This window comes from Halomonas sp. AOP27-A1-41 (assembly GCF_052378605.1).
Classification (GTDB): Bacteria; Pseudomonadota; Gammaproteobacteria; order Pseudomonadales; family Halomonadaceae; genus Vreelandella; species Vreelandella citrativorans.
The window spans coordinates 115344-173014 of the sequence record NZ_JBQSXT010000002.1 but is presented as its reverse complement, the minus strand read 5'-3'; the positions used below and the strand labels follow the sequence as shown (position 1 = coordinate 173014).

The window sequence follows — 57671 nt, the reverse complement described above, 5'->3', positions numbered from 1 at the left end:
GGGCGCGGCTCCATCCAGGCGGCGTAGCGCCAGTAGGTGGCCGCCATCGTCAGTGACCACAATCGTCACCGGCCAGCGGTTGTTGTCCGCTTCTTGTTGCGCGGCATCAAGTATCTTGTTGATATCGGTAAGCGTCAGTACGGCTTTGGTTTGCATGGCATTTCCTGTTGGTTGGTTAATGGATGTTATTGAGCAAGTGCGGCGTCTACCACTTCGACCCAGTGGCGAACCGGCGTCCGGTTCGCGCCTGCCAGGTGCGTTTGGCAGCCAATATTAGCCGTTACGATAAGCGCTGGGTTGCCTGCTTCCAGGGCATTGAGCTTATTGTCGCGCAGCTGTGTGGCCAGTTCCGGCTGGGTGACCGAGTAGGTGCCCGCTGAACCGCAGCAGAGATGAGCATCCTGCACCGGGGTCAGCGTAAACCCTAGCGTGGTTAATACGCCTTCAACCGCGCCGTTAAGCTTCTGGGCATGTTGTAGCGTGCAGGGGCAGTGAAAGGCCAGTCGCTGAGTCTCTTTTACCTGAAGGGCGTCCAGGGGTTCCTCGCGAAGTATCTCAACAATGTCTTTTGCCAGCGCACTGACTCTCTGGGCCTTTTCAGCATAGTGCGGGTCATCCTTGAGCATATAGCCATACTCTTTGATAAATGCCCCGCAGCCACTGGCCGTTTGAACAATGGCTTCCGCTCCTTGCTCTATATGTGGCCACCAGGCATCAATGTTGGCGCGCATGCGTGCTCGTCCGTCATCCTGGGCGTTGAGGTGAAAGTCAATGGCCCCGCAGCAGCCCGCTTCTGTGACGGGCGTTAAGCTAATATCCAGTCGGTCCAGCAGCCGCGCTGTGGCGGCGTTGGTGTTGGGCGATAATCCAGGCTGTACACACCCCTCTAGCATCAGCATTTTCCGAGTATGCTGCGTACTGCCCGGCCGTTTGCCGGCATCAACGGGCGCGGCTGGCATTTTATTGCGTAGCTTGCCTGGCACCAGCGGCTTGAAGGTTTGGCCCAGTTTAAGCAGCGCCTTGAAGCGCGTTGGCTCCACCATCATTTTACGCAGCGCGTAGCGCTGGGCACGCTCGGCTGGCGGGCGCGGTACTCGACGTTCAATTTCAGCGCGGCCGATATTTAACAGTTTGTGATACTCGACCCCGGAAGGGCAGGTCGTTTCACAGTTCTGGCAGGTTAGGCAGCGGTCCAGGTGCAGCCGGGTTTCTGCGGTGACCTGGTCATCGTCGTCGCGGCTTTCCAGCAGCTCCTTCATCAGGTAGATGCGCCCGCGGGGGCCGTCACGCTCATCGCCCAGCAACTGGTAAGTGGGGCAGGTCGCGTTACAGAAACCGCAGTGTACGCAGGTGCGCAAAATGCGCTCCGCCTCCTGAATATGCGGCTTTTGAAGATCCGCATCGGTAAAATGCGTTTGCATATCAGTTCTCCTGATTAAAGCGCCGCATAAAGACGACCGGGATTAAAAATAGCGTGAGTATCCAGCTCCGTTTTCAGCCTACGGTGATACTTTTCAACCACGCTGTTTAACGGCGTAAAGGGCTCAGCGGCCCCACCTTGCGCCTGCGGGGTGTAGCAGGTAGCGTGCCCGCCGGCGGCCTGGCATGCCTTGCGTAACGTTGCTGCATCGAGGGTGGTTTTTACCCAGCGCTGGCTGCCGCCCCAGTCGTAAAAGATATCTTGCTGGAGGATATCCAATGCAAGCGGGGCAGTGTTCGGAGGGAGTGAAAGGCGCCACAGCGGTGGGTCATCGCGGTACTTAAAGAAGTCATGAGTATGATCACGCAGCGAGGCCCAAAAGCTGGCCTCCAGTGGTTCGCCCCCCAGGCGCTCACGGGTGGCTTTTACCGAGCTTTTGCCCCCCTCCAGGCGAATAAATAACTCGCCTGCGTGCCAGGCGGCGGCAGTGATGGGTAGCGGCTCGCGGCCAAGTTCAGCCAGTTTGTGTAAGGCCTCCTCAAGGCTTAGTGACAGGCGCAGACAGTGGCTTGCGGTGGGAACAGGCAGCACCTTAAAGGAGATATCGGCCAGCACGCCAAGCGTGCCTTGGGCACCGGTCATTAAACGGGAAAGATCATACCCCGCCACGTTTTTCATCACCTCGCCACCAAAGCGCAGCAGTTTGCCCTCTTGGGTAATAATGCGTGTGCCGAGCACAAAGTCGCGTGCGGCACCCGCCCAGGGGCGCCGGGGGCCAGAAAGCCCGGTGGCTACGGCGCCGCCAATGGTGCTGTTCTCACCAAAGGAGGGCGGCTCAAAGGGGAGCATTTGATGGTGTTCGGCAAGCGCTGCCTGAAGCACGCTTAATCGTGTGCCCGCCCGCACGGTGACCACCAGCTCTACGGGGTCGTAAGAGACGATGCCGCTGTGCTCTGCCATGTGCAGCGGCTGGCCTTCCACAGGGCGGCCATAAAATGCACGGGTGTTCCCCCCTGCAATACGCAGTGGCGTGCGCGTTTCATAGGCGTTACGCACCTGGTCGCACAGGCGCTCAGAGATATCGCGGTCTGCGGCGTTAATCGCTAGATCGGTCATGAGTGTTCCTTATGCCATCAAAACCGCGGAAGCTCCGGGTGCGGCAATTCATTGTTATGCACATGCATGGCGCCAAATTCGGCGCAGCGAGCAAGCGTAGGGATGTTTTTACCGGGGTTGAGCAGGCGCTTTGCATCAAATGCGGCTTTTAGCGCATGAAAAATGCGGATCTCATCGGCCTGGAACTGGCTGCACATCTGATTGATTTTTTCGCGCCCCACGCCGTGCTCGCCGGTAATGGACCCGCCCGCTTCCACGCAAAGCTCCAGAATCTTGCCGCCAACGTCCTCGGCAAGCGCAAGCTGCCCCTCTTTGTTGGCATCAAACAGAATCAGCGGGTGCATGTTGCCATCGCCTGCGTGAAACACGTTGGCCACGGCCAGACCACTCTGTTCAGAAAGTGCGGCGATCCCCTTGAGTACGCGCGGCAATTCGCGGCGAGGGATCGTGCCGTCCATGCAGTAGTAGTCAGGCGACATACGGCCAACCGCTGGGAAGGCATTTTTACGTCCGGCCCAAAACATGGCTCGCTCAGCCTCATCGCGGGCCTGTTGAATCTGTGTGGCGCCTGCCTTTTCGAGTACCCGACGTACCGTTTCACAGTCGTCATCTACATCTGCCTCAACGCCATCCAGCTCACACAGCAAAATGGCTTCAGCATCCATCGGGTAGCCCGCTTTAACAAAATCTTCAGCCGCTTTAATGGCTAGCCTGTCCATCATTTCCAGACCGCCTGGAATGATGCCTGCGGCAATAATGTCGCCCACTGCTCGGCCCGCTTTTTCAATATCGTTGAAGCTTGCCATCAAGACCTTGGCGGTTTCCGGCTTGGGCAACAGCTTAACGGTAATTTCAGTCACCACACCGAGCATGCCCTCTGAACCATTCATCAGTGCTAGAAGATCAAACCCCGGCGCATCCAGCGACTCGGCGCCCAGCGTCATGTGCTCGCCTTCAATAGTAAGTACGTCAACACGAAGTACGTTATGCACCGTGAGCCCGTACTTTAAACAGTGCACGCCGCCTGCGTTTTCCGCCACGTTACCGCCAATTGAGCAGGCGATTTGAGATGACGGATCAGGGGCGTAGTAAAGCCCGTAAGGCGCGGCCGCTTCAGAAATAGCCAGGTTGCGTACCCCCGGCTGCACACGCGCCAGGCGGGCGTCCGGGTCAACGCTTAAAATACGATTAAAACGCGACATTACCAGCAGCACACCTTGTTCAAGCGGAAGTGCGCCGCCGGAAAGGCCGGTGCCCGCACCGCGCGTCACTACGGGCACATCCAGTGCGTGGCAGAGCTTTAGCAGGGCTTCAACCTGCTCCAGGTTCTCGGGCAGCGCCACCAGCATGGGTAGCACCCGGTACGCCGCCAAGCCATCGCACTCAAAAGGACGCAGGTCTTCTTCCCGGTGCAGCAGGGTCATGGAGGGCACTGCCTGCTGTATATCGCTTAAAACCTCGGCTTTATCGCGGTGGACCAACTCGCCGTCAAGGCGCTCATCAAAGAGAATATTCATCACAACTTCTCTGGTTTTTTATCGTTAAAGGTAACCGCACGGTCAATTCGCTATGGCATCAATCTGAGCTTTTTTTGTGCGGCTGTCCAGGGTGTGGTGCAATGGTCAGACCAGTAATTAGTCGATGTTGAAACGCGCTGCCGCCTGCTTGCCAATGGGTAAATCGCACCTTGCCATGGGCGACCAACCAGCGCCTGGATGAGAGAAAACAGATGTCCTTTTCCAATCAAGAACCTGTGCTTGGCCTGCGTACGCCTGACCATGTTGCCGCCCGTTTGGAGCGCTTGATTCTGGATGGCGTCTTTCGGCCTGGCCAACTGCTGCCTTCTGAACGGCGCCTCTGCGAGCGGCTTAAAGTATCCAGAGCCTCGCTGCGTGAAGGCCTGCGCATTCTACGTAGCAGAGGCGTGATTGAAACTCGCCAAGGGCATGGCTCAACCGTGGCATCGCTTCTCCCCATGCAGGATAAAAGCCCGTTGATGCACCTGTTCCATGATCACCCGCGCACGCTGTTTGATCTGCTCGAAGTGCGCGCTCTGCTGGAAGGAGAGTCGGCTTTTTTGGCGGCGACGAGAGGTACCTCCATGGACCGCGTGTTGATTACCCGGCGCTACCAGGAGCTGGAGGATTATGCCGAGCACGCCGAGTGCATTGACGTTGAGCGGCTGGCGCGGCTTGACCACGCCTTTCATCTCGCCGTCTCCCAGGCATCGCACAACCCGGTGCTGGTACATACACTGCAAAGCCTGACCGATCTGCTGCTAAGTTCGGTATTTGCCTCGGTTAAGCATCTTTACCACCGTACGGGCCCGCGTGAAATGATCAACCGCCAGCATGCCCGGCTGCATGATGCGGTTGTCGCCGGCGACGCCGAACAGGCCAGGCAGGTGGCGCTGGAGCATCTCACCAGCATTACCGAGCTGCTACGGGAGCTGGAAGTAGAGAGCGAACGTCTGGAGCGCTCAGCCATGCGTATGGAGCCGTGGTAATGCTTTGCTGATGAAAATACCTGTCGAAAAGATTCACGTTGCTCAGCGGCTGATACAGACGCTAGCCTAGGCGATGACAATAATCAAAGGAGAGCGATGTGGCTATTTACCAGTTCGGTGAGCACCAGCCTGATATTCATGACGACGTGTACGTTGCTGAAACCGCAGACGTGATAGGGCAGGTAACCTTAAAAGCGCGCTCCAGCGTCTGGTATCAAGCGGTGTTGCGCGGTGACAGCGACCTTTTGGAAATAGGCGAAGAGAGCAATATTCAGGATGGCGCCGTATTGCATGCCGACCCTGGGTATCCGCTCAAAGTGGGGCGCGGTGTCACGGTGGGCCACCAGGCCATGCTGCATGGTTGTAGCGTAGGCGATGGCTGTTTGATCGGTATTCAAGCCGTGGTGCTTAACGGCGCGGTGATCGGCGAAAACAGCCTGGTAGGTGCGGGGGCATTTATTAAAGAGGGCGCTGTGTTTCCGCCCAACTCGCTGATTGTGGGCTCACCTGCGCGGGTAGTACGCACGCTTTCTGCTGATGCCATAGAAGGGCTTAAGCTGAACGCGCAAAGCTATGTCATACGCGGCCAGCAGCATGCCACCTCGCTAAAACGCATCGATTAGCACGTCAACTATTACATTAGCAATCACATCAACTATCACATCAACGAATGCGCGGCTTTCTAACGACGCTCCTTGCGCGTACTTATCTTTAAAGCACGACACCCCAAGGCAGGCTTGGGGTGTCGTAAAGGGTGACGCTACTCAGATGTTCTACATAAGTGGGTCCGTAACGCCAAGCACATAGAACGCTACCATCGCAATAATGCCCGCGAAGACAAGATAGTAGATGGTGGGGATAATGGTCTTACGAATGGTCGTACCTTCACGGCCCAACAGGCCAACGGTCGCAGAAGCCGCCACAACATTGTGAATCGCAATCATGTTACCCGCAGCGGCACCGACTGCCTGCAGAGCCACCATCATGGCAGTTGAAACACCCAGCGTTTGGGCGACGTTAAATTGGAACTCTGCCAGCATCAGGTTAGAAACCGTATTGGAACCTGCAATAAAGGCACCCATGGCGCCCACTGTGGGGGCGAAGAAGGGATAAATGTTGCCCATGCCATGAGCAACTGCCTGCGCCATCATTACCGGCATTGACACCAGGTCCGCCCCGTTAACCCCTGAATTGATCAAAATACGTACCATGGGTACGGTGAAAATCAGTACAAAGCCCGCGCCCAATATCGTTTTGGTGGATTCTGATACCGCCGCGCTTATTTTGCTCGGGTTCATCTTGTGCAGGAAGTAGGTCACGATCACTACCGCCAAAATAATCCCGCCTGGCAGGTAAAGCGGCTGTACACCCCCGCTAACGCCCGTTTCGCCTAGAATATTGTTCCAGTTCAAGCTGATAGAGGTGAGTGCCACCCGCAGCGGTTCAATGGTTCGTGAAGCTACCAGGAACAGCGCCAGCAATACGTAGGGAACCCAGCCCATAAAAGTAGACATCGGGGCTTTTCCGGCCACATCTTCAAGCTTGATTTGAAGGTTGCCGATCCACTCATCCGGCCAAGAGGTTGATTCTGGAAAGTCCCAGGTATCTTTGGGAAGTAAAAAGCCTTTACGCGCTGCCGGTACAACAATCGCTAGGCCGACCATGGCACCAATCATGGAGGGAAATTCCGGGCCCAGGAAAACGCCCACCAGCATATAAGGAATCACAAACGAAATGCCGGTGAAAAGGGCAAACGGTACAATCGAAAGCCCCTCTTTCCAGGAGCGGTTGGCGCCGAAGAAACGCACCATCACCAGTACCAAAATCAGCGGCATGCAGATGCCGATGATGCCATGCGTAATAGCCACTTCGCTGGTGATCAGTTGGAAAAATGTGCCCCAGGTGGAGCCGTCCGCTTCCAGTTGTGTCGTTATGCCCGCGCGGTCCAGCCCGCTGCCCACGCCCACGATAATAGGCGTGCCCACGGCGCCGAACGACACCGGGGTAGATTGGATCATCATGCCCACCACGACAGCGGCAAGTGCCGGGAAGCCCAAGGCAACCATTAGCGGTGCGGCCACGGCAGCGGGGGTGCCGAAGCCAGAAGCGCCTTCAATAAAGCAACCAAACAGCCAGGCAACGATCAGTGCCTGAACGCGACGGTCTGGACTGATGCCTGAAAAACCATTGCGAATAGCGGTAATGCCCCCTGAATGCTTCAAGGTGTTGAGCAGCAAAATGGCGCCAAAAATAATCCACAGCAGGCCTGCTGTTTGGATAAGGCCTTGGATCGTCGAGGCGGCCACGCGGCTAAATGACATATCCCAAACCGTCAGCCCAATAGTGGCTGCGGTGAGGAATACAATCGGCATCGCTATTTTGGCCGGTATTTTAAAACCAACGAGTAAAATACCTGCCAGCAGTAATGGCAAAAAAGCCAGAAGAGCAAGTGTTGTTTCGTTCATAAGAAAACCGCCTTTTTATTTATGGGTATGCGCTATTTCTGTCTAATGGTTTAAGTGCTAAACGCAACATTGAAAAGATACGGCTCAGAACAAAAAATAACACTATTACGAAACAGGTCTTGCCAAAAGGGGCAAGTTTGTAAGGTCTATATAAGCCCTTGCGTGAATTTTAAATGATTGTTTTATATGTATTGTTAATTGTTTTTAAACTTCATTGAAGAGGGTCGTTATTAGACTAAAAGACAGTGCTGAGACTCGCTACTTCTCCAGCCAGTGCTTTAAGCTCAATGGCGATGAATGCGCCATTTTTAAATTTCCTCTTTTCATTAACGGTAAGGGCAAAAACATGACACGTACGCTCTATGACCTGTGTGGCCGTGACGAACGACTGCGTTTCTCTCCCTATTGCTGGCGCGTGCGTATGGCGCTTGCTCATAAAGGTCTGGCCTATAACACCATCGCTTGGCGGTTTGAGGACAAGCAGGCGCTGGCGTTCGCCGACTACGATAAAGTCCCGGTGCTGTGCGATGGGGATCAGGTCATTACCGATAGTTTTAAGATAATGCGCTACCTGGATAAAGCCTATCCCGATGCCCCTGTTTTGGGTGAAGGAGTGGCGTACCAACGCGCGCTGTTTTTTAAATACTATGTCGAGCGCAGCGTGACGCCTGCCCTGTTTCGTAGCGTTGCACTGGATTTATTGGCCGCCATTCACCCTGATGATCGTGATTACTTTCGTAAAACCCGCGAAGCGCGCTTTGGGGCACGCCTGGAAGAAGTGCATAACCCCGAACAGGGCAAGCAGCAGCTTTACCAAGTGCTGGCGCCGGTACGTGAGCAGTTACATGGCAGTCCTTTTCTGGATGGCGAAACACCCAGCGGTATCGATTACTTACTGTTTGGAAGCATGATGTGGACACACACCGTCTCGCTTGAGCCGTTGACCGAACCCGATGATCCGGTCACCGAGTGGTTTACGCGTATGTTGGATGCTCATAATGGGGTTGCGCGCCAGGCAATCACGATTCGTGATTTAAATTAAAAATCGAATAACCTGCTGATTTAAAGTCATATTGAGAGCTGTAGAGGCATGTGGCGCACGAGAATATAAAAAGCCATGTTGCGATGCACAAAAGGCGCTGCTAGGTTTACGTACAGCAGCGGCAAATGCCAACGCATCAGCAGCGCCTCCACGACTAACGGGCGGCGGCCTGCTAGCTAACTCAAGGAGATGTCGTGATGATGAAGACTGCAGAGAATAACACCCAACAGTTCGAGTCTGCCTTTGTATCACCCATGCGTTCTTACACGCATGCAGCGCTTGATTACTATGAAAAGCTGATGGGTGCTCAACTTGATGCTGCCCGCGCTTACTCAGATATGACCATTTCCCAGGCACGTACCTGGCTGGAAGTTAAAGATGCCGATGGCTTTAAGAAAGCCATGGAAAGCCAGCAGCGCGTTGCCAGTGACTTCATGGAGCGGGTGAAAGGGGATTCTGAAAAAGTCACCTCTATCAGCCAGAGCTTTATGCAGGACAGCGCCAAAATGGCCGAAGAAAATGTCCAGAAGGCGAGCAATACCACGCAGAAAGCGGCTGATAACGTTCAGAAGTCAGCAGAGTCGGCAAAAAAGTAGATCCCTGTTAAGCCATTTGCATGGCGATGAAAGCGCTGCGATCCTCTGGACGCAGCGCTTTTTTATTGCTCATCATTAGCCAAACGTCATGTAATATCACCCACTCAAGCAAGGCCAAGCGCGATATCATGACGCGATGCAAAGTAAGGAGGCGATAGGAGAGCCACATGAGTGATGCGCAGGCGACCGCGAAGCGGGTTGCTCCAGAAAAAGAGGGCGATGAACGTCACGATGCTATATATCGTGCGGTAAGCGATGCGATTGTTGAACAGCGCCTAAAGCCCGGTGCCAGGCTGCGTGAAGATGCGCTTGCCGACGTGTTTAGCATTAGCCGTACCGGCATACGCAAGATTTTACAGCGCCTTGCGCTGGAGCAATTGGTAACCCTAACGCCCCGCCGTGGTGCCAGTGTTACCCGACCCACCGCCGATGAAGCCAAGGATGTTTTCGATGCCCGCCAGCTTGTCGAGTGCGGATTAATGCCCGATGTGGCAAAGCGAATCGGTGAAAAAGAAGCTGCTGAACTGCGCGAGATGGCCCGCGAGGAGCGTCACGCGCTGCGCAGTGGTCAACAGAGCACCGCTATTCGCCTGTCAGCAGATTTTCATGTGCGCCTCGCCCAGCTTTCTGGCAACGCCACGCTTGCCGAATTTGTAGAACGCCTCTGCTCGCGCTCATCGCTTATTCTTGCGGTATATGGCCACCGTGGCCACCTGGGCTGCGAATCCCACGACCATGACGACCTGATCGGCTATCTGGAGTCCGGCAACGGCGAGCGCGCCAAAGCCTTTATGAGCCGCCACCTAAAAGCGATTGAAGCCTCGCTCTCCATGGTCGAAGAAGAGGAGAGCGCCCCGGATCTACAGCAGATATTTGGGGACTGAGGCGAGCTTAATCGCTAACGCCGCGAGCAGGGCTTACATCAAGCTCCAGAACGCCTCGACCAGCGGGTTTTTCAGGTTCTTCTTCAGGGTAAACAAGCCAATATCGTAGGGCGCTAGTTCTGGCGCTACGTCGAGTACTCGAATGCGACCCACCAATGGACTGTTGTCGAGGACGATTTTAGGCACCACGCCAATACCAAAGCCCAAGCTCACCATGCTGACAATGGCTTCATTACCGGTGACCTGGGCATAAATACGTGGCGCGATGTCCAGCTTGCGAAACCACTCATCTACACGTGCTCTGGAGACTCCGCTTTCCGATAGAATCATAGGCGTGTTCGCCCATTCTGCCGGTGTGAATGGTGTGCCGGTTGGCGCATTCGGCACTTGCTGTTCCAGCGGGGCAATAAACAGCAACGGCGACGTAGCGATGGGCTTAAAGGCCAGGCCTCGCGGTAGATGGGCAGGCTTTGCTGCAATGCTAAGGTCTTCTTTACCATCCAGTACGTGCGCAATGGCGTGTTCCGGGTCACCGGTGCGCAGTTTGATTTCAATGGCCGGGTAGGCGATACGAAAGCGGCGAAGCAGCTCGTGCAAAAAGCTGTAGCTTGCCGTCACCGAGCCATACAAACTGATTTCACCGCTTAATTGGTCAAGATTGTCGGTTAACTCATGACGAATCAAATTCCATTGGCTGCTGGCATCGCGGGCATATTTGAGGAATTTTTGCCCTTCCTGAGTCAACACCACGGTCCGGTTGTCGCGGTTGAACAGCGACACGCCCAGTTCGTCTTCCAAATGGCGGATGTTGCGCGAAAGCGCAGAAATGCTGACGTAGCACTCGTCGCTTGCGCGGCCGAAATGCAGCGTTTCGGCCAGTGCGAGGAATTGTTTTAAAAGTTTAAAGTTCATAAGCGCTATGATAATAGCGTTTTGTGAAAATAGGGACGTGTTGTTGCAAATATATCAATTTAAGAAATAGTCGTTTTTGGTTAGATTGGATTCACTTACATAGCGCTGGATCCCGTATTGAGCGGCTGTGTCACTTTTTTTCGTGTCGGTGTGTCGTGCATCGATAGCGTGATGATACTTAATCAGGATGTAAACGATGGCTAACTATTTCAATACCTTGCCGCTACGCGAACAGCTGGCTCAGCTGGCAAAATGTCGTTTCATGTACAGCTCAGAATTTGCTGATGGTGTCGACGCGCTGAAAGGCAAAAAAATGGTAGTGATCGGCTGTGGCGCGCAAGGTCTCAACCAGGGATTGAACCTGCGCGACAGCGGCCTGGACGTTTCCTACGCACTGCGTCCTGAAGCCATTGCGCAAAAGCGTCAGTCCTGGAAGAATGCCTCTGAAAACGGTTTCGTGGTGGGTACTTATGAAGAGCTGATCCCGACGGCGGACGTGGTTCTGAACTTGACCCCGGATAAGCAGCACACCGCAGTGGTGAACGCTGTCATGCCGCTTATGAAAGAAGGCGCTTGCCTGTCTTATTCCCACGGTTTCAACATCGTAGAAGAGGGCATGCAGGTGCGTGATGACCTGACCGTCATCATGGTGGCGCCCAAGTGCCCGGGTTCTGAGGTACGTGCTGAATACGTTCGTGGTTTCGGCGTTCCTACCTTGATCGCTGTGCACGAAGCCAATGATCCTAAAGGCGAAGGGCTTGCGCTGGCGAAAGCCTACGCAGTGGGCACTGGCGGCCATAAAGCGGGCGTGTTGATGTCCTCTTTCATCGCGGAAGTTAAATCCGACCTGATGGGCGAGCAGACGATTCTTTGCGGTATGCTGCAAACAGGCTCTATCCTCTGCTTTGATAAAATGATCGAAGAGGGTATTGAGCCAGGTTATGCCTCCAAGCTGATTCAGTACGGCTGGGAAAACATCACCGAGGCGCTTAAGTACGGCGGCGTGACCAACATGCTGGACCGTCTTTCCAACCCGGCCAAGATCAAGGCCTTTGATCTGGCGGAAGAGCTGAAAGACATCATGCGTCCGCTGTACAACAAGCACCAGGACGACATCATGAGCGGCCACTTCTCCCGCACGATGATGGAAGACTGGGCAAACGATGATGCTAACCTTCTGAAATGGCGTGCAGACACTGCCGAAACCAACTTCGAGAAAACGCCTGCTGGCGACGTTGAAATTTCCGAGCAGGAATTCTTCGACAACGGCATCTTGATGGTCGCCATGGTGAAAGCGGGCGTTGAGCTTGCGTTCGAAACCATGACCGCTGCGGGCATTATCGACGAGTCTGCCTACTACGAGTCGCTACACGAAACGCCGCTCATCGCGAACACCATCGCGCGCAAGAAATTGTACGAAATGAACGCGACGATCTCTGATACCGCAGAGTACGGTTGCTACCTGTACAATCACGCCTGTGTGCCGCTGTTGGCAGACTTCATGAAAGGCATTAAATCCGATGTCATCGGTAAAGGCCTGGATCTGGACGACAACGGTGTCGATAACGCACGTTTGATCGAGGTTAACGATGCGCTTCGCGCTCACCCGGTGGAAGCTGTTGGCGCCGTGCTGCGTGGCCACATGGCGGATATGAAGAAGATCGTTTAACCCACGGGTTAACCGTTAGCTAGTCAATGGAAAGCCGAGATATCCACCACGATATGCTCGGCTTTTTTGTCCCTGGATAACGACTTTCCGAACCCTGATTTTTTACCAATGTAAGGAACATGTTCATGGAGCCTTCAACCCGCTTGGCGAGCATTCAGCTAAACAATGCGACGATTAGCTTCGATGATCGGTTCACTCTAAGCGAGATTGACTGGACCATCGAACCTCACCAGCATTGGGTCATCACCGGCGCTAACGGTTCCGGTAAGTCGGCCCTGGCGGCGGCACTGGCTGGCATTGGCAAGATTGAAGCGGGCACCGTTCAAGGGCTTCCCGAGCGCGTCGGACTAGTCTCTTTTGAAGCGCAAGCCGAGCTTATCGCAGAAGAGCTGAAAAAAGACGATGCCGACATCATGGATGTCGTGTCGCTCGGCACGCCGGTCAGTGAAATGATTTTCGAGCACTGCGAGGATGCCGAACTGGCTTACGAGCTGGTCGAAAAGTTCGGGCTGACGAAACTCCTCGACCGCGCCTTTCGCAAACTCTCCACGGGGGAAACCCGCAAAGTCATGCTGATCCGCGCGCTGGCTAACAAGCCCGATCTGCTCATTCTAGATGAGCCGTTCGATGGCCTGGACGTCGACACGCTCGCCATGCTGCAAGCCCATCTTGCCTCTATTATCGAAAGCGTCCCCATGGTGATGGTGCTCAATCGCTTCGACGAAATGCCGGACTTCATCACTCATGTGGCTTACCTGGATAAAGACCGGCCAGACCCGGGGCAAGAGAATAAAAAGCAAGGCAATAGAGCGCGTAGGGAAGGTGGGCGACTGGCGTTCACAGTAGACCGCCAGGATGAGGCCGCCTTCAACGAGCTTTACCAACTGCTGCATTTGAAAACGACTGACTTAAGCGTACCCGAGGCCGACCCTGCCCATCAGTTGCCCGCGCTCGACCCCAACCAGCCGTTAGTGAAGCTAAAACAAGCGACGATTAAATACGGCGATACCGTCATTGTGGGCCAGCTCGACTGGACGATCGAACGCGGGCAACACTGGCAACTGAGTGGTCCTAACGGCAGCGGTAAAACCTGCGTGTTGTCCTTGATCACGGGAGACCACCCGCAATGTTATACCAACGATATTTTCGTGTTTGGCTTCCAGCGCGGTAACGGCGAAAGTATCTGGCAGATCAAGCAGTTCATTGGCTATGTCTCCACGGCCCTGCAATGGGAGTATCGTGTCAGCACTAGCTGCAGGAACGTCATCATCTCGGGCTTTTTTGATAGTATCGGCGTTTACACAAAATCTACCGATAATCAGCAAAAGATTGCCGACCAATGGCTTGATTTACTGGGTATGAAAACGCGTGCCGACCAGCCGTTCAATAAGCTTTCCTACGGCGACCAGCGGTTGCTACTGATTGCCCGTGCCATGGTGAAGCACCCGCCGCTTCTAATACTCGACGAGCCCTGCCTGGGCCTTGATGACATGAACCGCCAGCTCGTTCTCGCGCTCATCGAGAAAATCTGTGAAGGCAAGGAAACCACGGTGCTCTACGTCAATCACCACACGGAAGACAGGATAAAGGAAATAGACAACCATTTAACGCTTGAGAAAAACCACTAGGCGCTGACGTTTTCGTTGCTGCCTGCACTCTAAAAAAGCGCCATCGGCACAAAGCCGATGGCGCTTTCAAATTGCCTAAACTGTCAGTTTTAAATTACCAGTTTTTAAATCACCAGTTTTTAAATCACCAGTTCCTGAAACATTCGTTAAAGCTCACTCACCTCAACTTGCCCTCTGCTGGGTAAGGGTGGGTGCTGCCTTAAACTGTCGCATCAAGCCAAAGTAGAACGCGCCTCCTAATCCTGCACCAATGAGCCAGCCGTAGCCGTCCAGGCTTGAAAGGGCAGGGACTAGCACCGTGGAGAGCGAGAACAGCGCTGCGCAGCCAAACGCAAGTAGGGCGCGGCGGTTCCATCCGTTTGTGTAGTAGTACGCGCTGCCAGGGGCTGAGGAGAATAGCTCCTGCATATTGAGGTGTTGGCGCTTAATCAGGTAGTAGTCCACCACAATAATGCCATAGAACGGCGCGACAATAGCGCCAAGGGCATTGACAAAGCCGGGGATGCCAATCTGACTAATCACCGAGATCCACAGCGCTCCCACAAAGAAGGCGATAACGGCGGTAATCAAGCCACCCACCTTAAAGCTGATTTTGCTGGGAAAGAGGTTGGCCAGGTCATAAGCCGGTGGAATAAAGTTGGCGACCAGGTTAATGCCCACGGTAGCGGCAAAAAAAGTGAGGGCGGCGATGATGGTCAGCGGTAATGAATCAACGCGCTCAACAATATCGGCGGGGTTGGTGAGCGCTTCGCCAAACAGTACCAGCGTACCGGCAGTAATAATAAGTGCGATAAACGAGAAAAACGCCACGTTAAGCGGTAATCCAAGCAGGTTGCCCAGCTTCATTTGGCGCTCGGTTTTTACAAAGCGGGTAAAGTCGCCAAAGTTGATCACCACGGCCGCAAAGTAAGCCACCATGGTGCCTACAATGGCAAGAAACGCGCCCACGGCGCCCACGTTTTGCTCACCGCTGCCGCTAAAGATGGTTCCAATGGCGGGTAGCAACTCGTCTCCTGCCTGGAACCAGACAATTCCCATCAGCACGACCATAACCACGTACACCAGCGGGCCTGCCCAGTTCAAAAAGTGCTTAATCCGCTCGATGCCTTGCCAGAAGATCGCGATTTGAAAAAGCCACACGATCACAAATGACACCCATGCGACGCCAGAAAGGCCCAGGAAGGTCGTGCCGCTGCCCGCCCCGATAAAGGCGGTAATCAGCAGGGCGACTGCCGTTGATGCGAAATAGGTCTGCACGCCGTACCAAAAGATACCCACAATCGCGCGTAGCATGGCGGGAAGGTTGGCACCGCGCACCCCCATACTAGCGCGCACCATCACTGGGAAAGGGATGCCGTATTTAACGCTTGGTTTGCCCGTTAGGTTCACCAGAAACATGACAATAACACCGGCTAGAATAATCGCTGCCATCACTGCCCAGCCGTTCAAGCCATAGGTGAGGAATAGCGATGCCGCGAGGGTATAGCCAAACAGGCTTTGGATATCGTTGGACCACACGTTAAAGATTTCAAATGCGCCCCAAGTGCGTGCCTGGGGCTTTAAGGGGGCCAGATCTTCATTATAAAGCGAGGGATCGAACTGCTTGATATCAAGATCGCTGTTAGGCGGTTGCTCATGCATGGCAGGCTCTCTCTGCATTAATCGTCAGCACGGCTGCACGTAGGCAGCCGTCGGATTGGGAGGGGTTAGCGTGTAAAACGCTGGCAGGCGGGCCAGTGCTTCATCAGCAGGTAATAGGTCAGCCCGGCGGGAATTAAACTGGCGTACCAGGAGACCGCAGAGAAAAAGAGTGCTGCCAGGATGCCCACCGCGGTTGCAACGAGAGCCGCTTTATTGACGCCTTGATAAGGGCCGGTGGGATCGTAGAGCTTGCTGATATCCAACGTGCGGCGGCGGATGATGTAGTAATCCACCACCAGAATGGCAAAGATGGGGCCCAGAAAGGCCGAGTAGGTTTGGACAAACAGCTGTAAACCGGCGGCCGAGCCCGGTTGAACCAGCTTCCAGGGGAAGGTGGCAAACGCTAATAGGCCGACAATGACGGTCGCGACCGGGAACTTGATCTTGAAGATGTCCATTAGTACATAGGTAGGCGGCACCACGTTGTTCAGTGCATTGGTCGTGACCTGGGCAAAGGCGATAAACAGCAGAGTGGTCATTAGTAGCGGCGTGTTATCCACGGCATTGGCAAACACCTGAATGGGGTCTGCGGTGCCCGTGGCTTCCGACACCATGTAGCCGATCAGGCCCATAAACAGCGTACAGGGTAGAATTGACATGGCATAAATGGTGGTAAGCAGGCTCTGGGCCGTGCCTTTTTTATGCTCACGCGAGTAGTCGCTGACGTTAAGCATCATGGTGCTGTAGATGCCTAAAAAGAGCATGGTGGCGCCCCAGAATGGCATACCCCAAGAGCCTTCCATGGTGAACAGGCTGGCGGATAATTCATCGCCATAGCGCTGCACCGTGGCGTAAAACATGTACATCAGCGAGGCCAAAATAAACGCGCTGCCGATATTTTCCAGCCACTTGATACCTTGAAAGCCCATCACCGAAAGGCCGATTTGCAGGAATTGGAAGGTAATAAAGTAAAACACCAGGTTATCAAAGCCGAACAGGGTTGCTGACACCATGTTGAGTGCCCCTGCACCAATCCAGCTTTGAAAGCCGTACCACACCACGGCAGGCAACGCGCGAACCAGGCCGGGAATACGCGTACCGGTAAACCCAAATGCGCTGCGCGCCTGCACCATAAACGGAATGCCGTATTTGTAGCCCGCTGCACCGTTAATCGCCAGTGCAATGCCGATGACAAAGCACCCGATGGCGATGGCAAGCGTTGCCTGTAGCAGGTTTAACGTACCGACAACGCTTGAGCCCATGGCAAAGGTGCCGATAGAAACGCACCCACCAAACCAGGCCAGAAAGTAGGAGCCTCGCCCCATAATTCGGGTACCCTGGGGAGCCAGGCTTTCCTCCCCCAGGGCTTTGGTGCGCGCTGTAGAAGGGTCTTCTGACGCAAGAGCAGCATTTGAAATGCTCATGATGTCGTCCTCGCAAGATTATGAGTATTGTTGGTTTCTCAGGTTGTAGCCTGAAAGATGCTTGCGGCATGGCGTACTACTGGACGTTCTGGTTCTTTTACGAATGCACTGATTAACGAATTACTGACCTTCTGATGAGCGTGCTATTTAAGCGGCAATGGAAGGTTTGATAGGGCGGCAAACTTACCGGTAAAGGGTTTGGGTCGTGGGTAAGCAAGGTCGCCGTGCTTGCTGGTATGCAGTCCCAAGCCGACCAGGGATTCTGCAAGCTTCAAGGCTGCGCTTACACCTTCAACGACGGGAATACCTACTTCGTGGCTGATCTGTTGGGTGAGGTTCGCCATACCACCACAGCCCAGCACGATGGCGCCGATATCATCTTCATCCCTGGCGCGGCAGCACTCCTCGACAATTCGGGTAAACGCCGCATCGGGGTGGTGCTCAAGGTCTAGTACCGGAATTTCAGCGGCGCGAATGCGTCGGCAGTGGTGGCGAAAGCCGTACTGCTCAAGCAGGTGCTCGGCAATAATGCCGGTACGCCCCAGGGTGGTAACAATGGAGAAGCGCGTGCTGATTAGCGTGGCTAAATGGAAGGCTGCCTCAGCAATGCCAATCACCGGGGCGCGGGTTACTTCACGCGCGGCAAGCAGACCAGGGTCGCCAAAGCAGGCCACAATATAGGCATCAATACCGCCTTGTTGCTCACCTTTAAGTACTTCTTCGGCCACGCCTACCGCGCTTACCACTTCATCAAAATGGCTCTCAATGGAAACCGGACCTGATTCAGGTTGAGACGCGCTTATGCGGGTCCCCGGGGAGGCGTAAAGCTCAGCAGCCTGCCCAATGGCTTGGGTCATGGATGCTGTCGTATTGGGGTTAATAATATGTATGTGCACAGCACGCGATCCTGTAGGTAAACGATCCGATGTATCTTGTATACAAAAATAGGGGGCTTTATCGCCAAGAGCAAGGCCTTTACTCTCATTAAAAAGGCTAATAGATTCGTCTACACGCTCAGGTTTGGCGCTTTTTAAGTTACAAGAGATACGATGGGTTGATCAGCCATTCCTGGGCATATTGCCGTGGGCTATTAATATGTTTATTTTGTATACAATAATGGTCAATTAATTGAATTTATACGCTTGGTGATAACCGAAGGGCCCGCTGATGACGCTAACCACTGACCTCTGCTATCCGCGTGACTTAAAAGGCTATGGGCGTACACCGCCGCATGCCAACTGGCCAGGCAAGGCCAAAATCGCCGTACAGTTTGTCCTCAACTATGAAGAGGGTGGGGAGAACTGCGTGCTGCACGGAGATAATGGCTCTGAGCAGTTTTTATCCGAGATCATCGGCGCGGCCAGTTACGCCGACCGCCACTTGAGCATGGAGTCGATCTACGAGTACGGCTCTCGGGCAGGCGTGTGGCGGATCCTTCGCGAATTTGAGCGGCGGGGGCTGCCTTTAACGGTATTCGGTGTGGCGATGGCGCTAGAGCGAAACCCTGATGTCGCCCAGGCATTCAAGGAGTTGGGGCATGAGGTCGCGTGCCACGGCTACCGCTGGATTCACTACCAGGAAGTAGCCGAACACATTGAACGTGAACACCTGCAAAAAGCCGTGGAGATATTTCAGCGCTTATACGGGGAGAAGCCAGCGGGGTGGTACACCGGGCGCGATAGCCCCAACACCCGTAAGCTGATTATGGATGAAGGCGGTTTTCTTTACGATAGTGACTATTACGGCGACGATCTGCCCTTTTGGACGACCGTTACCGACAGCCAGGGGAGTGATCACTCTCATCTGATTGTGCCCTATACGCTGGACACCAACGATATGCGCTTTGCTGCGCCGCAGGGCTTCAATACGGCGGATCACTTCTTTACGTATCTGCGCGATGCCTTTGATGTGCTGTATGAAGAGGGTGAAGAAGCGCCCAAGATGCTCTCTATCGGCATGCACTGCCGCTTGCTGGGACGCCCGGGACGTTTCCGCGCCCTACAGCGCTTTTTGGACTATATAGAGACCCATGATCGCGTATGGGTCGCTCGACGCGTCGATATCGCCCGCCACTGGGCGAAACACCATCCGCCCGTTACCTCATAAAAGGCCATTCAATGAGCAATCCGGTTTACTATGCCCCTCAAGGTGGGCATCCACCGCAAACCCAAATAACGGCGGATCGGGCCGTTTTTACCGAAGCCTACGCGCTAATCCCGAAAGGCGTCATGCGCGATATCGTCACCAGCAACCTGCCGTTTTGGCAGGGCACCCGCGCTTGGGTGCTGGCGCGACCGCTCTCCGGCTTCGCCGAGACCTTCTCCCAGTACATCATGGAAGTGCAGCCCGGCGGCGGAAGCGACAAGCCCGAGCCTGAGGAGGATGCCGAAGGTGTGCTGTTCGTGGTCGAGGGCGAACTGTCGCTGAGTCTGGACGGCGTGCGCCATGCTATGGCCCCGGGCGGCTATGCGTTTATTCCGCCGGGTGTGGAGTGGCGAGTGCGCAATGAATCCCGCGAAGCCGTTCGCTTTCACTGGATTCGCAAGGCCTTTGAGTACGTGGACGGCCTTGATGTACCGGAAGCCTTCGTCACCAACGAGCAGGCGATCACGCCCAGCGAGATGCCCGGCACGGAAGGGCGCTGGTCGACCACCCGTTTTGTTGACCCTAACGATGTGCGCCATGACATGCACGTCACCATCGTCAACTTCCAGCCCGGCGGCGTGATTCCGTTTGATGAAACCCACGTCATGGAGCACGGCCTTTACGTGCTGGAAGGCAAGGCGGTGTATCACCTGAACCAGCAGTGGGTGGAAGTGGAAGCAGGGGATTTCATGTGGTTGCGCGCTTTCTGCCCTCAGGCTTGCTATGCCGGCGGCCCGGGACCGTTTCGCTACCTGCTTTACAAGGACGTCAACCGCCACGCAAAGCTCAAGCTCTTTCGCTGAAGTAAAGGAGAAAGCCATGAGGAGGCCAACATGCTGACACTCACCGCCGAGCCGTTGACGCGTGAGGCCTTCGCGCCTTTTGGCGAGGTCATCGACGCGCGCGAGTCACCCTCGTTTGCCATTAACGCCGGGCGTACCCAGCGCCATCACGACCTGGCGAAGGTGCAAACCCTGGGTGAAAACGCCCATACGCTGATCAATCTGTTTGTGAGTCAGCCCGTTTCCTTACCGCTTGAATTAACCTTTTTAGAGCGCCATCCACTGGGCAGCCAGGCATTTATGCCGCTGCATCAGGAACGCTTTATTGTGGTGGTCGCACCGCCAGGCGAGACGATTGATCCAAAGACAGTGCGTGCGTTTGTTACCGACGGCCGTCAGGGCGTTAACTACCGAGCAGGCACTTGGCATGCGATACAGTCGGTGCTTGAGCATGAAGGCGAGTTCTTAGTGGTGGATCGCGGTGGCGAAGGTAATAACTGCGAAGAGTATTCGCTCGAAATTACGGTCGATTTACGCGAATAACTTGTGCACACGCCTTACGGTTGTCATCCTGGTGGTCTTATACTGATAGGCTAATGACAAACCCGTGATTGTTTAGGAAAACTATGAACGCACAGACACATATCCCGCTTCGCCGTACCAAAATTGTTGCCACCCTGGGGCCCGCCAGTGACCGTGAGGGTGTTTTGGAGGCAATGCTGAAAGCGGGGGTAGATGTCGTACGTTTGAACTTCTCCCACGGCACGCCCGATGATCATCGTCAGCGTCTTTTACGGGTGCGCGAAATTGCTGCCAAGCTGGGGCGTAGTGTGGCAGCACTGGGGGACCTCCAGGGCCCCAAAATTCGCATTGCCCGCTTTAAAGAGGGCATGGTGACCCTGAAAGAGGGGCAGCCGTTTGTGCTGGATATGGCGATGGACAGTGATGCAGGCGACGTTCATCAAGTGGGCTGCGACTACAAAACCCTTGCTCAGGATGTGGGCGCTGGCGACCGCCTGCTGCTGGATGATGGCCGTGTGGTGCTGGACGTTACCCGTGTAGAAGGCCAGCAGGTTCATACCCACGTGGTAGTGGGGGGCAAACTCTCCAATCATAAAGGCATCAACAAACAAGGCGGTGGGCTTTCTGCCCCGGCGCTAACGGATAAAGATAAACAGGATTTAAAAACCGCCGTTGAGATTGGCGTTGATTACCTGGCGATTTCTTTCCCGCGCCATGCCGAAGACATGCTGGAAGCGCGCCGTCTGCTGGGTGAAGAGGGCAAGGAGATTGGCCTAGTGGCCAAGGTTGAGCGTGCCGAGGCTGTGGCCGATGAGGCAACGCTTGACGGCATTATCGAAGCCTCTGAAGCGGTGATGGTGGCCCGAGGCGACCTGGGGGTTGAGATTGGCGACGCCAAACTGGTGGGCGTGCAAAAGCGCATGATCAAACGCGCCCGCTCGCTCAACCGTGCGGTGATTACCGCCACCCAAATGATGGAAAGCATGATCTTGGCGCCGCTGCCTACCCGCGCCGAAGTGTTTGATGTGGCCAATGCCGTGCTGGATAGCAGTGACGCCGTGATGCTTTCAGCGGAAACTGCCGCAGGCGACTATCCGGTGGAAACCGTGGAAGCCATGGCGCGTGTCTGTTTGGGCGCTGAGCGTGAAAAGGTGGCACAAGAGTCGGGCCACCGGATTCATGAAGGCTTTACTCGCCCCGATGAAACCATTGCCCTTTCCGCTATGTACGCCGCCAACCATATGACCGGTGTGGCCGCGATTGCCTGCATGACCGCTTCCGGTTATACCCCCTTGATTGCCTCGCGCATCCGTTCTGGTTTGCCGATTGTCGGCCTTGCCCATAACCCCATCGCGCAGCGGCGTATGGCGCTTTATCGTGGCGTCGTATCGCTCCCGTTTGATACGTCAGAAATGAGCGCGACCGAGCTTAATCGTCGTGCGCTGGAACTGTTGGTGCAACATAAGCTTGCCGAGCCGGGGGATCATGTCATCCTGACGCGGGGTGACCACATGAATGCTCATGGCGGTACCAATACGATGAAAGTCATGACGATTGACCAGCCTACCGATTAAAGGACCTGTCTCCATGAACCCGACTCGTCGTCTTATGCTAAAAGCTGCGTTAGGTTTGCCTTTGGTCGCGCTGCTTCCCGGTACGGTTTGGGGCGCGCTCACCTGGGCTGAGGGCGCTGACCCAGAGAGCGATTTACTGCCTCTGGCTATTCATAGTGACGGAGGTCCGCACCGGCTGGAAGTGGAAGTGGCTAAAAGCGCGGCGCAGCGTCAGCGAGGGTTGATGGAGCGTGAATCGCTGCCTGAAAACCGCGGCATGCTGTTTCGTTTCGAGAGCGAGCAGCCTGCTGGCAACACTTTTTGGATGTACCGCACGCGCATTGTGCTGGATATCGCGTTTATCGATCAGGAGGGGCGTATCGTAGCAATTAACACCATGCCTCCCTGTGGGTCCAGTGTTCCGGCCAATTGTCCCTCCTATCCGGCAGGTGCCGCATTTTGGGCGGCCCTTGAGGTCAATGGCGGCTACTTCGCCGAACGTGACATTAAAGTCGGCGACTGTATTTCGATTCCGGATCAAGCTGGCTTCTGCAAGCCCATCGATCAGTAAGTCTCTTCAAGGCGCGACGGCGCTTGCATCGCCATAAGAATCGGTAAAAAGGAACCACACCACGCTTAGGGCGTGGGTGGTTCTGGTCGTTGCCGACGTGTAGGTAGCAAACCTCAGGGAGCCTCCATGCGGGCTTTAGCGCCCAGGGGCATTTGGCTACCCCTGCCTATTGAGCTATACCTTATTAAGCCACCAACCCCTTGACGGGCCAGGCAGGTTTTCGGGAAGTTTGGTTGCTTATCTCATACCCCCTATGCAAAAGAGGCATAGCAATTAACGGTGACTAAACGTTACGCAGCGTTAGAGTCGTGTTTCAATAGGCGCCGCTCGTATCCTTGAAGCCACGTATTGGCTTCGCTAATTAGCGATTTTTTCGCTAAAGTAGTTAAGGTCGGCACTTCAGGATGTCGAACTATAACAGTTTGTCTTGAAAACGTTTTGGACGAAAAATCACCCGAGGGAACAGATCATCGGTGGTTCCAAAACGCATAACGCTCACAACATCAAGATAGAGGTGTATCCATGAATCGCCATGTGTTTTCTACCGCCACTTTTTCTGGCGCGTTGATCGCAGCAGCTACGTTTGCTGCCCCCGCTGTTGCTCAAGAGCGCTATATTACAATCGGCACAGGCGGCCAGACCGGTGTTTACTACGTCGTAGGCCAGTCGGTCTGCCGTATGGTTAACCGTGGCAGCGAAGAGCACAGTATTCGCTGTAATGCGCCTTCTACAGGCGGCTCTGTTGCCAACGTGAATGGCATGAAAAGCGGTGAGTTGGATATGGGCGTTGTCCAGTCTGACGTTCAATACCGTGCTTACAACGGCGAAGCCAACTTTGAAGAAGAAGGCCCCTGGGGTGACATGCGTGCGGTATTCACCATGCATGGTGAACCTCTTACTGTTGTCGCGCGTGCGGATGCGGGTATCGACAATATCAGCGATTTCCCGGGCAAGCGCGTTAACATCGGTAACCCAGGCTCTGGCCAGCGCAACACCATGGATGTCGTCATGGAAGCGTTTGGTTGGGACGAAGATACGTTCGCGTTGGCATCTCAGTTGGATGCGGCGGAACAGGCTTCAGCTCTGTCTGATAACAACATCGATGCGATGGTCTATGTGGTAGGCCACCCGAATGGCTCCATCCAGGAAGCCACCACCACGATTGATGCGAACCTGGTATCGGTCACTGGTGATGAAATCGATACGCTGATCGAAGAGTATCCTTACTACACGCGTTCTGTGATCCCCGGTGGTCTGTACCGTGGTAACGACGAAGACGTTGAAACCTTCGGTGTAGCAGCCACTTTCGTTTCATCGACTGACGTGGATGAAGAGGTTATTTACGAAACGGTTAAAGCGGTATTCGATAACTTTGATCGCTTCAAGCGCCTGCACCCGGCGTTCGAAAACCTTAACGAAGAAGACATGATTTCTGACGGTCTAACTGCACCGCTGCACGATGGCGCTGCACGTTACTACCGCGAGCGTGGCTGGATCGAATAAGACCCTAGTGTGACGCTATTAGCCAGGATCAATAGTGATTGCTTTTGAAGTTTAAGCGCGGGCACCTCGGGTGTCCGCGCTTCTTGTTGAAAGCGCTGATTGTCAGCGCTGACCATTAGGCAGGGCAAGCGTATGCGTGATGACAAACAACCCTCTAACGCCACTGAGAGCGACCTGGAGGATATGGTCGCCGCCAGTGACACAGGGGCAAGGAAGCCTCACGGCGTACCCGGTAAGTTGCTGGTAAGTATTGCAGCAGCGTGGTCGCTGTTCCAGCTATGGATTGCATCTCCACTCCCTTATATGATCGGCTTCGGTGTTTTTAGTGCCACTGAAGCACGCTCTATTCACTTGGCGTTTGCGCTGTTTTTGGCCTATATGGCCTATCCCGCGTTAAAGCGCTCACCGCGCGACCGTATTCCGCTACAAGACTGGATGTTTGCAGCGGTAGCGGCCTTTTGCGGTGGGTATCTGTTTCTTTTCTATTCAGAGTTGGCGCAGCGCCCCGGGCGCCCTATCACGCAGGACATCGTGGTGGGCATCGTCGGCATTATCATGCTGCTGGAAGCTACTCGACGTGCGCTTGGCCCACCCCTGATGGTGGTTGCCGCGATATTTATTGGCTACTCCCTGTTTGGCCCGTACATGCCAGGCATTCTTGCCCACCGTGGCGTCAGCCTGGGAGGGTTGATCAACCACCAGTGGCTGGGTACCCAGGGCGTCTTTGGTATCGCGCTAGGTGTATCTACCAGCTTTGTCTTTCTGTTTGTGTTGTTTGGTGCGTTGCTCGATAAGGCCGGTGCCGGTAACTATTTTATAAAAGTCGCGTTCTCGATGTTAGGCCATCTGAAAGGCGGCCCTGCAAAAGCGGCCGTTGTGGCATCAGGCATGACCGGGCTAATCTCCGGCTCGTCGATTGCCAATACGGTAACAACGGGCACCTTTACTATCCCGATGATGAAACGGGTGGGATTTAGCGCCGAGAAAGCCGGTGCCATTGAAGTCTCCTCATCGGTGAATGGGCAAATCATGCCGCCGGTAATGGGCGCGGCTGCGTTTTTGATGGTTGAGTATGTCGGCATCCCGTACGTGGACGTGATTAAACATGCCTTCTTGCCTGCGATTATTTCCTATATTGCGTTGATTTATATCGTTCACCTGGAAGCCCTTAAAGCCAATATGCAAGGGCTGCCCTCCAACAACCCAGCCCGTCCATTACTCAACAAGATCATTGGTTTTTTAACCGGCCTGCTGCTGTTAATGGGGCTGTCGGTGGTGGTCTATTACGGCCTTGGGTGGCTCAAGCCCGTGCTGGGTGAGGCAACGCCGTGGGTCATTTCAATCGGCCTGGCGATTATTTATGTAGGGCTTTTGAAAATAGGGTCTCACTATCCTGAACTGGAAATGGATGACCCTAACGCCAAGGTTATTAAACTGCCGCAGACACGACCCACCGTAATGGTCGGTTTGCACTATATCTTGCCGGTCGTTGTGCTGGTTTGGTGCTTGATGGTCGAGCGGCTCTCGCCTGGGCTTTCCGCTTTTTGGGCCACGGTGTTCATGATCTTTATTATGGTGACGCAGCGTCCCATTATTGCCGTCTTCCGTGGGCGCAGCAAAATGGCCGCCGATATCAAAGAGGGCTTTTTAGACCTGTGGGACGGCCTGGTAACCGGCGCGCGTAACATGATCGGTATCGGTATCGCGACGGCCACAGCGGGTATCGTGGTGGGTGCGGTGTCGCAAACCGGTGTGGGCCTGGTGCTTGCAGATGTGGTTGAAATCCTGTCAGGCGGTAACCTGATGATGATTTTGTTTTTAACCGCCTTGCTGAGCTTGATTCTAGGCATGGGCTTGCCCACGACCGCTAACTATATTGTGGTTTCGGCCTTGATGGCGCCGGTGATTGTGATGCTGGGTCAGCAAAATGGCCTGATTGTGCCACTGATCGCTGTTCACCTGTTCGTGTTCTATTTCGGCATTATGGCGGACGTTACGCCGCCCGTGGGACTGGCCTCTTTTGCGGCTGCTGCTGTGTCCGGAGGGGACCCGATTCGGACAGGCTTCCAGGCGTTCTACTACAGCCTGCGTACGGCAGCGCTTCCGTTTCTGTTTATCTTTAATACGGACCTGCTGCTCATTGATGTTACCCCGATGCAGGGTGTGGTGGTGTTTATTGTGGCCACCGTGGCGATGTTGATTTTCGCCGCGGGCACGCAAGGCTACATGCTGACGCGCAATCGCTGGTATGAGTCGCTGCTGCTGCTATTGGTCGCTTTCACGCTCTTCCGCCCAGGCTTCTGGATGGACAAGATACATGACCCGTATGCGTCAGTGCCGCCTGCCCAGTTTGCTGATGCCCTTGAGCGTGTCGAGGATGGCAGTAACCTGCGGGTACAAATCGCCGGTGAAGATGCCTTTGGCTCGCCAATGACGACCTACGTACTGGTCCCGGTACCTCGTGGTGATACGGGCCAGGAGCGCCTGGAAAACCTCGGTATGGAGCTGTATGTAGACGGTGATCAAACGCTAGTCGATTTCGTCGCCTTCGGCAGCCAGGCCGCCGACCTGGGGTTTGACTTCGACCAGGAAATTATCGAAGTACTGGCCCCTGTAGACCGCTGGACGAAAGAGTGGATGTGGCTACCGGCGTTGGCAATATTTGGTTTTGTTGTACTCATGCAGCGTCGCCGGCGTAGTAAAAAGTCTGATCATGATGGCGCGGCAGTGGCCTAGGGAGGTTGTCATGTACCAAAAAATATTACTGCCCGTGGACTTGAATGAAGAGGGTTCCTGGAAGAAAGCGTTGCCCACGGCGGTAACGCTTTGCCAGACTTTCGGTGCGTCGTTGCACATTGTCACTGTGTTGCCAGAACTTAAAATGCCGATGGTAGGGGCTTACTTCCCCAAGAATTTTTCTGCAAAAGCGCATGAGGCCATGAAAGAGGCGCAGCATACGTTTATTCAGGACAATATTCCGCAGGATGTTAAAACCCAAAGCATTATTGTCGATGGCTCCCCCTGGGAGGCCATCATTAAGGTGGGCAAAAAGCTGGACGTGGACCTGATCGTGATGGCTTCTCATACTCGGCATAAGCTTGTCGACTATGTACTGGGCCCGAATGCTGAGCATGTTGTGCATCATTCAAAGGTGTCCGTCATGATCGTTCGCTAGGCGCTTTTTAAAAGGTGTCAGGCACTATGAAAACTCCAGCTCATATGAGCTGGAGTTTTTTTATAACCCCACGGTAATGTTTAGTAAAATAGTAGTCTTTAAGTGGCTGTGTAGGTGTATCTAACTGTAATTAATATAGAAAGTCGATTTTTTTCCTGACCTGGGCAGGCAGATCACGATACTCTACGGGTGTCTGTATCGAAAGTTGAATAGAAAACTATAGAGCAAAGTTATACGAGGATGTCATCGTGAGAACATTATTACTGGGGTGGGTTCTGCTGGTGCTAGGGTCTCCCTTGGCTGGATTTGCCGATGAGTCCACCCCCTTGGAAGCACCAGATGGTGCCGTTTTGCTGGAAGTAAGAGGCAATATTGTAAATGTGAACACCGAAGTGGGTGCCGACTTTGATATTGACATGTTAGAGGGGCTGCCACAGCACGCGTTTGAAACGAGTACGCCCTGGACAAGTGGCGTCAGTCAATATTCAGGCCCGTTGTTACGTGATGTGCTTGAGTACGTAGGTGCCAAGGGTGATGCGATAGAGGTATCGGCCCTTAACGGCTATGTGGCTGACATACCGATCAAGGATTTTTATGATTACGACGTCATTCTGGCACTTAAACGAAATAACCAGCACATCCCGATTCGTGAGTTCGGGCCTCTTTGGGTGCTTTATCCGTTTGATCAGGACGAGACGCTGTTAAGTGAAAAAGTGCGCTTTAGAGCTGTTTGGCAGGTTAGGCGTATAGATGTTCTTTAACCGAGCCAACGTGCGCTCGCCCCGCCTGCTGCGTTACCCTCGTCGCCTTAAACTGGTGGCCATTATTACCGTGCTGCTGTTTGCATCGGCGCTGGTAGTCGCTGCTCTGGCCTCTTGGCGGCAGGACAACCTCACACAAAGTCTGCGCGAAGATACCTCATGGGTCGCCTATAAACTCGATCGTGATGCAGTACAGCTGCTTAACCACTTGCTTTCAGCATCCCGTGCAGAGATGCCCCCGGTGGTACAAAACGAGCTGAATATGCGTTTTGAACTTTTGTATAGCCGCCTTATGTTGCTTCAAGAAGGGGAAGTCAATTCACTGATTACTGACATTGAAGGGGCGAGACAGTTGCTAACGCAAATAGGCCAGCAGATGGAACCGCTGGACCTCTTGTTTGCACCTCATGAGGTGCTGGATCAACTGCCCATTGTGTTAATTGAAGCAGAGCTTGAAGCACTCACCCAGCTAACCGAGCGGTTTGTCATCACCATCAATGGTTACCTGGCGGAGTCTGCCACTGAAGAGCGCCGTGTGTTAAGCGCACTCTATAAATTATTAATGACGCTGCTGGTCGGTATGAGCCTGGCTGTGTTGTTGGTCATTGCGTTCCTGATCCGAGAAATGCGTGAAAGTGCGACAGCCCGGCGCCGACAGGAGCAACTAAGCCAGCAATTGGAAGTGACCGCCGAGCAGGCTCAGGCTGCTAATCATGCCAAGTCCGACTTCCTGGCCATGGTCAGTCATGAGATTCGTACCCCGCTTAATGGCGTGATCGGCATGAGCGAGCTGCTCAGTGAGCCAGCAAGCTCGGCCCAGGTAGAAGATTACGCGCGCACGATTCATGAGAGCGCCAACCAGCTGTTGACCATGATCAACGAGATTCTCGATTTCTCCAAAATCGAAGCAGGCCATTTAACACTTGAAGCGTCACCTACTGAATTAAGGCCCTTGGTTGATAGCGTGGTAGCGCTATTTGAACCGCGTTCGAGGGCCAAAGGGGTGGCGTTAAGCATGTATATCGACCCGCTGGTGCCGCGTTGGGTGATGGCTGATGCGGGTCGTCTGAGGCAGATTTTACTTAACCTTGTGGCGAACGCGACCAAGTTTACCGATCACGGAGCGATCACTGTTCGGGTCTCTTCAACGGTGGAGCACCTGCTACTGGAAGTTAGCGACACCGGGTGCGGGATTAGTGAAGAGCAGCAAACGGCGTTATTTGAACCTTTTCAGCAAGCGGGGGCATCGGTCGCTCGCCGCTACGGCGGGACGGGTCTTGGGCTTGCTATCTGTAAGCGCCTAAGTGAAGCCATGAACGGGCAGTTGGGTGTGCAGAGTAGGCTGGGGCAGGGAAGTACATTTTGGTGCAAGCTGCCGCTGATTAAAGCGATGCCCGTCGAGGCAGTGCCTCCTAATGAGCAGACGAGAAACTTTGCGGGTACATCACTGCTGTTAGTGGAGGATAACGCCATTAATCGCAAAGTCGCGACCGGGCTTTTGTCACGCTTGGGGTGCGAGGTCGTGTGTGCCGAGAATGGGCAGGATGCGCTGGACATGGCGGCGTCCTTGCCGGTGCACTTAATCTTTATGGATATACAGCTGCCCGATATGGACGGCTTGATGGTGACGCGGCACCTGCGTGAGCAAGGAGGCTGGTTGGCGGATGTGCCCATTATTGCCATGACAGCGGGAGGCAATGACCGCCAGCGTTGCCTGGCTGCCGGAATGAACGACTACATTACCAAGCCGCTTTCGCTTCTGGCGCTTGGTGACGTGCTTGCTCTGCATTTATCACCGTCAGCGCTAGCCCGTAAGACAACGCTGCCCGCGCAGGAGCAGGGCGATACGTATGAGCACAATGTACTGAATGCTGACACACTCACCATGCTTCAGGAGAGTCTGGGCGATGAGCACTTGATAAACCTGGTTGCTTTGTATCATCAGCAGATCAGCGACTATGTGTCCCAACTGAGCGCATACCTTGCCACGCCGGAAGCGTCTTTTAGCGAACAGGCTCGGCAGCAGGTAGTCAGGTTGGCACATCAGCTTCGTGGGGAGTCGCTGAGTATGGGCGCAGAGGCGCTGGCGGAGAAGGCCAAAAGCCTTGAAGTGTTAGCTCGTGAGGAGGGAAATACAAAAAGCCAGCTTGATGAATCACTTAGTGTAGTGCGCCACACCGCTGCACGAACCCACGGCGCACTCAAACGTTGGCGGCAGAGGCAGTCTTCTACCAAGGGATAAGGGCTAACCCTAGCATCAAGCTATATCGTCATTGGCAATAATAAACAATACTGTTAGGGCACGTTTAATAATCATAATCCTCAGGAGCCTTCTCATGATTTATGCCAATCCGGGTGATAATGGGTCCGTCGTCTCGTTTGAAAAACGCTATGGCAATTACATCGGAGGTGAGTTTGTACCGCCCGTTAATGGGCAGTATTTCGATAACATTAGCCCTGTAAATGGTCAGGTCTTCTGCGAAATTCCGCGCTCTACTGCTGACGATATCGATAAAGCCCTGGATGCCGCCCATAAGGCTGCACCTGCTTGGGGGAAAACCTCTGCCGCTGAGCGCAGCAATACCCTGCTAAAAATTGCTGATCGCATTGAACAGAACATTGAAAAGCTGGCCGTGGCAGAAACCTGGGATAACGGCAAGGCCGTGCGTGAAACCCTGAATGCTGATATTCCTTTGGCGGTTGATCACTTCCGCTACTTTGCGGGCTGCATTCGGGCGCAGGAAGGCTCCGCTGCCGATATTGACGCCAACACCGTGTCTTATCATTTTCATGAGCCGCTGGGCGTGGTGGGGCAGATCATCCCCTGGAACTTCCCTATTTTAATGGCTGTTTGGAAGTTGGCCCCCGCGCTTGCCGCCGGTAATTGCGTAGTACTTAAACCCGCCGAACAAACGCCAGCATCTGTGCTGGTGCTGATGGGATTGATTGGTGATTTGCTGCCGCCGGGTGTGGTTAATATCGTCAATGGTTTCGGTGCAGAAGCCGGCCAGGCACTGGCCAGTAGCAAACGTATCGCCAAAATCGCCTTTACCGGTTCCACGCCGGTGGGGTCACATATTCTTAAGTGCGCCGCTGAAAACATTATTCCTTCCACCGTGGAGCTGGGCGGTAAATCACCCAACATCTACTTTGCCGATATCATGAGCGCCGAGCCGACGTTTATCGATAAAGCGGTAGAGGGCCTAGTGCTGGCCTTCTTTAACCAGGGCGAAGTGTGCACCTGCCCCTCACGTGCACTGATTCAAGAGAGCATGTACGAAGAATTTATGGCCAAGGTGCTTGAGCGCACCAAGACTATTAAGCGTGGCAACCCCTTGGATACCGACGTGCAAGTAGGCGCTCAAGCCTCTCAAGAGCAGTACGACAAGATCATGTCGTACATGGATATCGCCCGTGAGGAAGGCGCTGAATTTCTGACTGGTGGAGATAAAGAAAGCTTCGACCCCAGCTACGACAAGGGTTACTACATCCAGCCGACGCTACTGAAAGGCGACAACAAGATGCGCGTCTTCCAGGAGGAGATCTTTGGCCCGGTGGTGGCGGTCACCACCTTTAAGGATGAAGAAGAAGCGCTGGCGATCGCCAACGACACCGAGTTTGGCTTGGGTGCAGGTGTATGGAGCCGGGATATTAACGTCGCCTTTCGCATGGGGCGGGGCATTCAGGCTGGTCGCGTATGGACCAACTGCTACCACCAATATCCCGCTCATGCGGCATTTGGTGGCTACAAGAAGTCCGGCGTTGGCCGTGAAACCCACAAGGTGGCGCTTGAGCACTATCAGCAAACCAAGAACCTACTGGTCAGTTACGACATCAATCCGCTCGGGTTTTTCTAATCCGCGCCCGCTCCCCGCTCGGCATTGTGCCGAGCGGTATTATCTGCCCCTCTGACGCTCTAATTGACAGCCCGCTTGCGACGAATAATGGGTTACACCCTCTCTGCCGTTGATTCTCAGCCTTGGGGGCGCGAGGCCCGAACATTTAGGTACAAAAGATCCCGGCACATAGGCCGGGATTCGTCTTTTGGGTAAATGCGATCACAGTTACAGCTGAGCATTCTCCGGCGGTTCGCCGATGCTGCCAGGCATGGGTTGTACGGTGCCACGTTCCTGGCCTGCCAGGGTCAAAAAGTGCAGGTGGCGCTCGTACTCGCCTACCAGGTCGCCAATCGCCTGGCCACGGGTATAGCCGTTCAGGTCTTTATCCAGCCCGCCTTCAGCCAGATAGACATCCAGACGCACATAGAAGTCATCGTCGGCTTCAATAAAGCTCGGTGTGCGCATCCGGTGTGGACACACCTGATAGACAAAGCTGGTGGCATCACCAAAATCCACCTGCAGCGTTAGCCTGGGGAGCGGCTCACCTTCCAACTGCTCTTCACTCACATTGGCGGGCTGGCCACGGCTTTCAAGCTCTTGGGCAAACTGGGTCATGGCTGGGCGAATCGAGTGCTTGATGGTTGCAGCAGCGCCAGCTCGGTTGGATGTGTCCAGGGCGCGGTCTAGGCGCTCCTTCCAGTCGCCGCCTGGAGCGCTGCCGGTAATGGCGCGGCGTGCATCGGCCTTGTTGCCTTCAAGTTTTAGCGCCTTATACATCCCCACCATGACCGCAAAAATTACCACCGAGAAGGGTAGCGCGGTAATCACTACTGCGCTTTGCAGAGCGTTAAGCCCGCCGGCCATCAGTAGAGCAATGGTGATCAAGCCAATCACCGCCGACCAGAAAATGCGCAGCCTGATGGGCGCATCGTGGTTAACGTCACTTAAGATAGACGTAAAGTTAGCCAGCACCAGCGCGCCGGAGTCAGCGGAGGTAATAAAGAACACAACGCCCAGGATTGTGACAACCGCTGCCGTGATGGCTGCGTAAGGATAGTACTCAAGTAGGGTGTAAATCGTGGTTTGCGGTGTATTAAGCGCCTGCTCGCCGAGTGCTGCCACGCCCTGGTTGGCGACCAGCTCAATACCGCTATTACCCAATACCGACATCCATACCATGATGAAGGCAAGCGGTATAAACAGCGCACCGGCGACAAACTGGCGAATGGTGCGACCACGAGAAATACGTGCCAGGAAAAGACCCACAAACGGTGTCCAGGCGATCCACCAACCCCAGAAGAAAATCGTCCAGCCCATCTTCCACTCCTGGGCGCTATCATCGGTAAAGGCGTGCGTGTCAAAGCTTGCCGCCACAAAGCCGGAAAGATAGTCACCGGCGTTGTTAACTACCTTATCGAGCAGTGTCAGCGTGTCACCTGAAAACAGTATGAACAGCATCAGGCTGAGTGCCAGCAGCATATTGAACTCGGATAAGCGGCGGATACCCTTTTCGACCCCGGTAACCACGGAAATGGTTGCCAGTATGACCACCAGGACAATCAAAAGAATTTGTACCGTAATCGTTTCCGGTACATCGAACATGTAGGCCAGCCCGTAGTTAAGCTGAATGACCCCAATGCCGAGGCTGGTGGCAATACCAAATACGGTAGAAACCACCGCCGTGATATCCACCGCGTTACCGATAGGCCCATAAATACGCTTGCCCAGAAGCGGGTAGAGCGCGCTGCGAATGGCTAGCGGCAAACGGTGGCGATAGCTGAAGTAGGCCAGCGCCATACCCATCAACACGTACAGCCCCCAGCCGGAGAGCCCCCAGTGCAGATAGGTTTGAACGACGGCGTTACGCATCGCGGCCTGGCTTTCGGGTGTCAGGTCGGGCGGTGCCAGGTAGTGAGAAATCGGTTCAGCCACGCTGAAAAACAGCAAATCAATGCCGATACCTGCAGCGAACAACATCGCAGACCAGGAAAGCAATGAAAACTCAGGCCGCGAATGATCGGGGCCCAGGCGAATGCTGCCAAACCGCGACATGCCAATCACCACGACAAAGACCAGATAGGCCACAATCGCCAGCATGTAGTACCAGCCAAAGGTGGTACTGACCCAGGCAAGCGCTGCATTAAAAAATGCACCAGCTTGTTGGGTAAACAGCAGGGTGAGCACCAGAAATATCAATATGCCGGCCATACTGCCATGAAAAACCACGGGGTTAAGGCGGTCGCGAGAGGGCAGGGAGGGGTTGTCTTTCGCCATGCAGGCGGACTCCATTGGTTGAGACAAGTGATGAAACATTTTATTTTGAATGAACATTCAATATAAAATACGCTGTTTAAGCGCTTACTACAAATCAGTCTTTATAGGGATAGGAAATGGTCGGTGAGGTTTTGGCAAGGCGCGCATACAAAAACGCCCGGCAAAAGCCAGGCGTCTTGACAAGACTTAACAGTAAAAAAGCGCTTACTCGCTAGCGGTTTCCGTAGCGTCTTCATGCTGATCGCGCGGGCCGTGTCTACCGTGGCCTCTACCATCCCTGTGGTGCTCGTCACGCATTTCTTTCATGGCGTTCTTTAAAGACTCACGCTCCTCTTCGGAAAGAATATCCGCAACTTTGTCCTGGTGCTCTTTACGCAACGCCTGCATGGCCTGGAAGTGCTCTGCGTTTAGCTCGTTGAGGGCCGTTTGCTGCTCCTCGTTCAAACCGGCGCGGTCGTACACTTCATAGCGGCGCTCTTCCATGCGCTGCGAGAAGGTTTCGCGGTCAGCGCCTGAATGACGACCTTCATGCTGGTCTGCCTGTGCAACCACAGCAAGTGGGGTTAGCGCGATAGCCAGCAGAGCCGGGGCAAACACTTGGCGTAATGACATTTTCATAACGTACCTCCTGGTAAGTTGACAATGTCAGTATCGAGCGGGGGAGTGCAAACCGTATGCACGGAGTGTGCAATAACGGTGATGATGCAGGGGGGAATATCTGACGTATAGCGGTTATATGGTTAGACTTTAGTTGGCTTTTTGCGTCATGCAAGGTTGGTGAAAGGTTTGTGGGATAGCTTTGTCCTCCGCAGGCAGTAGCCTGTTTGAAGACTTTATAATTCTATAAAAAAGAGAACCCGCTATGCCCAAGAAAATCTGTGCTCCGTTTAGCTTCAATATGAAATCACTACTCGCTGGTGCCACGGTTGTTGCCGCGTCACTCGCGTTAATCATGCCTGCCGCTGCAGCAGATGATTATCCTGAGCGCCCGGTCAATATGGTCGTCGGCTTTGGTACCGGCGGTAGTGCTGACCGTTTGGCGCGTATTATGTCAGGCTATATCGCTGAAGAGATTGGCGTGCCAGTGCAAGTGACTAACCGTCCAGGCGCAGGAACTCAGGTCGCATCCAACTACGTGCTGAACATGCCGGACGATGGATACACCACCTATGCCTCAACCTTTGCTCCTTACCTGGCCAACTCGATTCTGACCGGTGGTGCCAACTTTAGTGTTGATGATTTTTCGTATATCAACTTTCAGTGGTTCGACCTGGATCTGATCGCCGCCAATAAAGATAGCGGATACGAAGATCTTCCTTCGTTGCTGGAAGCGATTCGCGAAGAGCGCGGCCAGGTGCGTGGCGCAGTGGTTCAAGGCTCAGCCGGTCACCTGATGATCCGTCTGCTGCTGGAAGAAGCTGGTATTCCTCAAGAAAACCTTAACCTCGTGACGTACAACAGCGGTGGTGAAGCCCGCTCAGCGGTGGCTGGTGGTCAGGTGGATTTCGTTTCTATCAGTGCCCAGGGCAGTGAGGGAATTCGTGAGTTCTTGACGCCGCTTGCCATCGTGAGTGACGAGCGCATCGACCAGTGGGATGCCCCCACGATCAACGAAGCGCTGGCACCGATGGACGTAGAAGTTCCGGTACTGCAGGGCTCGATGCGTGGTTTTGCGGTCACTAGCGAAGTTGAGCGTCAGCATCCTGAGCGCTTTGAAGCATTCGCTTCAGCTATCCAGAGCGCGCTGGCCCGTAAGGATGTTCAAGAACACCTTGAGCGTAATGAAATGGGCGGTGTCTGGATTGGACCTGAGCGTGCCAACGAGCTGATGCGCGAAAACTACGCTGTATTTGAAAAATACGCCCACCTGCTTAACTGATCTTCCTGTCATGGCTGGTCAACTTTCATGTGGCCAGCCTGGAGTTGAACCATGTCTGCACAGAAACGTGACTATGGGGACTTTTTAGTTCTCATCGGTCTGGCTTCCTTTACGTTGTGGTATTTGCTGGATGCGATCAGCGTCTCGGCACAACCCCAGAATTTGCTCCTGATACTGCCGCTTTCAGTCATTGTCCTGTCGATTATTGCCATTGAGCTGGTGCTACGCCTAAAGCAAGGGACGCTATTCAGCATCGCTGCCGACGAGGAACCGTTACATCAAACGCTACCCGTCGTAGTTCTGTTTGGTGCCTATGTGTTATCGCTCGAAACGCTCGGTTTTGATGTGGCGACCGTGCTGTTCATCGCGCTCTTTTTGATCCTCAAAGGTGAGCGTAACTGGTTAGCGGTGGTGGGCTTTAGCGCAGCGTTCGGGTTCGCCGTGGCGTTCTTCTTCTCCCAGATGCTGCCCTATCCCATGACGCTGCTACTGCTACCCAGTTAAGGAGGCAATATGATTGATTTTGGCGCAGTACAGCAGGGTCTTGACCTGCTCTTTTCTAATTTTGGCCCCTGGCTCGTGGTAATACCCGGCATTGTGTTGGGGCTAATCTTTGGCGCAACGCCGGGGCTGCAGATTTCCATGGCCATGGCGATCTTCCTGCCCATGACCATGTACATGGATTTCATTCAGGCCATGCTGTTCTTAACCGCTATTTTTACCGGCGGTTCGTTCGGCGCGGGTATTCCTGCCATTTTGATGAATATCCCGGGTACTTCATCGGCCATTGCCACCGCCTTTGATGGCTACCCGATGTCGCGCAAGGGGCAACATAACCAGGCGCTGGGCGTGGCGTTGGCCGCCTCCGTGGTGGGCGCGCTGATGGGTTATCTCGTGCTGTTTTTCATGATTCAGCCGCTCTCCTATCTGGTGCTGAGACTCGGCCCTTCCGAAATGTTTGTGGTCATCCTGTGGGGCATGACGCTGATTGCGAGCCTGAAGGGCGAGCAGGTACTTAAAGGCTTGGTGGCGGGCTTTGTCGGCCTCTTGGCGGGAACCATTGGGTTTAGTGAAATTGGTCTGGCGCGTGGCACCATGGGGCAAACGTATCTGCTTGATGGTATTCCGGTTATTCCTGCCATGATGGGCATGTTTGCGGCCTCAGAGCTTTTCAAGCTTGCCAACAAAGGCTTCATCGTTGAATCCGCCGATTCTCGTAAGGTGAAAATCAGCGAGATATTTGAAGGCTGTAAGATGGCAATGCGCTATCCGGTTGTGATGATTCGTGGTGGTTTGATAGGTGTGTTAGTAGGGGCCGTGCCTGGCGTTGGCTCCTCGGTTTCCAACTTGCTTTCCTATATTGAAACCAAGCGTCGTGATAAAGATCCTGACTCGTTTGGCAAGGGTAACCCGAAGGGCGTAGTGGCATCAGAAGCCGCTAACAGCAGCTCTGAAGGCGGCTCAATGGCTACTCTGCTGGCGCTTGGCATTCCCGGCGGTGGTGCAACGGCGGTAATGTTGGCTGCGTTTGCCATGCATAACATCACCGGCGGGCCGCAGTTTATTCGTCAGCAAACCGATGTGGTCTACGCGATTATTTTTGCCAACTTCGCCCAGGTATTTCTGCTGGTGGTCGTGGGTCTGCTGTTTATCCCGCTGTTGGCTAACATCGTCAAAGTACCCATGCGCTACCTGATTCCCTCGGTACTGGTACTCGCGGTTATGGGATCGTTTGGCTTGACCGGCAATATGACCGGCCCCGCCACTGTGCTGGTATTTGCAGTGATTGGTTGGATCTTTCGCCATTATGGCTACTCGGTGCCTGCCGCCGTTATCGGTATGCTGCTGGGCTCGCTGGCGGAGAAATCACTGCTCCATTCGTATCAAATCAGCGGCGGGGATATCACCTATGTCTTCGAGCGCCCGGTGACCTTGGGGATTCTAGGACTTCTATTGATTTCACTGTTTAGCCAGCCGTTAATGGCGCGCTTTAGTGCCAGACGTGCGGCCAAACAGGCGTAACATAATGGCAAAAAAAACGCTGAAAACGTTAGTCTTGGGTTGCTTGGGTGGCGTTATTGCCACCCTTTTTTCATTGCCCCTGGCCTGGATGCTGGGCGCACTTTTTATGGTGATGGCGGTATCGCTTGGCGGTGTTAAAACCGGCGTTGATAAGCGCTTGCACCGTGTGGCTATTGCCCTGCTGGGACTCTTTATCGGGAGCCGCATTCAGGCCAGTGAACTGGTCAGTCTGGTGCAGTGGTACCCAAGCGTGTTAGCAATGCTGGTCTATATGGGGCTTATGCTGGTGGGCGGGTACTTTATCTTTACCCGCGCCAATGTAGGGCCCATGGATGCGATGTTTTGTGCCTACCCAGGGAGCATGAATTCAGCCCTGGTGCTTGCTGAGCGCGCCAATGGCGATGTGCGCTGGATCGCTATCGCGCACTCGCTGCGTCTGGTCACCGTGGTATCCGGGGCGGCACTGTTGGCAAGCTTTTTTGTGGATGATGTCACACTGCAAAGCTCTCCCGTATCGCTCTCGCTGATGGATGCGCTGCCGCTGTTATTGGTCCCGCTTTGCTGGTGGCTTGCCCGCTTGCTGCGCATTCCCATTCCGGAATTTTTAGGCCCGATGGCCGCAGGCGCTATCATCGCGAACCTGGGGATGAACTACTCCCTGCCCACTTGGGTGGTGTTCACGGCCTTTTTGGTGCTCGGCTCTTCGGTCGGCGCACGTTTCTCGGGAACCCACTGGTCTCAGGTAGTCAGCGTGGGGCGGTTTGGAATGGTGTATGCACTGTTTGCCCTGATTGTTGCAGCACTCATGGCTTGGCTGGTCGCCAGCATGACCCAGCTTTCCTTTGTGGCGGTGTTGCTGGCGCTGATTCCCGGCGGCGTCGGGGAGATGGCCGTCATCGCCATGGTGATGGATATCGACCCGGTGTATGTAGTGTCGCACCATGTCTTGCGCCTGCTACTGCTGATCTTTATGACCCCGCTGGTCATTCGTATTGCAAAGCAGGCGGCTGCATAGCGGGAAACGCCACCGTCACGGCGAAACCGCCTTGTGGTCGGTTATTAAAAGAGAGGAGAGCGGCGTGGGCGGTGGCGATCTGCTCCACGATGGCAAGGCCTAATCCGCTGCCGGGCGCGTGCGGATTGTGGCGGGAAAAGCGCTCGGTCAGCTTGCCAAGTTGCGCCTCTTCCACGCCGATTCCTTGGTCGTTCACCGTCAATATTACCTGTTGCTGCTGCGTTGTTAGGGCGATATCGATTGGACCCTGGTAGGCTTCAGCGCCTCCCGCGTGCAGGCTGGCATTCTCAATCAGGTTAATCACCAGCCAGAGCAGCATGATCGGATCGCCCAGCACTTTGGAAATGGTATGAGGCTGATCGAACGACAGCTCTTGGCCTTTCTGATAGATGCTGGTGGCGGTTTGCGCACAGGCGTCCTGGCATATAGTCACCAGATCGACGGCTTCAAGATGGGTTTCATCCATCAGCTCGCTGCGGGTCTTGGCATATTTCAAAAGCTGTTGGACCGTATGGCTGGCATGTTCTGAGATACGCTGTATTTCAATAAGGTTGGCTCGAACGGCCGGTTCTTGGGTCGTTTTTAGCGAGATTTCAGTTAGCGCACGTATTTCAGAAATGGGCGTTCGCAACTGATGGGACACATCGGCATTTAATTGCTGTGTACTCTCAATGCTGCGTCGGATACGTAGCATCAGCTGATTAATGCTGAGAATCAGTGGGCGAATCTCTTTTGGAGCGTCGTCTTCAAGCGGCTGAAGGTCATGAGGCGAGCGGCGGCTCAGCGCTTGGCTGACACTATTAAGCGGTGCCAGGCCGTGGTAAATCGCAAGCCAGGCGATGGTGATGGCAAGAATCCCGGCAACAATCGTCAACCCGGTGAGTGTCACCATAAAGTCATTGGTAAGCGTGTAGCGCGCTTCTTTGGACTCCGCAACGATCACTTCAATATTGACGTTCTCGCGGCCCCGGCTAAAAGGAAACGTCAGGGCGACGGCGCGTAGCTCGTTGCCCGCGTACGTCACGTCGTAAAAAACCGGCTCAGAGAGGTCAGTAGGCGGGTCGCCCAAGCCTTGAAAGCCAGCAATCATATCGCCGTCTACTTCCAGCATCCGATAGAATATTTTGCCTTCACCACGACTACCTAGGGTGCTAATACTAAAATAGTGCATATTAATGCGTAGCGCGCCGTCTACCGTGTAGATGCGTCTTTCCAAGCGCTCGGCGGCATTGAGCAGCATATCGTCGAAGGTTTCGTTAATCTGGCGTGTCAGCAATAGATAGCTTGAAAGAAGCGCCAGAAATGCCAGGGCAGTAAACGGTAAACCAATCCACAGCAGCAGGCGGCTTTTTATCGATTTGATAGCAAGCATATCAAGCGTCTGATTCCTGGTTGGGGGCTTCTTTGGGGGCCAGGTAATAGCCTAAACCGCGGACCGTTTTCAAGCCGAAGTCGTAGCCGATTTTCTTGCGGATGCGTGAAATATAAGTCTCCACCGCTGCATAGCTGACCGGCTCGCCCATAGTGGAAAGCCGATCAATAATCTGGTCCTTACTGACGAGTCGATTTTGATTAATCATCAGATATTCCATTACTTCCAGCTCTCGGCGGTGCAGCGTTACAGGCTGACCATCAATTCTTAGCTCCATTGCGTCGGGTAAAAATGCCAGACGGCCACAGCTGAGCGTTTCACCACCAAAATGCTTGGCACGCCGGACCAGTGCCCGGGCTCGGGCTACTACTTCATCAAGTGAGAAGGGCTTGCAAAGGTAGTCATCTGCGCCCTCTTCAAGCCCTAAAATGCGTTGGTCCAGCGTGTCTCTGGCGGAAATAATCAGCACGGGGATAGTGTTCTGCTGATGGCGCAGTTTGCGTAGAAGGCTAATGCCATCCAATTCAGGCAGGCCCAAATCCAATACCATCAGATCGAAACCACCCTGCACGAGCATTGGGAGTGCGTGTGCGCCGTCGTTAGCGACGGTGATGTTGAATCCTGCCTCGCTAAGTGCTGTGGCCATCGAGCGCGCTAAATTGTCGTTATCTTCTACTATAAGCGCCTTCATGTTTAATCCTGCGGGTTAGCCCTCGGGCTGATATTTATACCCTACCCCATACACCGAACGAATGATCTCCTGCTCGGGGAGGGCTTCGGTGATTTTTTTGCGCAGCTTTTTAATATGGCTGTCGACGGTGCGTTCAGAAACAATCCGGTTGTCTCGGTACATATGGTCCATTAGCTGCTCACGGCTAAAGATTCGTCCAGGTGACTGCATCATTACTCGCAGCAGCTGAAACTCAACCGCGGTGAGGCCCAGGTCATGGCCGTTGGCTAGCGCCTGCCAGCCATCGTCATTGAGGGTCACCGGGGTTGAAACCGCTGCCTCAGGGGTGTGGGCCTGTTCGGCAAGTGCTTGGCTGCGGCGTAGTACCGCTTTCACGCGGGCGACTACTTCGCGGGGGCTGAAAGGTTTGCAGATATAGTCATCGGCGCCCAACTCCAGTCCTAGCAGGCGGTCTACTTCCTCCACCTTGGCGGTCACCATAATAATTGCGATAGCAGGCCACGCCTGACGTATTTCCCGGCAGAGCGTCAAACCATCCTTGCCGGGCAGCATGACATCCAAAAGCACCAACGTGGTGGGGTGCTGCTGCAACCAGGGTATCACATCGTCGCCATGACCCAGTGTTGCAACATTAAAACCGTGAGAGCTTAAATAATCATCCATGAGGCGGGCAATTTTTGGCTCGTCCTCAACAATCAATAGCGGGGCGTCTTGGAACATGGCGGACTCGCTTGTCATTAATGGGAAGTCAGTAACGGAAAACGTAAGGTCCAGCAAAGCCCGCCTAGCGGCGCATTGGATGCCTCAAGCGTTGCACCGTGCGCAATCACCAAGGCGCTTGCAATGGATAGCCCAAGGCCACTACCGCCGCTTGCCCGATTGCGTGACCCTTCAACACGGTAAAGGCGCTCGGTAAGCCGGGAAAGCTCACTTTCCGGAACGCCCGGTGCGCTATCCTGCCAAACAATCACCGCCTGGGCACGCTCAATGTTGAGCGTTACTTGAAGTTTGCCTGGTGCATCGGTGTAGGCGCAGCTGTTATCCAGCAGATTATTCCACAGCTGATGCAGTCGCTGGGCATCACCTCGAATCATTACGTCGGGGGCAATGTGCGTCGTCAGTGTAAGGCCGCTGCCATTGAGCCAGCGGTCCGCATCTTCAAGGCGGCTGGCCAGGCTGTCGCTAAGGTTCATGGGGGCCAGATGAATATCAAGCGCGCCAGCATCGCTTTGCGAAAGCAGGCGTAAATCGGCGACCAAGTGCTCAAGCTGGGCAACTTCCTGTGCCAGCGAGCTGAGGTTTTCCTGATTCAGTGGGCGAATGCCGTCCTGCATGGCTTCAATTTCACCACGCAGCACGGCCAAGGGCGTACGCAGCTCGTGGGCGGTGTCGGAAACCCAGCGTGCACGGGCGTCACGGTTGGCTTCTAACGTGGCGGCCAGTACGTTGAAGTCTCGCGCCAAACGGGCAAGCTCATCCCGACCACGTTCAGGTAGGCGAGTATGGTAGTTGCCTTCAGTAAGCCGCCGCGTGGCGATAGCCAGTGCCCGCGTACGTCGGCTTAACCACCACGAGAGCCCGGCGGCCAGCAGCAGCGACGCTAGTCCAATCGAGATAACAATAATTACCAGGTTGCGCTGTTGCAGCTCTAGAAAGCGATTTTCCATGCGCTCCATCATCTGCTGAGGAGGGCGAAACCCCAACGAGCCGATGGCCTCGCTGTCGCTGTGAAGCGTGAGCCAGCGCCAATCGCCGGGGCCCATACGGCCATTCATGGGCGGAATCACAAACTCACCGTTTGGCGCACGCAGCGCAAAATCCTGCGCTTCGCCCAAGGGGGAGGGGCGTTCACGATGTTCCTGACCCAGTTCAAAACGCACGATATGCGGCCAGCGTTCCGGGTTGTGTTCAAGCCAGCGCCAGTCCTGCTGGGTTTCCCAGCGGGTAATCAAACCATCGGCCAGCAGCATGGCACGGCGTTCCTGGGCCTGGTTTAAATAGTCGATAAAACCACGGTCGATACTGTAGGAAACGGCTAGAAACATGGTGGCGGAAATGGCCACGTTAACGCTGAGTATGGCCGAGAACAGCTTTAGTCCTAGCCGGGAAGGACGCCAAGTGGGCAAGGTAACGGCCATCAGGAAGTGCCCTCCTGAAGAGGTTGCCGAGGCATGCTAAGTCGCTCGCGCCAGTTCTCCAGACCCAGGTAAAGGCAGGGCACCAGTATCAGCAAAATGGCCGTTGCGAAGATCATGCCAAAGCCCAGCGAGATCGCCATGGGGATCATAAAACGCGCCTGTCGCGAGGTTTCCAGAATCATGGGCGCCAGGCCCAGAAAGGTGGTAAGCGTGGTCATCATGATAGGCCGCAGGCGCCGGGTCGCCGCCGCCACAATGGCTGCGCGAGGCGCCATCCCTTCGCGCCGCTTGCGGTTGGCGTAATCAATCAGTACCAGCGCATCGTTAATCACCACGCCGGAAAGCGCCAGCATGCCCAGCAAGCTGATAATCGAAAGCCCAAACCCCATAATCATGTGGCCCACCACAGCACCAACAACGCCAAACGGAATGGCTGCAAGCACCAGCAAGGGCTGCAAATAGCTTCTGAAGGGAATCGCCAGCAGTGCGTAAAGTGCGGCCAGCATCAGCCACATGGCGGTGCGAAGGGCTGCCAGGTTGTCGGCGGTATCCTGCTGGCGGCCGCCCAGGCTGACCTCAAGCCCCGGCCAGGAGTTTGTAAGCGTTGGGAACACGTCTTCTTGAAGGGTGGCCAGTACCTGGTTAATGGTTTGGTCGCCCTCTGAATCCGCCGTCACGGTGATAATGCGCCTGCCATCTATGCGCTGCAGACTGCTTGAGGCTTGGCTTAAGGTAATGTCTGCCACGCGAGAAAGCGGCACGCTAAGCCCGTCGGGCGTGCGTACGGGCATGCGGTAAAGTTCGTTTAAGCTCGCGCGGTCGGTTTCGGGCAGGCGCACCTCTACGCTGATCTCGCTACGCCCCACAAACTGCTCAACCGCCGTGGCGCCCTGTAAAGGTCCGCGCAGTGCCTGGGCCAGGTCGCTGCCGGTCAGGCCCAGCGCTCGGCCTTCTGCGGAAAGGCGCATTTCAAGCTGGGGTTTGCCATCGCCAATCCCGCTGTCAATATCGGTCAGCCCATACTCACCAAGCACTTCGGCCAACCGGGCAGCGGCGGCTTCCAGCACTTGGGTGTCGGGGTGAGATAAGCGCAGGCTGAGCGCAGCGCCGCTGCCGGGGCCACCAAAATCTGACTCAAAACGTACCGACTGAGCGCCAATTAAATCCCCTGCCAGCTCACGCCATTCACCTGCAATACGTGAAGGCGGCCAGGCGTCCAGGCTGCTACTTGCGATATCGAGCCGTACCTGCAACTCTTCGCCGTCCAGGCGGCTGCGCGTGCTGCTAAAGGTTAGCGTCTCTTCGCGCTCGCTCAGCTGCTGGGCGGCGTCCAGTAGCTGTTGGCTAAGCTCTCGGCTAACGCTGATATTGGTGCCAATCGGCAGCGTCACCGTTGCCTGAACCTGATCGGATTCGGCACGCGGCATGAGTGAAAAGCCCAGCCGCCCACTCATGGACCATGCCAGCACTACCACCAGCACCGCAACACCGATGGAGACGCTCAGTAAGCGTTGATTAAGTGCGCGTTGTAGAAACGGCTCAAACTGATGGTATGTGAAGTGATGCAGTCCGCCCTGCAGGCGCTGGCGCAACGCTTCCAGCGGCCGTTGCCAGGCCGGTGTTTCACGCGGTTTACGGCTATGTGCCAAGTGGGAGGGGAGGATAAACAGCGCTTCGGCCCAGGAGATCAAAAACACCGTGACGACCACCACGGGCAGAGTGGCAAACAGCATGCCCAAAAAGCCGGGTAAAAACAGCAGGGGCAGAAACGCCACGATATTCGACAAAATGGCAAAGGTGAGCGGAACGGCAATTTCACCTGCCCCTTTGACCGCCGCATCGCGCAGCGAGTAGCCTTCCTCACGATAGCTGTAGATATTTTCGCCCACCATGATCGCATCATCCACCACGATCCCCAGCGCGATAATGAAGGCGAACATCGACATCATGTTCAGCGAGACGCCGATCCAAGGCAGAAATAGCATGGCGCCCAAAAAGGCCGTAGGAATACCCAGCGTGACCCAAAATGCTAGCCGCGCTTCAAGAAACAGCGCCATGAGCACCATCACCAGCGCCAGGCCCATCCAGGCATTCTTTAGCAGCAGGCTTAAGCGGTCTTCGTATATTTCCGAGCTGTCGCGTGCAACGTCCAGGCTAACGCCCGGCGGTAGCCCCGCTCGCAAGCGCTCCAGTTCGCCGTAGACCGCCTCGGAAATGCTGGTCGGGGTTTGGTGGCCAATTTGATAGATGTTGACCGACAGGCCCGGCTCGCCATTATAAAACTCTTCACGATCCGTTTCGGCAAAGCCGTTGCTTACACGGGCGATATCACCCAGCAAAATGGGCGTGCCTTGGGCAGTGGTAAGGATTGGCAGGTCGGCAAACTCGGCGGCGCTGTTGCGTCGGCCTTGGTAGCGCACCAGCCATTCGCCTTCAGCCGTGGTGAGTTGGCCGCTTGCCAGGTCCAGCGCTTCAGCCCCAATGCGGCTGGCAAGCTGCTGATGATCAAGCCCGTAGCGCTCAATAGCTTCTTCATCCAGGTGAATCTGGATCTCGCGCTCGCGATTACCCGAAAGCTCGGCGCGTGAAATACCCTCAGCGGCCTGCAGTTCAGCGCGCACATCCTCGGCGGCGTCGTGAAGGGCGGCAAGCCCAACCGAGCCGTAAACCTGAAGGCTGACCACACTGCGCGATCTGCCCGCTAGTGTGAAGCGGGGCGGGTCGGCGGCACTGGGTAGGGTAGTGATGGCGTTGACTGCCTGCTGAATATCCTGATAAACGCGCATCACATCGACGCCGTCAATCAGCGTCGCGCTGACCATACCGCTGCCTTCACCAGCGCTGGAGGTCAGCTCATCAATACCTTCTACATTCGATACCGCCGCTTCAACGGGGAGCAGTAGGCTCTGCTCGACATCTTCTGGCGTGGCGCCGGGGTAGCTGATGCTGACCTGAACAATTTCAATTTCAAACTCAGGAAAGACCTCTTTTTTAATCGCGAGCGATGCCATAAGGCCCCCCACGATAAACAGCAGCATCAGCAGGTTAGGCGCAACGCCATGGTCAATCATCCAGGCAAGCGGGCCGCGACGCATTAGCTGCTCTCCTCATCACGGGTGGGCGCATCGTTGCGCGAGCGAACGCGAACCTGTTGTCCTTCCTGGGGCTGGGCAAGTCCTGAAGTAACAACGCGCTGGCCAGCCTCCAGGCCGCTGCGCACCAGCGCTTCATTTTCACCCCGATAGGCAAGCGACACCGTTGTACTGTGTAGGCGGTCTTCATCGTCCACCCACCAAACGCGCTCGCCCGGGCGTAGCGCCGCTGAGGGCAGGGCAATCAGGTCTTCCTGCGCCTGAGTTTGAAAGGCTATTCGCATTACATCGCCCAAGCGCAGCGCCGGGCCATCGGTATCCAGTGCCAATGGGTCATTCACCGCAATCAACAGCTGTGCCTGAAGTCCGCTCTCTTCCAAATTAGGTAAAATCGATATCAGTGCGCCTTCCCGCGAAGCGCCTTCTGGCCAGCCACGGCTGGTAATCGTGACCTGACTACCCGGCGCCAGCCATTCAAGTGCATCGCCGGGCAACGAGGCGCGCACCCAGAATTGCTCAACACCGACCAGGTTAAGCACCTCGGTTCCTTGGCTTAGCAGGCTGCCAGCGCCCACCAAGCGCTCTTGCACCATCGCCTTCCACGGGGCGGTCAGTGTTGCGCGCTCAAGGTTGAGCGCTGCCTGGTCGCGTATTACACGTGCCTGAGTCAGTTGAGCCTGGGCCTGGCGAAGTTGAGGCTCGCGCAGGACCAGCGAGCGTCGCTCGGCGGAAAGCTGGCGCCCAAACGACTCGTACTCACTACGGGCGCGCTGCTGTTCGGCATTTTCAAGTGCCACCTGCGCTTGGGCGTTGCTTAGCTGGGCCTCGGCGTCCTCCAGGGCAAGGCGCAAATCGGCTTGGTCGATATATGCAACGGGCGCGCCTTCCTCAACGACCTGGCCTGGAAAAACGCCCTCTCCAAAGCGTTCCAACTGACCTGCCACGCGGCTGGCCAGCTGGGTTGTCTGCTCGGCTTCTACTCGCCCAAAGCCGCTCAGTAGAGGCGATAGGGCGCTCTGTTCGACTGTCATGACATTGACGACAGGCGGCGTGGGTGGCGGGGGAGCCCGCCGCTCAATACGTGGCGGCTGGCTGATAATCCACCAGGCGCAGGCTAAGCCGATGGCAAACACCAACAGGGCCAGCACGGCGCCTAAACGGACACGGCCTTGTTGCATCGAGGAGAAAGAGTCATGAGGTTTTATTAACACGGAGTACCCGTTGCAAGAGCGAAAACGTAGTAAAAGCGAAAATTCCGGTATAAGAAGCGTATCATGCTAGCATCACGCACTGGCTCGCAGAGATTAGGTAAGCATTATGAAAATAGCGTGCAACTCTTCGCTAACCTAAACGCCTGCGACTTATCACGACACCTATTTCTCATAAATACCGTCCGGCCGATGAGTCTTGTGCAAGCGTATGAAAAACACCGCCACCCGCGATAAGTTAATTGATACTGGTGCTGAGCTGATTACCCAACAAGGGTATAATGCAACGGGCATTAATGCCGTACTTAACGCCTGCGGCGTGCCCAAGGGGTCGTTTTACCATTACTTTTCCAGTAAGGAAGATTTTGGCCTGGCGGTGATTGAGCGGTTTGCCAACGACTATGATGCTAGTCTGGTCGCTCTGCTTGAAGATCCGATGACACCCCCTCTGGACCGCCTGAAGCACTACTTTGCCACCAGCCGCGCTTACATGAGCGAGCGCGACCATGCGGCCGGCTGCTTGATCGGCAATTTAGGTCAGGAGATGGCGGGGCAGAGTGTTCGCTTTCGCGAGGCGCTTAATCACGCGTTCCTGCGTTGGGAAGCACGCTTTGCTCACTGCCTGCAGGCAGCCCAGGCCCAGGGGGCTCTCACTCAAGCACTGGACCCGCATCAGTTGGCAAGCTTTATTCTTTCAGGCTGGGAAGGGGCAATTTTGCGTGCCAAGACGCTGAAGTCAGACGCGCCTATGGAAGTGTTTGAAAAGCTGCTGTTCGAGCAGGTGCTGACGTCGCCAGTGACTGATTAACCCTTCAAACGCCCCTGCTTTGATGCACTAAGCGAGTGGCATGAGTGGAAGGCAAAGCGCTGCCTCGCGGCCACTATGTTGCTAAAGCCTTCCCTGAGGTGCTGCTATGCGAAGCATGGGCGTTTCTGCTCAGTGCTGAATAAGCGCTTAACGAGACTTACCAAGACGAAGCGGGTCAAAAGCTGGATAATGGGTGGCAATTCGCCGAGGGCTCTGTTTTCAACCGCCCAGGCACACTCATTGCTCTGGATGCCCGCTCATGGAAATCAAAGTCAACTATCTCGATAACCTCCGCCTCGAGGCCAAGTTCGACGACTTCACCGTTATTTCAGACCAGCCGATTCGCTATAAGGGCGACGGCTCGGCGCCTGGCCCGTTTGACTACTTCCTGGCGTCATCCGCCATGTGTGCCGCCTACTTTGTGAAGGTGTACTGCAACGCGCGGGATATCCCTACCGAAAACATCCGCCTCTCGCAGAACAATATCGTCGACCCCGAAGACCGCTATAAGCAGATCTTCAAGATTCAGGTCGAGCTTCCCGAAGATATTTCCGAGAAGGATCGCCAGGGCATTCTGCGCTCGATTGATCGCTGCACGGTCAAGAAGGTCGTTCAAACCGGCCCCGAGTTTCAGGTCGAAACCGTCGAGAATATCGATGAGGATTCCCAGGCGCTGTTGATGGGCGCCCCGGAAGGCAGCGAGCGCACCTATATCGAGGGAAAGGATTTACCCCTTGAAGATACCATCGCCAATATAAGCGCGCTGCTGGCTGATCTTGGCATGAAGATCGAGATCGCCTCCTGGCGTAATATCGTGCCTCATGTCTGGTCGCTGCATATTCGCGATGCGGCCTCGCCCATGTGCTTTACCAACGGTAAAGGTGCCACCAAAGAGAGCGCACTGTGCTCGGCGCTTGGCGAGTTTATTGAGCGCTTATCTTGCAACTTCTTCTACAACGACCAGTTCTTCGGTGAAGAAATCGCCAATAGCGACTTCGTGCACTACCCCAATGAGAAATGGTTTAAACCGGGGCCAAATGACGAGCTGCCCACTGAAATTCTCGATGAGCACTGCCTGGCGATCTACAACCCGGAAGGCGAGCTTTGCGGCTCGAATCTGATTGACACCAACTCCGGCAATGAGGCGCGCGGCATTGTCTCGCTGCCCTTTGTGCGTCAGTCGGATGGCGAGACGATCTACTTCCCCTCCAACCTGATCGAAAACCTGTTCTTAAGCAACGGCATGAGCGCGGGCAACACGCTGGTGGAAGCTCAGGTGCAGTGCCTGTCGGAAATTTTCGAGCGGGCGGTCAAACGGGAAATTCTGGAGCAGGAAATGACCCTGCCGGATGTACCGCAAGATGTGCTGGCGAAGTACCCAAATATTGTCGAAGGCATTAAGGCCCTTGAGGCTCAGGGCTTCCCTGTGCTGGTAAAGGACGCCTCCATGGGCGGTCAGTTCCCGGTGATGTGTGTGACCTTGATGAACCCGCGCACCGGCGGCGTGTTCGCCTCCTTCGGCGCCCACCCAAGCTTTGAAGTGGCGATTGAGCGCAGCCTGACCGAGCTTTTACAGGGTCGCAGCTTTGAAGGCCTGAACGACCTGCCGCTGCCAACGTTCAACTCGCAGACTGTGTCCGAGCCCAACAACTTTGTTGAACACTTTATCGACTCCTTTGGTGTGGTTTCCTGGCGCTTCTTCAGTGCCAAGGCGGATTTCGAGTTCAGCGAGTGGGATTTCTCCGGCACCAACGAAGAAGAGGCCGAAACGCTATTCGGCCTCTTCGAGGAGTTGGGGGCCGAGGTATACATGGCGGTCCATGAGGATCTCGGTGCGCCGGTGTGCCGTATTCTGGTGCCGGGCTACTCTGAGGTGTATCCGATTGAAGACTTGATCTGGGATAACACCAACAAGGCACTTGATTACCGTGAGGATATTCTCAATCTGCATCAATTAGAGGATGACCAGCTCACCGGTTTGGTCGAGCGCCTCGAAGAGAGCCAGATGGATGACCACGTCGATATCACCACCCTGATCGGCATTGAGTTTGATGAAAACACGGTATGGGGCCAGCTCACCATTCTGGAGCTTAAGCTTCTGGTCTACTTGGCGCTTGGCCGTCATGAAGAAGCACTTGATTGCGTGCAGATGCTGCTGCAGTACAACGACAACACCGTTGAACGTGGTCTCTTCTACCAGGCGATGAATGCGGCGCTGGAAATTGCCCTGGACGACGAGCTTGAAATCGACGACTACCTGCCTAACTTCCAGCGCATGTTTGGCGAAGAGACCATGGCGGCGGTTGTCGGCTCGGTGGAAGGCAGCGCGCGCTTTTACGGTCTGACGCCCACCAACATGCAGCTTGATGGTTTGGAGCGTCATCAACGTTTGATTGAAAGTTACAAGAAGCTTCACGCCGCGCGGGCGGCAAAAGCAGGCGCTTAATCGCCTCCCGTTTTCACTTGTTCAATGGAAATGCATGACACCGATGGCATTCAGCACTCCCTTGATGACCGCAGCGCTAACGTTCGTATGCACCTAAACAGCAAGCTGGAGAGCTACAGCACGTATTAAACGGGAGTAGTTTTAAAACGCTGTGTGGGGGGGGTAGCTCACAGCGTTTTTGTAGCGTGCAATAAAGCGTCAAAGCGAGAGAAAAAACAGTATCAAAGGGGGCGAGAGCAGCGAAAGAATAAATCCGCTAACCACCGCGATGGGCACGCAGGCGACGCCGCCGTGCTGTTGAATCACAGGTAGAGTAAAGTCCATTGATGTGGCACCGCCATAGCCAATGGCAAGGGCGGTGTGGCGGTGGATCACTAGCGGAATCAAAATAAACGCCAGGAGTTCCCGGGAAAGGTCGTTAAAAAATGCCACGCCGCCCATTAGCGGCCCTAGCTGGTCACCAATTAAAATGGCCGACAGCGAGTACCAGCCGAAGCCTGACGCCATGGCGAGCCCTTCATTCCAGCTAAGAGAGAGCAAGGGGGCGGCAGCCAATCCCGCCAGTAGCGAGCTAACGGCCAGCGTTATCGCAATCGCAAGCCCTAACCGGTTGAGCAGAATTTGCTTAAGCGGCATGCCGGAGTTGCGTAGCTGACAGCCGATCAGCACTAGCAACGCGTAAAGTACCCATTCCGCTAACAGGTCTGCGGCGGTAAAAAGCGTATCACCTAGCCTTGGGCCCAGCAGCAGGCCTGTAATAACGCCGACCGCCACTACGGCCAGCAAGAGTAACGAGCCTTGCATGGCGGCCAGCATACTGGTCGGTGCGTTTTTAACGACAGGTGAATCCCCCGTTTGTAGGGCTACCCGGCGAGACAGCCACCATAAAGCGGCCAGGTTAAACGCCGTGGTAATACTAAACAGCAGCAAGGCATTGCCCCCCAGCCGCGAAAGCTGGCTGGTTAGATTTTCAAGCCCGGCAAGACTTACCCCCATGAAGAGCAAAATAAGATAAACCGAGCCGCTAACGGCACGGTTGATCAATTGCTGGAGGTAAGTAGAGCGAATGCGTAATAAATAGCCCACTATCAGAGGCAGAAGAACAATCAATAATCCAGACAGCATGTAGGGTGTGGCGCCTTAAGGGTTAAATTGAGTAAGCCTAATGCGGGTTTGGCGGCGACCCTCTTTTTGATACTCCGCCGAGACAATCAGGCCGGGCCAGTCTGGGTGAAAGTTGATTTCCAGATGGCGGTCGGGCTTTTCGATATCCGTCAAAATGACCTGCCGCACCTCAAACTCACCAGCGGGCACGTTGACGATGTGCGTGCCTGGTGTGGCGTAGTACTGGAGGTGCTCATCTCGGCCGCGGTGGTCAACAAAATCGAGATCACAGGGTGCGCTTTGTGTACATGTTTCATGGCCTGCACGCCGAGAGAGATCAACCAGCGCGGCTTGACGATCAAGCGCCGCAATATCGCTATCGGTTAACCGGTAGCTGTCGCCTACGCCAAGAAGCGAGTAGCTGCTGCTAAAAAGCAGTGAACGGACGGCGTCCTCACCCACTGAAAAGCGGCTGTACTCCTGGCCGCTGACTATGGCCAATGAAAAGCGCATATCGCTTAGCCAATGCTGGCCTTCCTGGCTGAGCGTATGGGTAATCGTTGCACTGGGCCAGTTGCGGGTTTCCAGCCGGTATTGCGCTTTAAATGGCACTATGTCTGCAAGATTGCTGGCGGCTTCTTCGCTTGCATTGACCGGTACAGCGCTGAGTAATAGCCAAGCGGTGCCCAGTAGTATACAAGCCGATACAACATTTAAACGGGCGAGTCGCATCCTGATTCTCCTTAATGAGCAAGCGGTCCCTGCTAGCTAGCGCTGTTTGCAAATAAACCCAATAAGCTGAGCCGTCTTGGGTTCAAAGGCCTGCTTGCATATCTGTCATGCATTTCCATGGCCTGGCATATATTTCGAGCGCCTTTAGTGGGTATCTTAACATTTGATGCGCACGTGATGCGGTCGGTGTATCACTATGAAAGAAGCGCCTCCCGCTGCGTGTAGGCAGAGGCGCCCATGCTGGTTTTAACGGACTTAGTATCCTTGTGTGGGGTTAACCGTAGGCAGGTCTTCACCCGCCTCAAAGGCATGCAGGTAGGCAATGACCTGGTCAATCGCATCGTTCACCGGGGTGGGCGCTGCCATGTGGGGGGTGACGATGACGCGGGGGTGCTGCCATAAGGGGTTTTTAGCGGGCAGCGGCTCTTCACAAAAAACATCCAACAACGCGCCGCGCAAGTGGCCTGGCGTAGCGTTATCACCCAGTGCCTCAAGAAGCGCCTGTTCATCAATCAAGCTGCCTCGGCCTGGGTTGATCACGCTGGCGCCCTTGGGCAGTTTAGCGAGCCGCTGGGCGTTGAGAATACCGTGCGTGGCGGGGGTGTCGGGCAGGATAGTCACCACGCTCTGCACTTGGCCAAGAAGCTCGTCCAGTCCTTCCTCACCATGTAGGGACTGTACACCTGTGATGGTTTTGGGTGAACGACTCCAGCCCAGCACCGGAAATCCCGCTTGCTGCAAGGCGCTGGCAACGTGCGCGCCGATAGCGCCGAGGCCGAGTACACCTACTGGCCAATCAGCTTTATCTGCCAAGCGTTGCGGCTGCCATTCAGCGTTGGCTTGCTGAGCGGTGTAACGGTCCATACTGCGGTAAAAATGTAAGACGCCATACAGTACGTAGTCGGCCATTGGCTCGCTCATGCCCGCATCGCGCAGCTTCACGATGGGAATATTGGCGGGCAGCCCTGGCGTGCCGAGTAAGTAATCTACTCCTGCGCCCAGGTTGATGATGCCTTTAAGCCGAGTCTGCTCTTTCAAGAGATACGCAGGGGCTTTCCATACCGCAAGATAGTCAGCATCTTGTCGTGTCTCTTCGGGAGCGTCGCTGGTCACGACCGTTGCGTTAGGAAGCGCTTTGGAAAGGGCATCGCGCCATTGAGTGGCATCATCGGTGTGCACAACAATCTTCATTTCGGCTCCTGCGTGGTGAATGGGTGTTTCTCACTCTATTTATTTATCATGGGGAGGTTGTCTGCACGCTGCAAGTCATAACGCGTCACGATAGAACGAGGCGTTTGGCCTACATTGATCTCCTTGTGGTGGAGAGCTACCGGGGTGGCCGTACATGGGAGAATTTTCGGCAGTTGGTTGAAAACAAACTTGAAAATAAGCCGTTGATTGGCCCCGGTGAGCGCGCGGTGCTGAAGCTTTTGCGTGGCCGGTTAAGAGAGCCGGCAACATGAGTTAAATAAAGGCTTTGACCCGCAACCACGGGGTGGTGCTAGTATCGGGCTAAGACGACATTGGCAAGCCTTCCATGGCGGTAGCCTGGTCGCCCTTGTGCCCCGTTGCTTGGCGTAAAAAACGCGCACCGGTTCTTGGTGATCTTTGATGGTGAGTTGCCCGATGACTCAGGTTTCCCTGCCCTTCACGCGTGAAGAGTATGCACAGCGCTTGTGGAAGGTGCGTGCTGAAATGGCCGGCCGCGGCATTGATGTATTGATCGTCAGTGATCCGTCGAATATGGCATGGCTGACCGGCTACGACGGCTGGTCATTCTACGTCCACCAATGTGTACTGGTTGGCCTGGAAGGCGAGCCGGTATGGTTTGGGCGTCGTATGGACGCTAACGGCGCGCTGCGCACCTGTTGGATTGACCCAGTTAATATTACTTATTATCCGGATTACTACGTTCAAAATCCGGATATGCACCCGATGGATTATCTGGCGCAGTCGATCTTGCCTGATCGCGGCTGGCATACCGGCGTAGTGGGTATGGAGATGGATAACTACTATTTCACCGCCAAAGCCTACCAGAGTCTGCTACGCGAGCTGCCCCACGCGCGCTTTATCGACGCCAATGCGCTGGTGAACTGGTGCCGGGCAATCAAGTCGCCTCAGGAAATCGCCTATATGCGCATTGCCGGCAAGATTGTTGAAGGCATGCACTCGCGTATTCTGGAAGTCATTGAGCCAGGGCTTCCCAAGAGTAAGCTGGTCTCGGAAATCTACCGAGTGGGGATAGAAGGCTTTTTCGATGAAAATGGGAAAGTGTATGGCGGCGATTACCCCGCCATTGTCCCCATGCTGCCAACCGGTAAAGATGCCGCTGCTCCACATTTGACCTGGGACGATACGCCGTTCCGTGAAGGCGAGGGCACGTTCTTTGAGATTGCCGGAGTATTCAAGCGCTATCACGCGCCCATGTCGCGCACCGTATTTCTGGGACGACCGCCGACTGACTTTATTCGCGCTGAATCAGCCCTTCTGGAAGGTATCGAAAACGGCCTGGACGTTGCTAAGCCAGGAAATAGAACGGCGGATATCGCCATGGCGCTGGGGGCGGCGATGGATAAATACGGTTTTGACCGCGGTGGTGCACGCTGCGGTTACCCCATCGGTATTTCGTACCCACCGGACTGGGGCGAGCGCACCATGAGTTTGCGTCCTTCGGATGAGACCATCCTGCAACCCGGTATGACCTTTCATTTTATGCCTGGGCTTTGGGTGGAGGATTGGGGGCTGGAAATTACCGAAAGCATCCTGATTACTGAAACAGGCTGCGAGACGCTGGCCAACTTTCCACGGCAGTTATTTGTTAAATGATGATAAGTCGTTAAATAATAAGCCGTTATAACTGATTAAGGAGTCGTTATGACCCTGCGACCAAGCCCGATTTCCGCGACTGTCGACTTTGATGCTGACGGCGTGCAGCACGGTTTTTTAAAGCTGCCCATCTCCACCGATATCTCGGCCTGGGGGGCGGTAATGATCCCGATTACCGTGGTGAAAAATGGCGAAGGCCCCACAGCGCTATTAACCGGGGGCAACCATGGCGACGAATACGAGGGGATTACTTCGCTGCTTAAGCTTGCCAATGTGCTCACTGCAGAGGACGTCAGTGGGCGGGTGATTATTGTGCCGTGCATGAATACGCCCGCCGTAATGGCAGGCAAGCGGACATCGCCGATGGATAAGGGCAACCTTAACCGCAGCTTCCCCGGTGACCCCAACGGCAGCGTAACGCTGCAAATTGCCGACTACTTTACCCGCGTTTTGGTGCCCATGAGCGATGTGGTGCTGGATCTACACTCCGGTGGCCGCACGCTGGATATTCTGCCGTTTGGTGCTTCTCATGTGCTGGATGATAAAGCTCAGCAACAGGCCGCGCTGGAAGGCGCCAAAGCGTTTGGTGCGCCTTACGCCATGGTGATGTTTGAGCTGGATGCCGAAAAACTCTTCGATACTGCTTGCGAGCGCCAAGGCAAGGTGTTTGTGGCCACAGAGCTTGGCGGTGGTGGCACCTCCACGCCACAAAGTATGGCGATTACCGAGCGCGGCGTACGTAACTTTCTGATCCATTACGGCCTGCTAGAGGGCGAGGTGGATATGCCGCAAGGCGGCCAGGTCTATCTCGATATGCCAGACGCCAGCTGCTACGTACAGAGTCAGCACTCCGGCGTACTTGAGCTTTGCGTGGCGCTGGGCGATGCCGTGACCAAAGGGCAGGTGTTGGCTTACGTATACGATATGACCCGTACCGGTAGCGAGCCGGTTGCCTACCGCGCCGAGCGCGATGGCATTTTGATGGCCCGGCGCGCCCCGGCCCTGGTCAATATGGGGGACACCATTGCGGTGATTGCCGATGTCGTCGACCGCCTGGAGGCATAGCCCAAGGCATGATAAAACTCGACCGTTTTGATCTTAAAATTCTCGATATCCTTTCCCGTGATGGGCGGATCACCAAGTCCAAACTGGCCGAGGCGATTAACCTCTCGGTCAGCCCCTGCTGGGAGCGGGTTAAACGCTTGGAAAAAGCCGGGGTCATTCAGGGCTATACCGCGCGCATCAATGCCGATGTACTGGTGCCGCGCAACCCTGTGTGGGTGCAAATTGAGCTTACAGCCCACAACGCCGCAAGCTTTGCGCGCTTTGAAGCTTTGGTCATGGATACGCCAGAGGTCACCGAATGTGTCGCCGTCGGCGGTGGGGTTGATTATCTGGTGAAGTTTGAAGCCCGCACAATTGATAGCTACCAGCGGCTCATGGATAAATGGCTGGTGTCCGAAGCGGGCATTGAGCGTTACTTCACCTATATCGTGACCAAAACGGTTAAGCGTCAACCGATGGGCATTGATGTTGACAACGTTCTTTAACGGCGTTTCTTGGCCCTCACGCGTTCCCTCCAAAAAAACACGCTGCTAAACGTCCATAGACAAAAAAAGTCGCACGATAAGCCCTGGTTTTCAAAAACACTTCGTGCGTCTTCTCCCTTACGCTAGGCACATCGAAAGGATCGGCCAAAAGCCGATCTCTTCAATCGTCAACGTGCAACGGTTTGTCGCCGGTTAATGGCTTCAGCCAGGGGAGGTGCCCATGACCACACTATCGACCACGCTGGTGAAACGGCTAGAAGATCCGCGCCTGTTTCGCCAGTACGCTTATGTGAATGGCAAGTGGACGCATGGGGAAGGTGGCCGTGAAGAAGCGGTGTATGACCCGGCAACCAACGAAGC

Annotated in this window: 49 protein-coding genes (2 of these 49 cut by a window edge); 29 read left to right on the top strand and 20 right to left on the bottom strand. The window is 55.0% G+C overall.

What is annotated here, in order from left to right:
* The 4 genes in view from ACT3TC_RS02935 to glcD are tightly spaced (at most 29 nt apart) and all read right to left on the bottom strand, a layout consistent with a single transcriptional unit that may run on beyond the window.
* Positions 1-156, bottom strand: partial view of a GlcG/HbpS family heme-binding protein gene (locus ACT3TC_RS02935; RefSeq protein ID WP_087111863.1) — the 5' portion only. It extends 246 nt beyond the left edge of the window; only the first 156 of its 402 coding nucleotides appear in the window; it begins with the start codon at positions 154-156; its stop codon lies off the left edge, out of view.
* Positions 157-185: 29 nt separating this feature from the next.
* On the bottom strand, positions 186-1421 hold the full coding sequence (glcF, locus tag ACT3TC_RS02930; protein ID WP_444639059.1) for a glycolate oxidase subunit GlcF: 1236 nt from the start codon (positions 1419-1421) through the stop codon (positions 186-188).
* A 14-nt stretch (positions 1422-1435) separates the two neighbouring features.
* Positions 1436-2536 carry a glycolate oxidase subunit GlcE gene (gene glcE, locus ACT3TC_RS02925; RefSeq protein ID WP_444639058.1) on the bottom strand — a complete coding sequence of 367 codons (1101 nt, stop codon included), beginning with the start codon at positions 2534-2536 and terminating at the stop codon, positions 1436-1438.
* Between the two features lie 17 nt (positions 2537-2553).
* Positions 2554-4053, bottom strand: a complete 1500-nt coding sequence (glcD, locus tag ACT3TC_RS02920; RefSeq protein WP_444639057.1) for a glycolate oxidase subunit GlcD — start codon at positions 4051-4053, stop codon at positions 2554-2556.
* Between the two features lie 212 nt (positions 4054-4265).
* Here glcD and glcC point away from each other — a divergent pair, with 212 nt between their 5' ends.
* Together glcC and ACT3TC_RS02910 are read left to right on the top strand one after the other, a co-directional pair.
* Positions 4266-5042 (top strand): transcriptional regulator GlcC, encoded by a 777-nt coding sequence (gene glcC / locus ACT3TC_RS02915; RefSeq protein WP_444639056.1) that lies wholly within the window; start codon positions 4266-4268, stop codon positions 5040-5042.
* Positions 5043-5140: 98 nt separating this feature from the next.
* Positions 5141-5665, top strand: coding sequence for a gamma carbonic anhydrase family protein (locus tag ACT3TC_RS02910; RefSeq protein WP_172117437.1), 525 nt, complete (start codon positions 5141-5143; stop codon positions 5663-5665).
* 150 nt (positions 5666-5815) lie between these two features.
* Here the strand turns inward: ACT3TC_RS02910 and ACT3TC_RS02905 are convergent, their stop codons facing one another.
* On the bottom strand, positions 5816-7507 hold the full coding sequence (locus ACT3TC_RS02905; RefSeq protein ID WP_193054398.1) for an L-lactate permease: 1692 nt from the start codon (positions 7505-7507) through the stop codon (positions 5816-5818).
* A 346-nt stretch (positions 7508-7853) separates the two neighbouring features.
* Between ACT3TC_RS02905 and ACT3TC_RS02900 the strand changes: the two genes are divergently transcribed.
* From ACT3TC_RS02900 to ACT3TC_RS02890, 3 genes are all read left to right on the top strand, one after another.
* Positions 7854-8549, top strand: coding sequence for a glutathione S-transferase family protein (locus ACT3TC_RS02900; protein ID WP_444639055.1), 696 nt, complete (start codon positions 7854-7856; stop codon positions 8547-8549).
* A 197-nt stretch (positions 8550-8746) separates the two neighbouring features.
* On the top strand, positions 8747-9145 hold the full coding sequence (locus tag ACT3TC_RS02895) for a phasin family protein (RefSeq protein ID WP_193057147.1): 399 nt from the start codon (positions 8747-8749) through the stop codon (positions 9143-9145).
* 167 nt (positions 9146-9312) lie between these two features.
* The gene (locus tag ACT3TC_RS02890) at positions 9313-10029 is read left to right on the top strand and encodes a GntR family transcriptional regulator (RefSeq protein WP_087111895.1); all 717 of its coding nucleotides are present in this window, start codon (positions 9313-9315) and stop codon (positions 10027-10029) included.
* A gap of 33 nt (positions 10030-10062) precedes the next feature.
* Here the strand turns inward: ACT3TC_RS02890 and ilvY are convergent, their stop codons facing one another.
* On the bottom strand, positions 10063-10941 hold the full coding sequence (ilvY, locus tag ACT3TC_RS02885; RefSeq protein WP_441677202.1) for an HTH-type transcriptional activator IlvY: 879 nt from the start codon (positions 10939-10941) through the stop codon (positions 10063-10065).
* Positions 10942-11137: 196 nt separating this feature from the next.
* Between ilvY and ilvC the strand changes: the two genes are divergently transcribed.
* Both ilvC and modF read left to right on the top strand, forming a co-directional pair.
* Positions 11138-12610, top strand: a complete 1473-nt coding sequence (gene ilvC, locus ACT3TC_RS02880; protein ID WP_444639054.1) for a ketol-acid reductoisomerase — start codon at positions 11138-11140, stop codon at positions 12608-12610.
* A gap of 125 nt (positions 12611-12735) precedes the next feature.
* Positions 12736-14238, top strand: coding sequence for a molybdate ABC transporter ATP-binding protein ModF (modF, locus tag ACT3TC_RS02875; protein WP_444639053.1), 1503 nt, complete (start codon positions 12736-12738; stop codon positions 14236-14238).
* 162 nt (positions 14239-14400) lie between these two features.
* Here the strand turns inward: modF and ACT3TC_RS02870 are convergent, their stop codons facing one another.
* The 3 genes from ACT3TC_RS02870 to ACT3TC_RS02860 form a co-directional block, all read right to left on the bottom strand.
* Positions 14401-15879, bottom strand: a complete 1479-nt coding sequence (locus tag ACT3TC_RS02870; RefSeq protein WP_444639052.1) for an NCS1 family nucleobase:cation symporter-1 — start codon at positions 15877-15879, stop codon at positions 14401-14403.
* Between the two features lie 65 nt (positions 15880-15944).
* Complete coding sequence (locus ACT3TC_RS02865; protein ID WP_444639051.1) at positions 15945-17303, bottom strand: NCS1 family transporter; 1359 nt, start codon at positions 17301-17303, stop codon at positions 15945-15947.
* Positions 17304-17446: 143 nt separating this feature from the next.
* Positions 17447-18199: an aspartate/glutamate racemase family protein gene (locus ACT3TC_RS02860; protein WP_193054403.1), complete on the bottom strand. Its 753-nt coding sequence runs from the start codon at positions 18197-18199 to the stop codon at positions 17447-17449.
* A 271-nt stretch (positions 18200-18470) separates the two neighbouring features.
* Between ACT3TC_RS02860 and puuE the strand changes: the two genes are divergently transcribed.
* From puuE to exaC, 11 genes are all read left to right on the top strand, one after another.
* Positions 18471-19409 (top strand): allantoinase PuuE, encoded by a 939-nt coding sequence (gene puuE, locus ACT3TC_RS02855; protein ID WP_444639050.1) that lies wholly within the window; start codon positions 18471-18473, stop codon positions 19407-19409.
* Between the two features lie 11 nt (positions 19410-19420).
* Entirely contained in the window at positions 19421-20251 is an 831-nt protein-coding gene (locus ACT3TC_RS02850; protein ID WP_193054404.1) for a bifunctional allantoicase/(S)-ureidoglycine aminohydrolase, read from the top strand.
* A gap of 30 nt (positions 20252-20281) precedes the next feature.
* A complete protein-coding gene (locus tag ACT3TC_RS02845) occupies positions 20282-20773 on the top strand; it encodes an ureidoglycolate lyase (protein ID WP_444639049.1) in 492 nt (163 codons plus the stop codon).
* Between the two features lie 83 nt (positions 20774-20856).
* Positions 20857-22326, top strand: a complete 1470-nt coding sequence (gene pyk / locus ACT3TC_RS02840) for a pyruvate kinase (protein WP_444639048.1) — start codon at positions 20857-20859, stop codon at positions 22324-22326.
* A 13-nt stretch (positions 22327-22339) separates the two neighbouring features.
* Positions 22340-22876 carry a DUF192 domain-containing protein gene (locus ACT3TC_RS02835; RefSeq protein WP_444639047.1) on the top strand — a complete coding sequence of 179 codons (537 nt, stop codon included), beginning with the start codon at positions 22340-22342 and terminating at the stop codon, positions 22874-22876.
* A gap of 522 nt (positions 22877-23398) precedes the next feature.
* Complete coding sequence (locus ACT3TC_RS02830; RefSeq protein WP_193054408.1) at positions 23399-24379, top strand: TAXI family TRAP transporter solute-binding subunit; 981 nt, start codon at positions 23399-23401, stop codon at positions 24377-24379.
* A 132-nt stretch (positions 24380-24511) separates the two neighbouring features.
* Complete coding sequence (locus ACT3TC_RS02825; protein ID WP_444639046.1) at positions 24512-27115, top strand: TRAP transporter permease; 2604 nt, start codon at positions 24512-24514, stop codon at positions 27113-27115.
* Between the two features lie 10 nt (positions 27116-27125).
* Entirely contained in the window at positions 27126-27554 is a 429-nt protein-coding gene (locus ACT3TC_RS02820) for a universal stress protein (RefSeq protein WP_444639045.1), read from the top strand.
* Positions 27555-27802: 248 nt separating this feature from the next.
* Positions 27803-28315, top strand: coding sequence for a molybdopterin-dependent oxidoreductase (locus ACT3TC_RS02815; RefSeq protein ID WP_444639044.1), 513 nt, complete (start codon positions 27803-27805; stop codon positions 28313-28315).
* Positions 28305-30557, top strand: a complete 2253-nt coding sequence (locus ACT3TC_RS02810) for an ATP-binding protein (protein WP_444639043.1) — start codon at positions 28305-28307, stop codon at positions 30555-30557. Before ACT3TC_RS02815 ends, ACT3TC_RS02810 begins: the two co-directional genes overlap by 11 nt.
* A 94-nt stretch (positions 30558-30651) precedes the next feature.
* Positions 30652-32172: an acetaldehyde dehydrogenase ExaC gene (gene exaC / locus ACT3TC_RS02805; protein WP_444639041.1), complete on the top strand. Its 1521-nt coding sequence runs from the start codon at positions 30652-30654 to the stop codon at positions 32170-32172.
* Positions 32173-32379: 207 nt separating this feature from the next.
* Here exaC and betT read toward each other — a convergent pair whose 3' ends face one another.
* A complete protein-coding gene (gene betT / locus ACT3TC_RS02800) occupies positions 32380-34428 on the bottom strand; it encodes a choline BCCT transporter BetT (protein ID WP_444639040.1) in 2049 nt (682 codons plus the stop codon).
* 204 nt (positions 34429-34632) lie between these two features.
* On the bottom strand, positions 34633-35046 hold the full coding sequence (locus ACT3TC_RS02795; protein WP_444639039.1) for a hypothetical protein: 414 nt from the start codon (positions 35044-35046) through the stop codon (positions 34633-34635).
* Positions 35047-35290: 244 nt separating this feature from the next.
* Here ACT3TC_RS02795 and ACT3TC_RS02790 point away from each other — a divergent pair, with 244 nt between their 5' ends.
* From ACT3TC_RS02790 to ACT3TC_RS02775, 4 genes are read left to right on the top strand one after another with little or no spacing between them, the layout of a single operon-like run.
* Positions 35291-36307, top strand: coding sequence for a Bug family tripartite tricarboxylate transporter substrate binding protein (locus tag ACT3TC_RS02790; RefSeq protein ID WP_444639038.1), 1017 nt, complete (start codon positions 35291-35293; stop codon positions 36305-36307).
* Between the two features lie 51 nt (positions 36308-36358).
* On the top strand, positions 36359-36811 hold the full coding sequence (locus ACT3TC_RS02785) for a tripartite tricarboxylate transporter TctB family protein (RefSeq protein WP_172117459.1): 453 nt from the start codon (positions 36359-36361) through the stop codon (positions 36809-36811).
* Positions 36812-36820: 9 nt separating this feature from the next.
* Positions 36821-38329, top strand: coding sequence for a tripartite tricarboxylate transporter permease (locus ACT3TC_RS02780; RefSeq protein ID WP_444639037.1), 1509 nt, complete (start codon positions 36821-36823; stop codon positions 38327-38329).
* A gap of 4 nt (positions 38330-38333) precedes the next feature.
* Positions 38334-39344, top strand: coding sequence for an AbrB family transcriptional regulator (locus ACT3TC_RS02775; protein ID WP_444639036.1), 1011 nt, complete (start codon positions 38334-38336; stop codon positions 39342-39344).
* On the opposite strand, the gene ACT3TC_RS02770 is transcribed toward ACT3TC_RS02775, so the two are convergent.
* From ACT3TC_RS02770 to ACT3TC_RS02745, 6 genes are read right to left on the bottom strand one after another with little or no spacing between them, the layout of a single operon-like run.
* The gene (locus ACT3TC_RS02770; protein ID WP_444639034.1) at positions 39313-40716 is read right to left on the bottom strand and encodes a sensor histidine kinase; all 1404 of its coding nucleotides are present in this window, start codon (positions 40714-40716) and stop codon (positions 39313-39315) included. The two genes, ACT3TC_RS02775 and ACT3TC_RS02770, sit on opposite strands and share 32 nt — an antisense overlap.
* A 1-nt stretch (position 40717) precedes the next feature.
* The gene (locus tag ACT3TC_RS02765; RefSeq protein ID WP_193057162.1) at positions 40718-41407 is read right to left on the bottom strand and encodes a response regulator transcription factor; all 690 of its coding nucleotides are present in this window, start codon (positions 41405-41407) and stop codon (positions 40718-40720) included.
* Between the two features lie 15 nt (positions 41408-41422).
* Positions 41423-42127: a response regulator gene (locus ACT3TC_RS02760; protein ID WP_172117464.1), complete on the bottom strand. Its 705-nt coding sequence runs from the start codon at positions 42125-42127 to the stop codon at positions 41423-41425.
* A 17-nt stretch (positions 42128-42144) separates the two neighbouring features.
* A complete protein-coding gene (locus ACT3TC_RS02755) occupies positions 42145-43545 on the bottom strand; it encodes an ATP-binding protein (RefSeq protein WP_444639033.1) in 1401 nt (466 codons plus the stop codon).
* A complete protein-coding gene (locus ACT3TC_RS02750) occupies positions 43545-46640 on the bottom strand; it encodes an efflux RND transporter permease subunit (RefSeq protein ID WP_444639031.1) in 3096 nt (1031 codons plus the stop codon). The genes ACT3TC_RS02755 and ACT3TC_RS02750 overlap by 1 nt, the downstream gene beginning before the upstream one ends.
* A complete protein-coding gene (locus ACT3TC_RS02745; protein WP_444639089.1) occupies positions 46640-47815 on the bottom strand; it encodes an efflux RND transporter periplasmic adaptor subunit in 1176 nt (391 codons plus the stop codon). The genes ACT3TC_RS02750 and ACT3TC_RS02745 overlap by 1 nt, the downstream gene beginning before the upstream one ends.
* Before the next feature lie 241 nt (positions 47816-48056).
* On the opposite strand from ACT3TC_RS02745, the gene ACT3TC_RS02740 reads away from it, so the two are divergent.
* Both ACT3TC_RS02740 and ACT3TC_RS02735 read left to right on the top strand, forming a co-directional pair.
* Entirely contained in the window at positions 48057-48653 is a 597-nt protein-coding gene (locus tag ACT3TC_RS02740) for a TetR family transcriptional regulator C-terminal domain-containing protein (RefSeq protein WP_444639030.1), read from the top strand.
* Between the two features lie 259 nt (positions 48654-48912).
* A complete protein-coding gene (locus ACT3TC_RS02735; protein ID WP_444639029.1) occupies positions 48913-51099 on the top strand; it encodes an OsmC domain/YcaO domain-containing protein in 2187 nt (728 codons plus the stop codon).
* 198 nt (positions 51100-51297) lie between these two features.
* On the opposite strand, the gene ACT3TC_RS02730 is transcribed toward ACT3TC_RS02735, so the two are convergent.
* From ACT3TC_RS02730 to ACT3TC_RS02720, 3 genes are all read right to left on the bottom strand, one after another.
* The gene (locus tag ACT3TC_RS02730; protein ID WP_444639028.1) at positions 51298-52224 is read right to left on the bottom strand and encodes a lysine exporter LysO family protein; all 927 of its coding nucleotides are present in this window, start codon (positions 52222-52224) and stop codon (positions 51298-51300) included.
* 15 nt (positions 52225-52239) lie between these two features.
* Positions 52240-52935, bottom strand: a complete 696-nt coding sequence (locus ACT3TC_RS02725) for a hypothetical protein (protein ID WP_444639027.1) — start codon at positions 52933-52935, stop codon at positions 52240-52242.
* A gap of 255 nt (positions 52936-53190) precedes the next feature.
* Positions 53191-54126, bottom strand: a complete 936-nt coding sequence (locus tag ACT3TC_RS02720; protein WP_444639026.1) for a 2-hydroxyacid dehydrogenase — start codon at positions 54124-54126, stop codon at positions 53191-53193.
* 104 nt (positions 54127-54230) lie between these two features.
* Between ACT3TC_RS02720 and ACT3TC_RS02715 the strand changes: the two genes are divergently transcribed.
* From ACT3TC_RS02715 to ACT3TC_RS02695, 5 genes are all read left to right on the top strand, one after another.
* Complete coding sequence (locus ACT3TC_RS02715) at positions 54231-54398, top strand: hypothetical protein (protein WP_444639025.1); 168 nt, start codon at positions 54231-54233, stop codon at positions 54396-54398.
* A gap of 163 nt (positions 54399-54561) precedes the next feature.
* Entirely contained in the window at positions 54562-55761 is a 1200-nt protein-coding gene (gene doeA, locus ACT3TC_RS02710) for an ectoine hydrolase DoeA (protein WP_172117472.1), read from the top strand.
* Between the two features lie 48 nt (positions 55762-55809).
* On the top strand, positions 55810-56826 hold the full coding sequence (gene doeB / locus ACT3TC_RS02705) for a N(2)-acetyl-L-2,4-diaminobutanoate deacetylase DoeB (protein ID WP_444639024.1): 1017 nt from the start codon (positions 55810-55812) through the stop codon (positions 56824-56826).
* Between the two features lie 8 nt (positions 56827-56834).
* Positions 56835-57311, top strand: a complete 477-nt coding sequence (locus ACT3TC_RS02700; RefSeq protein WP_193057172.1) for an Lrp/AsnC family transcriptional regulator — start codon at positions 56835-56837, stop codon at positions 57309-57311.
* A 220-nt stretch (positions 57312-57531) separates the two neighbouring features.
* Positions 57532-57671: the start of an NAD-dependent succinate-semialdehyde dehydrogenase gene (locus tag ACT3TC_RS02695; RefSeq protein WP_444639023.1), read on the top strand. The gene runs 1357 nt beyond the window's last position; the window shows 140 of its 1497 coding nt (coding positions 1-140); it begins with the start codon at positions 57532-57534; its stop codon lies beyond the right edge, outside the window.

Bases quoted from the DNA above. Each gene is read 5' to 3' on its own strand.
- ACT3TC_RS02730 (WP_444639028.1), bottom strand. From the start codon at position 52,224: ATGCTGTCTGGATTATTGATTGTTCTTCTGCCTCTGATAGTGGGCTAT.
- ACT3TC_RS02780 (WP_444639037.1), top strand. From the start codon at position 36,821: ATGATTGATTTTGGCGCAGTACAGCAGGGTCTTGACCTGCTCTTTTCT.
- puuE (WP_444639050.1), top strand. From the start codon at position 18,471: ATGACGCTAACCACTGACCTCTGCTATCCGCGTGACTTAAAAGGCTAT.
- ilvY (WP_441677202.1), bottom strand. From the start codon at position 10,941: ATGAACTTTAAACTTTTAAAACAATTCCTCGCACTGGCCGAAACGCTG.
- glcC (WP_444639056.1), top strand. From the start codon at position 4,266: ATGTCCTTTTCCAATCAAGAACCTGTGCTTGGCCTGCGTACGCCTGAC.
- ACT3TC_RS02890 (WP_087111895.1), top strand. From the start codon at position 9,313: ATGAGTGATGCGCAGGCGACCGCGAAGCGGGTTGCTCCAGAAAAAGAG.
- ilvC (WP_444639054.1), top strand. From the start codon at position 11,138: ATGGCTAACTATTTCAATACCTTGCCGCTACGCGAACAGCTGGCTCAG.
- pyk (WP_444639048.1), top strand. From the start codon at position 20,857: ATGAACGCACAGACACATATCCCGCTTCGCCGTACCAAAATTGTTGCC.
- ACT3TC_RS02895 (WP_193057147.1), top strand. From the start codon at position 8,747: ATGATGAAGACTGCAGAGAATAACACCCAACAGTTCGAGTCTGCCTTT.
- ACT3TC_RS02745 (WP_444639089.1), bottom strand. From the start codon at position 47,815: ATGCAACAAGGCCGTGTCCGTTTAGGCGCCGTGCTGGCCCTGTTGGTG.
- ACT3TC_RS02900 (WP_444639055.1), top strand. From the start codon at position 7,854: ATGACACGTACGCTCTATGACCTGTGTGGCCGTGACGAACGACTGCGT.
- ACT3TC_RS02785 (WP_172117459.1), top strand. From the start codon at position 36,359: ATGTCTGCACAGAAACGTGACTATGGGGACTTTTTAGTTCTCATCGGT.
- ACT3TC_RS02825 (WP_444639046.1), top strand. From the start codon at position 24,512: ATGCGTGATGACAAACAACCCTCTAACGCCACTGAGAGCGACCTGGAG.
- ACT3TC_RS02770 (WP_444639034.1), bottom strand. From the start codon at position 40,716: ATGCTTGCTATCAAATCGATAAAAAGCCGCCTGCTGCTGTGGATTGGT.
- glcD (WP_444639057.1), bottom strand. From the start codon at position 4,053: ATGAATATTCTCTTTGATGAGCGCCTTGACGGCGAGTTGGTCCACCGC.
- ACT3TC_RS02810 (WP_444639043.1), top strand. From the start codon at position 28,305: ATGTTCTTTAACCGAGCCAACGTGCGCTCGCCCCGCCTGCTGCGTTAC.
- ACT3TC_RS02735 (WP_444639029.1), top strand. From the start codon at position 48,913: ATGGAAATCAAAGTCAACTATCTCGATAACCTCCGCCTCGAGGCCAAG.
- ACT3TC_RS02725 (WP_444639027.1), bottom strand. From the start codon at position 52,935: ATGCGACTCGCCCGTTTAAATGTTGTATCGGCTTGTATACTACTGGGC.
- doeB (WP_444639024.1), top strand. From the start codon at position 55,810: ATGACCCTGCGACCAAGCCCGATTTCCGCGACTGTCGACTTTGATGCT.
- doeA (WP_172117472.1), top strand. From the start codon at position 54,562: ATGACTCAGGTTTCCCTGCCCTTCACGCGTGAAGAGTATGCACAGCGC.
- ACT3TC_RS02905 (WP_193054398.1), bottom strand. From the start codon at position 7,507: ATGAACGAAACAACACTTGCTCTTCTGGCTTTTTTGCCATTACTGCTG.
- glcF (WP_444639059.1), bottom strand. From the start codon at position 1,421: ATGCAAACGCATTTTACCGATGCGGATCTTCAAAAGCCGCATATTCAG.
- ACT3TC_RS02830 (WP_193054408.1), top strand. From the start codon at position 23,399: ATGAATCGCCATGTGTTTTCTACCGCCACTTTTTCTGGCGCGTTGATC.
- betT (WP_444639040.1), bottom strand. From the start codon at position 34,428: ATGGCGAAAGACAACCCCTCCCTGCCCTCTCGCGACCGCCTTAACCCC.
- ACT3TC_RS02760 (WP_172117464.1), bottom strand. From the start codon at position 42,127: ATGTTCCAAGACGCCCCGCTATTGATTGTTGAGGACGAGCCAAAAATT.
- ACT3TC_RS02775 (WP_444639036.1), top strand. From the start codon at position 38,334: ATGGCAAAAAAAACGCTGAAAACGTTAGTCTTGGGTTGCTTGGGTGGC.
- ACT3TC_RS02865 (WP_444639051.1), bottom strand. From the start codon at position 17,303: ATGAGCATTTCAAATGCTGCTCTTGCGTCAGAAGACCCTTCTACAGCG.
- ACT3TC_RS02750 (WP_444639031.1), bottom strand. From the start codon at position 46,640: ATGCGTCGCGGCCCGCTTGCCTGGATGATTGACCATGGCGTTGCGCCT.
- ACT3TC_RS02845 (WP_444639049.1), top strand. From the start codon at position 20,282: ATGCTGACACTCACCGCCGAGCCGTTGACGCGTGAGGCCTTCGCGCCT.
- ACT3TC_RS02740 (WP_444639030.1), top strand. From the start codon at position 48,057: ATGAAAAACACCGCCACCCGCGATAAGTTAATTGATACTGGTGCTGAG.
- modF (WP_444639053.1), top strand. From the start codon at position 12,736: ATGGAGCCTTCAACCCGCTTGGCGAGCATTCAGCTAAACAATGCGACG.
- ACT3TC_RS02835 (WP_444639047.1), top strand. From the start codon at position 22,340: ATGAACCCGACTCGTCGTCTTATGCTAAAAGCTGCGTTAGGTTTGCCT.
- exaC (WP_444639041.1), top strand. From the start codon at position 30,652: ATGATTTATGCCAATCCGGGTGATAATGGGTCCGTCGTCTCGTTTGAA.
- ACT3TC_RS02790 (WP_444639038.1), top strand. From the start codon at position 35,291: ATGCCCAAGAAAATCTGTGCTCCGTTTAGCTTCAATATGAAATCACTA.
- ACT3TC_RS02765 (WP_193057162.1), bottom strand. From the start codon at position 41,407: ATGAAGGCGCTTATAGTAGAAGATAACGACAATTTAGCGCGCTCGATG.
- ACT3TC_RS02820 (WP_444639045.1), top strand. From the start codon at position 27,126: ATGTACCAAAAAATATTACTGCCCGTGGACTTGAATGAAGAGGGTTCC.
- glcE (WP_444639058.1), bottom strand. From the start codon at position 2,536: ATGACCGATCTAGCGATTAACGCCGCAGACCGCGATATCTCTGAGCGC.
- ACT3TC_RS02795 (WP_444639039.1), bottom strand. From the start codon at position 35,046: ATGAAAATGTCATTACGCCAAGTGTTTGCCCCGGCTCTGCTGGCTATC.
- ACT3TC_RS02700 (WP_193057172.1), top strand. From the start codon at position 56,835: ATGATAAAACTCGACCGTTTTGATCTTAAAATTCTCGATATCCTTTCC.
- ACT3TC_RS02850 (WP_193054404.1), top strand. From the start codon at position 19,421: ATGAGCAATCCGGTTTACTATGCCCCTCAAGGTGGGCATCCACCGCAA.
- ACT3TC_RS02870 (WP_444639052.1), bottom strand. From the start codon at position 15,879: ATGCATGAGCAACCGCCTAACAGCGATCTTGATATCAAGCAGTTCGAT.
- ACT3TC_RS02720 (WP_444639026.1), bottom strand. From the start codon at position 54,126: ATGAAGATTGTTGTGCACACCGATGATGCCACTCAATGGCGCGATGCC.
- ACT3TC_RS02755 (WP_444639033.1), bottom strand. From the start codon at position 43,545: ATGGCCGTTACCTTGCCCACTTGGCGTCCTTCCCGGCTAGGACTAAAG.